Raw genomic sequence first — 54,545 nt, 5'->3', positions numbered from 1 at the left:
TGTAGCTGTGCCCGCGGTCGCAGAACTGGCCGCCACCGTCGGTCGGATCGACCGAATGCCAGAACGCGTCGAGCAGCTTGGCGTAGCTGGTCTTCGAATCGTCGAACTCGATCTTCACCGCCTCACGATGCCCGGCTGCGGTGTGGTTTTCATAAGTCGGGTGGTCGTTCTTGCCGCCGATATAGCCGGATGTGGTGGCGATCACGCCGGGCACGTGGTCGAAGTCGCTTTCCACGCACCAGAAGCAGCCGCCGGCGAAGATGGCCGTCTGGGTCTTTGCCTGCGCGCCAGCGAAGGGCGTCAGGGCGAGCAAGGCAGCGCTGAGGCAAAGGACATGACGCGACATGAAAAAGCTCCTCCTGCAGCGACAAGCATCGGAGCAGTGCAAGCTTCTGAAATCAAGCCGGAACACGCTCATGTGATGAATCGGCCGAGAAAAAAGCCGCACGGGTCGGGCCCATGCGGGCTTTTGTGTTCCGTGGTCGCGAACCTGCCGTCTCGCCGTTCCGTGCAAAAATGTTCGCTCAGCCGCCCAGCGCGTCAAGGCGGGCGCGCAAGGCCGCGACCTCTTCCTCCAGCGCCTGCAGTCGCGCTTCGAGGTCCGACGCCGGCATGGCCGTCGGGCCGCGCTGCGCCGCAAGTGCGGCGACATCGATCGGTCCGCTCAGGAGATGCGCATACCGGTCCTCGCGCTGGCCTGGGCCACGGCCGATTTCCTGTACCAGCGCCGGACGCTTGCCGATCAGCATGTCGAGTTCCGTGCGCAGGTCTTCCAGCGACTGGAAACGGGCCATGCGCTCGCTGCGGGCCATCAACTCCCCGGCCGTCTGGGCCCCGCGCAGAAGCAGGAGGCCAAGAATGGCGATCTGCGGCGAAGTAAGCGAAAAGCGCTGCGCGGCAAGATGCTCGTACCGCTCCACGCGCGAACCGAACACCTGGCGGACCAGGCCCTTCTGCTCGAGTGACTTCAGCCCACGATGCACCTCCATCTGCTCCAGAGCCATGACCGGCTCTCGGGCCGTCTTCTGGTTGGCGGCGGAATGGGCAGCATTGAGGGTCAGCGGATAGACGTCCGGCGTCAGTTCCTTCTTCTCGATCAGGCAGCCAAGCACACGGGCTTCGACGGGGGTGAGGATGGGGAGGTCTGTCGTTTCCATGCCGCAGCTATTGGCACAAAATGGCGCGGGCAACAACGTTGCCGCAATTCGGCTTAAGGCGAAGCCCAACCGAGATCGACCTTTGGAAATGACCGCCCTCAAACAAAATAGAGCGCAACGACGGAGGTCATTGCGCTCTATTGATCGGATTTCCGGAACATCGATCCGGAAGGGGAGTCCCCGAAGGCTTAAACCCGGCGCTCGACCATCATCTTCTTGATCTCCGCGATCGCCTTGGCGGGATTAAGTCCCTTGGGGCAGGTCTGCGTGCAGTTCATGATCGTGTGGCAGCGATAGAGCCGGAACGGGTCCTCGAGGTTGTCGAGGCGCTCGCCGGTCGCTTCGTCGCGGGAATCGATCAGCCAGCGATAGGCTTGCAGCAGCACGGCCGGGCCCAGATAGCGGTCGCCGTTCCACCAGTAGCTCGGGCAGGAGGTGGAGCAGCAGGCGCACAGGATGCACTCGTAGAGCCCGTCCAGCTTGGCGCGGTCCTCGTGGCTCTGCAGCCACTCCTTGGCTGGCTCCGGCGACACCGTCTTGAGCCACGGCTCGATCGAGCGGTGCTGGGCGTAGAAGTTGGTGAGGTCGGGCACAAGGTCCTTCACCACCGGCATATGCGGCAGCGGGTAGATCTTCACCGCACCCGAGATGTCGTCGCAGCCCTTGGTGCAGGCGAGCGTGTTCGAGCCGTCGATGTTCATGGCGCAGGAACCGCAGATGCCTTCGCGGCAGGAGCGGCGCAGCGTCAGCGTCGGGTCGATCTTGTTCTTGATCCAGAGTAGCGCGTCGAGCACCATCGGCCCGCAATCGTCCATGTCGACGAAATAGGTGTCGATGCTCGGGTTCTCGCCGTCGTCCGGCGACCAGCGGTAGATGCGGAACTCGCGCAGGTTGGTCGCGCCTTCAGGCTTCGGCCAGGTCTTGCCCTGCTTGATCTGGGAGTTCTTGGGAAGAGCCAGTTCAACCATCTCGATCTCCCGTAATCAGTACACGCGCGCCTTGGGCGCGATCTTGGCCAGGCTGATGCCGCCTTCTGCTTCCGGCAGCAGCGTTTCGGTGTGCACCGGGCGGTAGCTCAGCGTCACCTTTCCGTCCTCGGCGACATGGGCCAGCGTGTGCTGGCGCCAGTTGGCGTCGTCGCGCGAGGAGAAGTCCTCGCGGGCATGCGCGCCGCGGCTTTCCTTGCGGGCTTCGGCGCCATAGACGGTGGGCAACGCATTGGCCATCAGGTTTTCCAATTCCAGCGTTTCCACCAGATCGGAGTTCCAGATCATCGAGCGGTCGGTGACCTTGAGGTCCTTCAGTTCGCCCCACAGCGCCGACATGCGCTGGCAGCCCTGCTCCAGCGATTCCTGGGTGCGGAACACGGCGGCGTCTTCCTGCATGGTGCGCTGCATCTTCTCGCGCAGCACGGCCGTCGGCGTGCCGCCATTGGCATGGCGCAGACGGTCGAAGCGATCCATGATCTTCTCGACGGCCTTTTCGTTGATCGCCGGAATGGGTGCTGCGCGGTCGATCACCTCGCCGGCGCGGATGGCGGCGGCACGGCCGAACACCACCAGGTCGATCAGCGAGTTGGAGCCGAGACGGTTGGCGCCGTGGACGGAGGCGCAACCGGCTTCGCCCACGGCCATCAAGCCGGGCTGCACGCGGTCGGGGTTGTCGGGGGTCGGGTTCAGCACCTCGCCCCAATAGTTCGTGGGAACGCCGCCCATATTGTAGTGCACGGTCGGCAGAACCGGGATCGGCTCGCGGGTCACGTCGACGCCGGCGAAGATCTTGGCCGATTCCGAAATGCCCGGCAGGCGCTCGTGCAGCACGGCGGGGTCCAGATGGTCGAGGTGCAGGTAGATGTGGTCCTTGTTCTTGCCGACGCCGCGTCCCTCGCGGATTTCCAGCGTCATGCAGCGCGAAACCACGTCGCGCGAGGCAAGGTCCTTGGCCGAGGGGGCGTAGCGTTCCATGAAGCGCTCGCCTTCGGAGTTCACCAGATAGCCGCCCTCGCCGCGGGCGCCTTCGGTGATCAGGCAGCCGGAGCCGTAGATGCCGGTCGGGTGGAACTGCACGAACTCCATGTCCTGGAGCGGCAGGCCGGCGCGGGCCGCCATTCCGCCGCCGTCGCCGGTGCAGGTGTGCGCGGAAGTGGCCGAGAAATAGGCGCGGCCATAGCCGCCGGTGGCCAGAACCACCATCTTGGCCGAGAAGCGGTGGATGGTGCCGTCATCGAGGTTCCAGGCAACGACGCCGGTGCAGACACCGTCGGTCATGATCAGGTCGAGCGCGAAATACTCGATGAAGAACTGCGCGTTGTGCTTCAGCGACTGGCCGTAGAGCGTGTGCAGGATGGCGTGGCCGGTACGGTCGGCGGCCGCGCAGGTGCGCTGCACCGGCGGGCCGTCGCCAAAGTTCTGCATGTGGCCGCCGAAGGGGCGCTGGTAGATCTTGCCTTCCTCGGTGCGCGAGAACGGCACGCCGTAGTGCTCGAGTTCGTAGACCGCGGCCGGCGCCTGGCGCACCATATATTCCATGGCATCGACGTCGCCGAGCCAGTCGGAGCCCTTGACCGTGTCATACATATGCCACTGCCAGTTGTCGGGGCCCATGTTGGAGAGCGAGGCGGCGATGCCGCCCTGCGCCGCCACCGTGTGCGAGCGGGTCGGGAAGACCTTGGTGATGCAGGCCGTCTTCAGCCCCTGCTCGGCCATGCCGAGGGTCGCGCGCAGGCCCGAACCGCCGGCGCCAACAACCACCACGTCAAACTTGTGGTCGACATAGGTGTAGCTCTTGCCGGCCGATGCCTTGCCGTTGCCTGTGATGTCCTTGGCCACTGGTCAGCCCCCGAATGCTAGTTTGAGCAGGGCGAAGATGGATGCGACGCCTACCGCGATCGTGAAAAAGGTGTTGAGCATGATGAGGACGACCTTCGTTCCCTCATTGTGCACATAGTCCTCGATGATGACCTGCATGCCGAGCCGCATGTGATAGAGGGCCGAAAGCAGCATCAGAATGAGCACCAGCGCCACAAACGGATTGGAGAGCGTGGCGCGGACCTCGGCGAAGCCCGCGCCGTTTAGCGCCACGAGCAGGCCGACGAAGAACAGGGTGAGCGGCACGTTGGCCACCGCCGTCAGTCGCTGGCGCCAGAAATGGTCGGTGCCTTCATGGGCGGAGCCAAGTCCGCGAACCTTTTTGAGGGGTGTACGCATGTCCGACATGATCAGGCTCCCCGCGCCATATAGCCGATGATCCAGATGGCCAGCGTCAGCAGCACCGACGCGACGATGGTGGCCCAGGCGATCTTCGAGGCGGTGTGTTTTTCAAGGCCGAAGCCGGCGTCCCAGATGAAGTGGCGAATGCCGCCCATCATGTGGTGCATCAGGACCCAGGTGTAGCCGAACAGTACGAGCCGGCCGATCCAGGAGCCGAAAATCCAGTCGACAAAATTGAAGTAGCTTTCAGATGTCGCCGCCGCAACCAGCCACCAGGCGACCAGCAGCGTGCCGAAATAAAGCGCGCCGCCGGTAATGCGGTGCATGATCGACATCGTCATCGTGATCGGCGGCTTGTAGATCGTCAGATGCGGCGAAAGCGGCCTTGCTTGGGTGGCTGGTATCTTGCTCATGGCTCCCCTTTCCGGCGCACGGACATTTCGACGCGCAAAAACGGCATGCTCTTCCCGGAATGCGACTTAGGATAGCGGCGTTCTAATGCGCTTTTTGCACCGCGTCAAAGCCGGATGGCATTTCCGCTCGCCAATTTGATCCAAAGGCATGGGCGTTCAAGTCACTGATCTTGCTTCAACCGATTGAAGTCATGTCCAGGACCGGCTGCTGGCCGGTAGAATGCTGCAGGAAACTACCATGTGGTTGCCATGTTTCTTTGCTGCACCGCACGCTTGGGGCGAATCAGCGGCAGCGGTTCGGCGGTCCCCGCGTCATGGGCAGGTCGCCGCGGCCTCATTGCACTCCGACAGCAGGACGCGTCAGCGGTGTTCCGGCCGCTTTTTCGCTCCTGGCCCTTAACAAAGGCTTCGAAAAAGTTAATTCTCGGCGCGGAAATCCACTGCGGTGAGGGAGGCAGCCCCATGGGTGCAAGAGGTCCGAGAATGCTCGTTCTGCCGGTCCTGTCGATCGGACTTGCGGCCTTCGCGACGGCGGCCTTCGCCGACAACCGCATCCGCGACCTTACCTATGCCGATACTTTCGGCAACATCATCATCGACAGCGCATCGGGCTACAAGCGGATCGTCGTGGGACAGGGCCGTATTGCCCGCCGGCTTGCCGAAGGCCCGCGAAAGAGCGAGCCGAAAATCGCGCAATCCGAACCGGGCGCCCCTATGCCGGGCGAGCCCTATTGCTATGCGCCGCCGGTTCTCGTGAAGGGGCGCAGCTATATGTACGGCTTTTCCGAGGGCATATTGCCAACGCTGGGTGCCTCCTGCCAATAAGGCGACGCTCGCGGGACCTTTCTTCGCGCTCGATCAGGCCGACTTGTGCCCGCGTCTGGTCTCGACGGGCGAGGCGGCTGTGCGCACGCAGTCGCGGCCGTCCTTCTTGGCCGCGTAGAGCGCCTTGTCGGCGCGCGAAAGCAGTTCCGACAGATCGTCTCCCGGCGCGCATTCGCTGACCCCGAAGCTCGCGGTGAACCGCAGGCCATCCGGTAGTCCCTCTATCGGCAAGGTGGAGAACGCAGTACGCGTGCATTCGGCAAACAGGCGCGCGGCCGCCAGGTTGGCACCTGGCAGGATGATGGCAAACTCCTCGCCGCCGATGCGCCCGGCAATGTGGTGGTCCGCCGCTGTCCTGCTGAGGAAGCTCGCAAAGGCCTTGATCACCTTGTCTCCGGAAGCATGACCGAAAGTGTCGTTGATCGTCTTGAAGTAATCGAGATCGCAGATGACCAGCGAAACCGGCTGGCCCCTCCGTGCCTCCTGGCGCAGCACTGTGTTTGCGTAGCGCTCGAAGCCGCCCCGGTTGAGCAAGCCGGACAAGGAATCCGTTTGGGAAAGCGTCGTGACGTCGGCGATGACGTCGCGCGCCAGGATGACCAGGAACAGCAAAGCAGTGGCGACGGCGGTAACCGTCCCCATGGACTGCGAGATGAGCGCATAGGTGGTTGTAAGATAGGACTGCGCGCTGGCGCCCGTTCCGCCCAGCAGGTCCGAAAGAAACGGCTTGCTGAGGAACTGCAGCGAACTCGCAGCCAGCAGCAGCATCAATGCGTTGTCGAGCCACCTGCGTGAACGCGCCGACCACACTATCCAGGCGCCGATAAGCTGCATCGCGAAATAGGGCGCCTGATAAGCCATCATCCTTGTGAAGGACTGCCGCGGGATGTCCTGTATGGCGTCACAGGCCACGACGGAAAACAGGAATAGCGCAGACAGCAGGCGCCAGGGCACAGGCACCTGGTATTTGCGCGCGACGCCGACATTGAACAGCAGCAGTGCCGCCAGGAACAGCGAAAACGAGAAGACCACGGCGACGCGCGGGGCACCGAACCTGGCGAGCAGGAACTCGGTCAAGCAATAGACGACGCCCATCCCGTAGACCACGGCCATCCAGCGTGCCGCTTCCTGCTTGCGATCATAGACGGCGACCATGGCGAAGGATGCCGACAACAACCCCGTGACAATCAGATTGATTATCAGGACAACCGCTGCTCCGCTCATCGGACGCGCCCCCCAAGCGCACGGCTTCATTCAGATGGAAAAGCTGCAAGAAAAAAGCCACGCAGTTCCCACGGCGAACCACACGGCCGGGGAAACTGCGAAGCCGAAGCAATCAATCACGTTTGCACGAAAAAGCCGTTAACGCTGGGGCAGTTTTGCGCGCGCCGAGAAATTCTTGAGAGCGGACGGTACTCCAGCCGGCCAGGAGTCGGAGAGGGAACCGCACCGCGGTATCCGCGTTGCGATGCTAAGGCGACAAGGAGGCCTGCGATGAAGACCGTGATGCTCGTCGATCACGAAGCAATACGCGACTGGGTTGCGGCGAGGGCGGGCAGTCCTGCGCTTCAGGAGGCCACCGCCTCGGGAGGCGAGCCGGTCCTGCGCATCATGTTCGGGCAAAGCGCCTATGAAGACGATGACCGGCCGGAGCGTTCCGACGCCACGGGCGCGATCGAGCTGATCGATTGGGACGAGTGGTTTCAGCTTTTCGACAGGCGCCGTCTTGCGCTGGTCGTGCCCGAGGACAGGCCGGGCATTCGCGACGAGTTCCACGAACTCGTCAGAAGGTTCGAGCCGGGCGACTGAGCGTCGCCCGGGTCTTCTTCAACTGCTTAGTTCCAGTCGCGAATGTCGACGAAATGGCCGGCGATCGCCGCCGCCGCCGCCATTGCGGGCGACACGAGATGGGTGCGGCCCTTGAAGCCCTGGCGGCCCTCGAAGTTGCGGTTCGAAGTGGAGGCGCAGCGCTCGCCCGGCTTCAGCCGGTCGTCGTTCATGGCCAGGCACATGGAGCAGCCCGGCTCGCGCCAGTCGAAGCCTGCTTCGATGAAGATCTTGTCGAGGCCTTCGGCCTCGGCCTGCTCCTTCACCAGGCCGGAGCCCGGAACGATCATGGCCGACACGGTCGAAGCGACTTTTCTGCCCTCGACGACCTTGGCCACTGCGCGCAGGTCCTCGATGCGGCCGTTGGTGCAGGAGCCGATGAAGACGCGGTCGATGGCGATGTCGGTGATCTTGGTGCCGGCGGTCAGGCCCATATATTCGAGCGCGCGCTTCTTGGAGTTGCGCTTGTTCTCGTCGGCGATGTCGTCCGGGTTCGGCACCACGCCGGTGATGGAAGCGACGTCCTCCGGCGAGGAGCCCCAGGTGACGATGGGCGGCAGCTTGGCTGCGTCGAGCACCACAACCTTGTCGAAATGCGCGCCTTCGTCGGTGTGCAGCGTCTTCCAGTGATCCAGCGCCATGTCCCAAGCCTTGCCCTTCGGCGCACGCGGCTTGTCCTTGACGTAGGCGAAAGTGGTCTCGTCCGGAGCGATCAGGCCGGCACGGGCGCCGCCTTCGATCGACATGTTGCAAATGGTCATGCGGCCTTCCATCGACAGCGCGCGGATCGCTTCGCCGGCATATTCGATGACGTAGCCGGTGCCGCCGGCGGTGCCGATCTCGCCGATGATGGCCAGCACGATATCCTTGGCGGTGACGCCGGCCGGCAGCTGGCCGTCGACGCGCACCAGCATGTTCTTGGCCTTCTTCTGGATCAGCGTCTGGGTGGCCAGCACGTGCTCGACCTCGGAGGTGCCGATGCCGTGCGCCAGTGCGCCGAAGGCACCATGCGTCGAGGTATGGCTGTCACCGCAGACGATGGTCATGCCCGGCAGTGTGAAGCCTTGCTCGGGGCCGACGATGTGGACGATGCCCTGGCGGACGTCGTTCTCGGAATAGTATTCCACGCCGAAGTCGGCCGCGTTCTTGGCCAGCGCCTCGACCTGGATGCGGCTTTCCTCGTTCTTGATGCCGTTCTTGCGGTCGGGCGAGGTCGGCACGTTGTGGTCGACCACGGCCAGCGTGCGCTCCGGGTGGCGCACCTTGCGGCCCGACATGCGCAGCCCCTCGAAAGCCTGCGGGCTGGTCACTTCGTGCACCAGATGGCGGTCGATGTAGAGCAGGCAGGTGCCGTCGTCCTGGCGGTCGACAACGTGGTCGTCAAAAATCTTGTCGTAGAGGGTGCGGGGTGCGCTCATTGTCTAAATCCCTGGATAGAGCGGAAAACTGGAATGACCCGGCAGCAAAGGCGCCGGCAGCCTGGTCCGCTCAGGATAGGCGGCTGGTCTGCGCGCCGGAAATCCGCGCAAAGAATCGGCCCGGCAGGCGCTTGTGGTCCTGCAGCACGAAACCCTTGTAGGCTGGATCTCCAAAGAGCTGTTCCATGGCCGGGCACATACCAGCATTTTGGCCGGTCGGCAATTGGCAGCCTTGTCACGCCAGCGCGACCGCCTCACAAGATCTCGAAAACGAAAGCCTTGACGAGGACATCCGCTTCATCGACCGCGAAGGCGCGAAACAAAGGGCTTTCCTCGACAGGGCGCCAGCGCCCGGCTTGTTCGAGCTCGGCGAACTTGGTGCGGAAGCCGCCCTTGTCCAGAACCACGTCGCGCACCGTGAAGATGGCATGGCCACCGGCGCGGGTGATCCGCGCCAGCTCGTCGAGGCTGGATGCGGGGACATGCCCTTCGGTGAAGACGCCGGTCGAGAAGAAGGCGGCGAAGTGCCCGTCGCGCCAGGGCAGCGGGCGGCCAAGTACAGCCTCGGTCAGCGCGCCATAGGCGCCGCGCGTCCCGGCTATCGCCAGCATGTCCCTCGAGAAGTCGAGGCCCTCGATGTCGCAATAGCCGAGCGCCTGCAGATAGGCGCCTGAGAGGCCGGTGCCGCAGCCGGCATCGAGGATCGGGCCGGTGCCCGGCCGCACATGCCGGGCGACCCAGGCCGTGATCATGAATGGCAGGCAATAGCCGGAGGCGGCCGTCTCGCGGTCATAGTCGCTCGACCATGCCGCATAGGCCTGCGTCAGCTCGGCCTCGTTGCGGGCGGCGTAAACCTGCTCCAGCCCTTCGCTGTGGCGGTGTTGGCTCATGCCCGGTGCCCCTTGCGCATCCGCCGTTCAAGCGCCCTCAATGCCAGCGACAGGCCGACCGTGAGCACGAGATAGATATAAGCGACGATGGAATAGGTCTCGAAGAAGCGGAAGGAGCCGGAGGCGTAGACCTTGCCCATCTGGGTTATGTCGGCCACGCCGAGCACCGAGACCAGCGAGGAATCCTTGACCATCGCGACGAAGTCGTTGCCGAGCGGGGGCAGGATGGTGCGGATGGCCTGCGGCAGGATGATCAGGCGGAAGCGCTGGAAACGCGTCAGGCCGAGCGCCTTGGCGGCCTCGATCTGGCCGGCATCGACCGACTGGATGCCGGCGCGGAACACTTCGGAAATGAAAGCCGAATAGCCGATGGTAAGCGCCATGATGGCGCGCCAGAGAAGCGAGACGTCGCGCACCTGGAGCGGCGGCAAGAGGCCCGCTTCCTGCAGCGGCGCCGTGGTGGCGTTCCATCCGGCCACGAAGGCTGGCGCACCGACGAACGCGATCCAGAACAGCAGCACCAAGATCGGCACGCCGCGGATGATCTCGACATAGAAGCGTGAGATCTGGCGTAGCCAGACCGATCCGGAAAGGCCCATCAGCGCGATGCCCAGCCCGAGCATCGAGGCAAGGCTGAAGCCGACTAGCGTGACAAAGACAGTGATGCCGATGCCCTTGGCGACCGTCGAAAAGACCTGGGCGTAGATGTCACTGGTGGCGACGAACACGGCGACCGCGACGGCAATCGCCGCGGCGACCGCCAGCCACCAGGGGAATTCTTTCTTCTCGGGCGAAGTCGTGGAGAGCAGGTGCATCTGAAAATGCGAGGGCCGGGAGCCCGGCCTCAGCCGAAACTCCCGGCCCCGCTTGGCCCGTTATTCGCCCATCTTGTAGTCGAGGAACCACTTCTTGTTCAGGGCATCGATGGTGCCGTCGGCCTTCATCGATTCAATGGCCGCGTTGATCGGCGCTACGAGATCGGAACCCTTCTGGAAGATAAAGCCGAAATCCTCGGTGCCGAGCGGCTCGCCCACCACCTTCAGGGCGCCGTTCGACGAGTCGACATAGCCCTTGGCGGCGACGCTGTCGGTCAGCACCAGGTCGACGTCGCCCGACTTCAGGGCCTGCACGGTCGCGCCGAAGGTCTCGAGCAGCTTGATGCGCGGGTTCTGTTCGTTGCCGTCCAGAATTTCGTAGACGGCGGTGTAGAAGGGGGAGGTGCCCGCCTGCGCGCCGACCAGGCCGTCCTCGAGTGCCGCGAAGCTCTTGGCGTCATTGAAGCGGCTTTCGTCGCCGCGCACGAGCATGAACTGCTGCGAACGCATGTAGGGGTCGGAGAAGTCGACCTTCTCCTTGCGGTCGTCCTTGATGGTAATGCCGGTCATGCCGATGTTGTACTGCCCGTCGGAGACGGCCTGGATCATCGCGTCCCAGGAGGTGTTCTGGTAATCGACCTTGAAGTTCAGGCGCTTGGCCATCTCGTTCATGGCGTCGTATTCCCAGCCGATCTGCTCGCCCGTCTTCGGGTCCACGAACTGCAGGGGCGGATAGGCATTCTCGGTCACCACCGTCACCGTCTTTCCGCCGAGGTCGGGCAGCGCGTCGGCGCTTGCCGCCGCGGGTGCGAGAACGCAGGCCAGCAGCCCGGCCAGTGCGAATTTGAACCTGTTCATGGGGCGCGCTCCAGTTCGGAAATTTCTTTGGGTCGAAAAGGCAGGATTTCGCGCATGATTAGCCAACTGCCCACGGCTTGCAAGAGACGGGCTTGCTTCCCTGCCGCAGTAGAATGAAAAGGTTTCGCTATCCCGCGCGCTTCGTTGCTGCGATGGAGAAGGACATCGGGATTTTCGGATAGCCTTCCGGCAGTGCGAACTGGTCATCGCCGAGTTCGACCACATCCGCAAAGGCCCGCCAGACAACGATCTCGTGTTCGTTGAGGTGGTCGATGCTCATTCCAGCCCTGATCAGCGCGTTGACGATGTCGCTCAGCGGGTGAATCCACTCGTAGCAGCGCGTATGCGTCAATTGCCGGTCGTCGCCGGTATAGGTCTGGGCGTCATCCCAGGTAAGCGGCTCGGCGCTCGGTGTGCGCCAGTGATAGGCGAGCTCAAGGGTGCCGTTGCGCGCCTCTACCTGGCCGAGCTGCGGATGGCCCTCGAGCAGGTAGAGCCGGCCGCCGGGGCGCAGCAGCGCCGACACCACCTCGGCCCAGCGGAAGATGTCGTCCAGCCAGTTGATGGCGCCCCACGTGACGAAGACCATGTCGTAGGTTTCGCCCAGCGCCTGCGGCGCGTCATAGACCGAGGCTTCGACGAAGCGCGCCGGCGTTCCGGCCCTCTCGGCGAAAGCCCTCGCTGCTGCGATCGCCTTGGGTGAAAAATCAAGGCCGGTGACGCTTTTCGCGCCGAGGTGCTTGAGGCTGAGCGTATCCAGGCCGATGTGGCATTGCAGATGGACAATGTCCTTGCCCGTCACGTCACCGATCTCGCTGGCCTCCAGCGGATTCAGCGAGGAGCCGCCAGCGAGGACCTGAACGATCCGGTAGGTGCCGGTGGTATCGGACGAATGGAGCTCGGCGCGATTGTCCCAGTTGCGCAGATTGGCCTTGGCAAACTCGCTCATCGTTCTCCCCCCTTGGACATGAGCACGGGACGAAAAAAGGCGGCCGAAGCCGCCTTTTTCCAAATAGAATCTCCCGAGGAAGATTATTCGGCGGCCTTCTCGGCCTCGGCAGCGGCTGCTGCTTCGGCGGCAGCCTTCTTCTCGGCGGCTTCCTGGGCGGCCTTCTCGGCAGCCAGTGCCTCGGCGGCGGCGATCTTCTCGGCCTCGATGCGCGCCTTCTCGGCGTTGGCTGCTTCGCGCTCGGCGTCGTTCAGCTTGCGGGCGCGCACGCTGGTGTTCTCGACGATACGCGCAGACTTGCCGCGACGATCACGCAGGTAATAGAGCTTGGCGCGGCGAACCTTGCCGCGGCGGACGATCTCGACGCCTTCGACCATCGGCGAGTAGACCGGGAACACGCGCTCCACGCCTTCGCCGTAGGAGATCTTGCGGACCGTGAAGTTTTCCTGGAAGCCCGAGCCCGAACGCGCGATCACCACGCCTTCATAGGCCTGCACGCGGGTGCGCGTACCTTCGGTGACGCGGACCAGGACGCGGACGGTGTCGCCCGGCTGGAATTCGGGAAGCTTGCGCTTCGCTTCGATCTTGGCGGCCTGTTCGGCCTCGATCTGACGGATGATATCCATCGCAATAACCTCTTCTTCGTTCTCAACAGCCAGAGCGCCCGGCACTTGCCACCCAGTTCGACGACCGTTTGGCTATGCCTTTACTTCTCGCCGAGAAGCCGAGGCAGGGGCGATTTCACCGTCATTGTTGACGGGCCCGGAAGCATCATACTCCCGGTTGCGGTCGCGCACATACACGCTTCCGCGTGCATTGTCACCTCTTGGGTGACGGTTTTTTGGCGGAAGCGGCCGATTCATGGGCCGAAAACAGGTCCGGGCGCCGTTCTCTGGTCAGAAGCTCGGCCTGGGCGCGGCGCCAGGTGGCGATCTTGCCATGGTTGCCGGAGGTGAGCACCTCGGGGATCGGCCGCCCCTCGAATTCCTGCGGGCGAGTGTAGTGCGGGTGTTCGAGCAGCCCGTTCTCAAAACTCTCCTCGTCGCCGGAAGTGTCGTTGCCCATCACGCCGGGCAGCAGCCGCACCACCGCGTCCAGCAGCACAAGCGCTGCCGGTTCGCCGCCAGAGAGGATGAAATCGCCGATCGACACTTCCTCCAGCGCGCGCGCCTCGATGATGCGCTGGTCGACGCCCTCGAAGCGGCCGCAAAGTATCACCGCGCCGGGGCCGGCCGCCAGTTCGCGCACCCGCGCCTGCGTCAGCGGTTTCCCGCGCGGGCTCATCAGCAGCTTTGGGCGCGGGTCGCCCGCCGGGGCGGTCGCGTCGATGGCCTTGGCCAGTATGTCTGCTCGCATGACCATGCCGGCGCCGCCGCCTGCGGGTGTGTCGTCCACGGTCCGGTGCTTGTCGGTGGCAAAATCGCGGATATGCACGGCTTCCAGCGACCAGTCGCCACGCTCAAGCGCGCGCCCAGCCAGCGAAAGGCCCAGCGCCCCCGGAAACATCTCCGGGTAAAGCGTCAGCACAGAGGCGCGGAAGCCGCTCAACTGTCGCCCCCTTCGCCTTCGCGGCCGCGCGGCCGCTCAAGAGCCTCGCCGCCTTCCTCGTCTTCTCCACTGGCGTCTTCGACCAGCCCCGCCGCCGCAGTGTCGACGCGCAGGAAACCTGCTTTCACGTCGATGTCCGGCACTGCCGCCTGTGTGAAGGGGATAAGCACGCCCTTCCTGCCGGCATGCACGATCTCGAGAATATCGCCGCCGCCGAAATTCTGCACCGCCGAGACCTTGCCGATCGTGGCGCCGGTCTCGTCTTTCACGGCAAGGCCGATCAGGTCGGCGTGGTAGAACTCGTCTTCCTCGCCTTCATCGGGCAGGGCCGAGCGGTCGATGAAAAGCTCGGTGCCGGCCAGTGCCTCGGCCGCGTTGCGGTCCTTCACGTTCTTGAAGCGGACGATCACCACAGTGTTCGCCGGCCGGATGTCGATCACTTCAAAGGCGCGCCCGTCTCGGGAATAGAGCGGCCCGTAGTCGCCGAGCGCCAGCGGGTCGGCGGTGAAGGTTTTCACGCGCAGTTCCCCCTTGATGCCATGGGCGGCACCGATAACGGCCATCTGGATGGGATTTTCTGGCTTGGGCATGGGCATTTCGATCCTTTGCCCGTCTCTATCCCTCGCTCGGCGCGTTTTCAATCGCGCGCTTTCATCCGTTGCTAACCTGGAGGCCTCAGCATGGCAGTGGATGATTTTTCGAAAGCCCATGCAGCAAGAATTCCTCGTCGTCGCCAAGCCCGAACTCCAGTCGGCCCGCGAATGCTGGCTGAAGTCGCTGGCGCATGAGCGCCGGCTTTCGGCGCTGACCGTGGAAGCCTATGAGCGCGATACGCGCCAGTTCCTTCAGTTTCTCACCGGCCATTGCGGCGGCGCGCCGGGGCTGGCCGATATAAGGGAGCTTCGCCCTGCGGACCTGCGCGCGTTTCTGGCGTCGCGCCGTGGCGATGGGGCCGGTGCACGCACGCTGGGGCGGGGGCTAGCCGGGGTGCGTTCTTTCCTGCGTTTCCTAGAGCGGCGCGGCCTTGCCAATGCGGCGGGGGCGGCCGCTTTGCGCGCGCCCAGGCAGCCGAAGTCATTGCCCAAGCCGCTGACGGCATCGGACGCCAAGCGTGTCGTATCCGCAGGCGAGCAGCTTGCGGAGGAGCCGTGGATCGCGGCTCGCAATGCCGCGGTGCTGACGCTGCTCTACGGCTGCGGGTTGCGCATTTCGGAGGCGCTCAGCCTCGATGGCGACGATCTTGGCGCGTCCGGCGATAGGGTGCTTCGGATTACCGGCAAGGGCGGCAAGACGCGGCTGGTGCCGGTTCTGCCGGCGGCGCTGGCGGCGGTCGCCGAGTACCGCAAGCTCTGCCCCTATCACCTTGGGCCGGACGCGCCGCTGTTTCGCGGTGCGCGCGGCGGGCCGCTCAACCCGGCGATCATCCAGCGCGAGATGCAGAAGCTGCGCTCGGCGCTGAACCTGCCGGACACCGCAACGCCGCATGCGCTGCGCCATTCCTTCGCCACGCACCTGCTCGGGCGCGGCGGCGACCTGCGCACCATCCAGGAACTGCTCGGCCATGCCAGCCTGTCGACAACGCAGGTCTATACCGGCGTGGACACTGCGCGCCTGCTCGACATCTACGAGGCGGCACACCCGCGCGCCTGATGGCGCAACGCGACAATTTGGCCGCGGCAATTAACGGTTTCGCCGTCTTTTGGCGTTAATGCTGGAAACATGAAACGCGCTATCGCCATTGCCGACCGTACCGCGCTCACAGCCTTGCTGCTGATCGTGGCGCTCAATGTGCTGTTCCTCATCTCCTTCGTCGCCGTCACGATCATCGCCATGGGCAAGGCCCACGCCGAGGTGTCGGCCTGCAAGGGCGCCGACATGCTGGCGGCGCTGCAGAAGAGCAACCCGGCGCTGGTGGATCAGATTGCGGTCGAGGCGGCGCAGACGCCCAACGGCAAGGGGCTGTTGTGGACGGTCGAGAAGGCGGGCGCAAAGCCGTCGTTCCTTTTCGGCACGATGCACATGACCGATCCGCGCGTGGTGGCCCTGACGCCGGCTGCGCAGAAGGCTTTCGATGCATCAAGCACCGTTGTCATCGAGACGACGGAAATACTGGACCAGTCGAGCATGATGGCCGCCATCATGAAGGAGCCGGACCTGACCATGTTCACCGACAGCACGACGCTGACGTCGCTGCTGTCGCCGGAAGACGCGGCGGTCGTGGAGAAGGCGCTCGACGCACGCGGCATTCCGCCGGCGAGCGTCTCCAAGATGAAGCCGTGGATGCTGTCGGCGATGGTGGCGCTTCCGGCGTGCGAGCTTTCGCGAAAGGCCGCAGGCGCGCCCGTTCTCGATATCAAGCTCGCCCAGGATGCGCTGGCCATGGGCAAGAAGGTCGAGGGGCTGGAGACGGTGGCCGACCAGCTTCGCGCCATGGCGTCCCTGCCGATGGACTTTCACATGAAAGGCCTTGTCGACACGCTGAAGCTCGGCGACCGGATGGACGATGTCATCGAAACGATGATCGTGCTCTATCAGCGGGGCGAAACCGGCATGTTCTGGCCTCTGTTCCGCGCAGTTCTACCCGACGAGGCCGGTGGCGATGACGGTTACGCCGCCTTCGACGAGGCGATGATCAAGGCCCGCAACCGAACCATGGCCGAAAGGGCTGAAACCATTCTCGCGCAGGGCGACGCCTTCATCGCGGTCGGGGCAATGCATCTGCCGGGCGAGGATGGATTGGTCGCGCTCTTGCGCGACGACGGCTACGAGGTAACCGCAGTCGACTGAGCTTCCTCGCCAAGTCGCTGCGGCTTGCGACCCGGCCTCTCGGGCCGATCTGAAACCAAACCGCACCTCGTTCGTTGTATCTCCGTAAAACAGACGGAGACCCGATCATGGCCAAGTCCGACCGTATTCCGGATCCGAGGATGAACGATCCGTTGAACCCTGCGTCGCCCGCTGGCTCTCGAGATCCAGCGAATTCACCCGAGCCTCCGCTCAATGATCGCCCGGCGCCTTCCGGTTCCGGCGGCAGCGGGGTGCTGATTGCCGCGATCGTGGTCGTGCTTGCCGTGATTGCCTATTTCATTTTCTTCCCAAGCAAGTCGCATACGCCCGGCGAGCCGGCCCAGCCGACGACCAGCGAGACGACGACACCGGCGCCTGCGCCCCAGACCACCGCCCCGGCGACCCCGGCTCCGAGCACGACGGCTCCCGCCGCGCCCACGGCTCCGACAACAACACCGCCGCCCGAGCAGACCGCGCCGGCGACGCCGCCCGCGCCTGAAACCACCACCCCTGCACCGCCCACGCAGCCGGCTCCGGCGCCCGCACCTGGGCAGCCCGCGGCACCGGCGCAGTAAGGGTCGGCATTCAGTGAAAAGCCAAGCGGCCCGTCCGGTGGGGCGGGCCGCTTGGTTGCAGATGGGACCTCGGGCGCGCGAGCTAGGCCAGCCGCGCCTCCAATGTAATCTTGATTGCGCCGAGCGCCTTGGAAACGGGACAGCCGGCCTTTGCCTGCTCCGCGAGCTCCTTGAATTTCGCTGCGTCGATCCCCGGCACCTTGCCCGTCAGGGCAAGTGCGCTTTCGGTGATCTCGAAGCCGCCGTCCGCCGCCGGGCCGTAAGTGACGACCGCCTTGGCGTCGAGTTCCTCAGCCGGCGTGCCGTTCTCGGCCAGGAAGTGCGAAAGCTGCATGGCGAAGCAGCCGGCATGGGCAGCGGCGATCAGTTCCTCCGGATTGGTGCCGGACTTGCCGCTCTCGTCCTGAAAGCGGCCCTTGAACGAATAGGGCGTGCCGCTGAACGCGCCGCTTTGCGTTTCGAGCGTGCCGCTGCCTTCGGTCAGCGATCCCTTCCAGACGGCGGTTGCTTGACGATGCATGATTATCCTCCTCCCTCTTGGTGATGGGCCGCGCGTGCGGCGACCCCGCGAATATAGGGCCTGCGGCGGCTCGGGCCATGAGCACTTTGGCGCAAGCCGGTTCCGGCTAGATCGCTTCGCCCTTGAGCAGCCGGGGCATGTCGCCGGAGAGCCCCGACGCCTGGCGGATGAAATAGGATTTCAGCTGCGGCATGCGGTCGACGAGGCCGAGCCCGAAATCGCGCAAGGCGCGCAACGGGCCGAAGTCGTTGGAGAACAGCCGGTTGAGCACGTCGGTGGTGACGCCCATCTGCACCGTGTCGAACCGGCGCCACTGCTCGTAGCGTTGCAGCACGTCCAGCGCGCCGATGTCCTGGCCGAGGCGGTCGGCCTCCACGATGGTTTCGGCGAGGGCTGCGACGTCCTTGAAGCCGAGGTTCAGGCCCTGGCCGGCAATGGGGTGGATGCCGTGCGCTGCGTCTCCCGCCAGCGCAAAGCGCGGCGCCACGAAATCGCGGGCGAGCATAAGGCCGAGGGGCCATGCGCGCGGCTTGCCCTCGACGCGAAGCTCGCCCAGCTTCAGCCCGAAGCGGTGCTCCAGTTCCGTTTCGAAAACCAGCTCGTCGCTGGCGAGCAGCCTTTCGGCATCTTCCGTGCGCTCGGTCCACACGATGCAGGAGCGATTGCCGGTGAGCGGCAGTATGGCGAATGGACCGGCCGGCAGGAAGTGCTCCTCGGCGCGGCCGTTGTGGGGCCGCTCATGCGCCACCGTGCAGACGATGCCGGACTGCCCATACTCCCACTTCACCGTCTTGATGCCGGCCATGTCGCGCAGGCGAGAATTCACGCCATCGGCTGCAACCAGCAGCCGGGCGTCGAGCGAAGTGCCGTCGGCAAGATGGATCGCCACGCTGGCGATGCCGGTTTCGAAGGCCTGGACCGCCACACCCTCGATGATGTCGATGCCGAGTTCGCCAGCACGGCGGCGAAGCGCGGCGTTGATCACCTTGTTGGCCACCATGTACGCGAAGGGTTCGCCGGGCGCGACCTCGCCCTCGAAGGTCAGATAGACCGGGCGCACCGGGTCGGCGGTGCGCGAATCGGTGATCAGCATGTCGACGATCGGCTGCGCCTCGGGCCGGATCTCGTCCCAGCAGCCGAGCTGGCCCAGCATTCGGCAGGCCGCCGCGGCAACCGCCGACGAGCGGGTGTCGCGCTGCCAGACGCCCTTGGGAGCCGCGTCGACCACGGCAACGGCCAGGTTGGGTCGCGCCTGCTTCAGCGACACCGCGGCCGCAAGGCCGACATAGCCGGCGCCGGCAATCAGCACATCGAGCATGGGATGCCTTTCGGCAGCTGATTCGTTCTCGACCATTGCCCTGTCCTCCGGGTCTTGCGCCTGCGTCTGTTGCCTTGACTTGGCCGGACGTTCCGTTGAAACCGTTCCGGTTCGAGTGTTCGGAAAGGTGCGAAACATGACGGCGGCCATGCAAGAGCTTCTCGCCATTCTTGACCTCGAGAAGCTGGAACACAACCTCTATCGTGGTCGCAGCCCCCAGTCGGACTGGCAGCGCGTGTTTGGCGGCCAGACCATCGCGCAGGCCCTGGTCGCTGCCCAGCGTACCGTCTCGCCGGATCGCCACGTCCACTCGCTGCACGGCTACTTCATGCGGCCGGGCGACACCAAGGTGCCGATCGTCTACGAGGTCGATCGCATTCGCGACGGCGCCAGCTTCACCACGCGCCGCGTCGTGGCCATCCAGCACGGCCACGCCATCTTCTCGCTTGAGGCGTCATTCCAGGTGGACGAGGACGGGCTGAACCATCAGATGCCGATGCCGCTCGACGTGCCTGCGCCCGAAACGCTGGGAACCCAGCAGGAACTGATCGCCAAGTTTGGCGATGCAGTACCGGAAGGCATCCGCCGCTACTGGGAGCGTGACCGGCCGATCGAGATGAAGCCGGTGTTTCTCAAGCACTACACCAGTCGCGAAAAGCTGGCGCCGCAACAGAAGATCTGGATCCGCACCACGGGGCCGGTGCCGGACGATCGCGCCATGCAGGCGGCGGTGCTGGCCTATCTGTCGGACATGACGCTTCTGGACACCTCCACCTTCGCGCATGGCCGGGCGATCTTCGACCGCGACATCCAGGCGGCGAGCCTTGACCACGCCATGTGGTTCCATCGCTCGCACCCGCTGGACGGCTGGCTGCTCTATACGCAGGACAGCCCCTCAACTTCCGGCGCGCGCGGCTTCACGCGCGGCGCGCTCTATGCGCAGGACGGCACCTTGATCGCTTCCGTGGCCCAGGAGGGCCTGATTCGGCTGCGACATTCGCCTGCAGAATAGGCATTTTCGCAGCATCGCCTAATTTCTAGGCATTTCGAGGCCGCCGGTTTCGATGCCCGGAAAACGGCAGCGCTGAATACGTATTATTTCCAGACGTTTATGGCGCACCCGCCAGTTTGGCACGGAGCTTGATTCACCTGAATGCGCACGGCGCGTGTCGTGCGCGTCAGCAAAGGGTGAAGCCGATGAAAATCGTGATGGCTATCATCAAGCCGTTCAAGCTCGAGGTGGTGCGCGAAGCGCTGACCGCGATCGGCGTCGAAGGCATGACCGTCACCGAGGTCAAAGGTTACGGGCGCCAGAAGGGGCACACGGAAATCTACCGCGGTGCCGAATACGCTTTCAGCTTCCTGCCAAAGGTCAAGATCGAAGTCGCCGTGGCCAGCGAGATGGTCGACAAGACCGTCGATGCCATCATCGCCGCGGCGAAGACAGGCCAGATCGGCGACGGCAAGATCTTCGTCTTCGGCATAGACCAGGCCGTGCGGATCCGCACCGGCGAGACCGATGCCGATGCGCTCTGAGCTTTCGAAGCCTGCCTTTTCCGGTGCCGGCCCTCACTTGCCCGCCGCAACACATTTCCGCCAGCCAAACCATAAACGATGGAGATTTCGATGAAAATTCCGCCTTCCATTGCGCTGCCGGCGCGCGTGGCCCTTCTGGGGCTGCTCGCGCTCGGCGCCCTGGGCACGCTCTCGGCCTTCGCGCAGGAGGTTGCGCCCGCCGCCGCGCCTGCGCTGCCGGTGCCAGACAAGGGCGACACAGCCTGGATGCTGGCCTCGACCGTGCTGGTGTTGTTCATGACGCTGCCGGGGGTCGCGCTGTTCTATGGCGGGCTGGTGCGCGCCAAGAACATGCTTTCCGTGCTCATGCAGTGCACGATGATCGTGGCGGTCGTCATCGTCATCTGGGTGCTCTACGGCTATTCGGTCGCCTTCGGCGGCGGCACCAGCCCGTTCTGGGGCGGGCTCGGCAAGGCTTTCCTCGCCGGCGTCACCCCGCGCAGCACGGTGCCCACCCTCACCACCGGCGTGGTCATCCCCGAACTCGTCTATGTCTGTTTCCAGATGACCTTCGCCTGCATCACGCCGGCGCTGATCATCGGCGCATTTGCCGAACGCATCCGGTTCCCGGCCGTGGTGCTGTTCGTGGCCCTGTGGGTGACCTTCGTCTATTTCCCCATCGCACACATGGTCTGGGACCCGCACGGCCTGCTGTTCGGCTGGGGCGCGCTCGATTTCGCCGGCGGCACCGTGGTGCACATCAATGCCGGCATCGCCGCCCTGGTGGGGGCCCTGCTGGTTGGCAGGCGCAACGGCTACGGCCGTGACAACATGGCGCCGCACTCGATGACGCTGACCATGGTCGGCGCCTCTATCCTGTGGGTGGGCTGGTTCGGCTTCAACGCCGGCTCCAACCTGGAAGCCAATGGTGGCGCGGCGCTCGCCATGATCAACAGCTTCACCGCCACGGCCGGCGCCATCATCGCCTGGTCGGTGGTGGAGGCGCTGGTCCGCGGCAAGGCGTCGATGCTCGGCGCTGCCTCGGGCATGGTCGCCGGCCTCGTGGCGGTGACGCCCGCTGCCGGTTTCGTCGGCCCGGTCGGGGCAATCGTGCTCGGCGCCATCGCCAGCGTCTGCTGCTACTTCTTCGTCACCGTCGTGAAGATCAGGATGGGCTACGACGATTCTCTCGACGTGTTCGGCGTACACGGCATCGGCGGAACCGTCGGCGCGATCGGCACCGGCATCTTCGCCTCCACGACGCTCGGCGGCGTCGGCTATGCCGATGGCGTGACGATGGGCGGCCAGGTTTCGACCCAGATAATGGCGGTGCTGGTCACCTACGCCTGGTGCGGCATCGGCTCGGTCATACTCTACAAGATCGTCGACGTGGCGATCGGCCTGCGCCCGAGCCCCGAAGCCGAAGCGCAGGGGCTCGACCTGTCGTCTCACGGCGAGGTGGCCTACCACTCGTGAGAGCTTCCCGGCGGCTGCGGCCGCCGGAGCAAACTTGCCCCGCCTGGCAGTCCTGGCGCATGGGAAGGCCCGGCTCGCCCGGGCCAGTCCTGCCCGGTTTTGCGACGCCTGCATGGTTAATGCGACCTTAACCTTCCCGCCGGTAATCTGACGGCCGACTCTGGCCAGGGTGCGCTCGCGCCGTGGCGTCTTCTTTGCGGACGGGGAAAGCAGCATGCGTTCGGCCACTCAATTCGCGCTGACCGACACCGGGCACGGCCTGAAGGACTTTGCGTGGCGTCAGGCCGCGCGGGTGGCAGGGTTGGCGCTGTTCGCCTTCGTGGCCTTCGCGCTTGCCAGCCTTGGCACGTGGAACGTTGCCGATCCGAGCTTCAGCCACGCCACGGACAACCCCGTCACCAATGCGATGGACTATCCGGGCGCGGTCCTTTCCGACCTCGCCATGCAGTTCTACGGCCTGTCGTCGGTGGCGGCGCTGGTCCCGGCGGTGATCTGGGGCGTGCTGCTGATCACCGCGCGCGGGGTGGATCGCATGCCGCGTCGCGCCTTCGCCTGGTTCGGCGCGTCGCTTCTCTCCGCTGCGATTGCCGGTTGCGTCACGCCGCCGCCCACCTGGCCGCTGCCCAGCGGGCTCGGCGGCGTGCTCGGCGACATGGTGCTGAAGATCCCGGGCATGCTGACCGGAGACTACCCGGCCGGATGGGTTGGCACCGCAGTTGCCGCCGCGCTGGCGGTGCCGGCATTGTGGCTCTACGGCTATGGTTCCGGCCTGCTGTTGCGCCGGACCGACCGCGAGCTCGAGGAACTGGCCGAGAAGGAACAGCGCGAGCGCGACCTGGCGTCCCTTGTCGATGAAGACGATGAAGGCGAGGGCATCCTTGCATTCGGCGTGATTGCCCACTGGTGGCTGTCGTTCAGGGCATTCCTGCACCGCCGCAGCGCGCGCCGCAGGGGCCATGATGAGTTCGGATCCGGCGGCGTGCGGCCCGAAAGCGCCTGGCGCCGTGCGGCCGAGCGCGTCGAGTTTGCCGAACAGGCGGAGGCGCGGGTCGCGTCGCCGGGCAGGGCGCGGGTGGAGCCCGAATTCTTCGCCTCGATGGTGGCAAGCCGCGCCGCTGCCAACGAGGACGACGAAGACGCGGAAGATGTCGATTTCGCGCCGGATGGCGTGATTGCAGCACCTGCCGCTCGCCCGACCCGGGTGCAGAATTTCCGCACGCCCGCGGCCGGGCCTCTCGCTGCAAGTGGGCGTGTTGAGGGGCCGGCGCCACGACCGGCGCAGGGCGCGCGCGCCCAGCGCGAGGCCCAGGCTTCGCTTATCGGCTCGGACAGCTTCGAGATGCCCTCGCTTCACTTCCTGGCGGAACCGAAGAACGTCTCGCGCGACCCCAGCCTGTCGCAGGACGCGCTTGAGCAGAATGCGCGGCTGCTGGAAGGCGTGCTGGAGGATTTTGGCGTCAAGGGCGAGATCATCCACGTCCGGCCGGGGCCGGTCGTCACCCTCTATGAGCTGGAGCCCGCGCCGGGCATCAAGTCATCGCGCGTTATCGGCCTGGCCGACGACATCGCCCGCTCGATGAGCGCAATCGCCGCGCGCGTCGCTGTTGTGCCCGGGCGCAACGCCATCGGCATCGAACTGCCCAACGCCAGGCGCGAAACCGTCTATCTGCGCGAAATCCTGGCCAGCCGCGACTTCGAAACCACCAAGGCGAAGCTCGCGCTGGCGCTAGGCAAGACGATCAATGGCGAGGCGGTCATCGTCGACATCGCCAAGATGCCGCACGTGCTGGTTGCCGGCACCACCGGCTCGGGCAAGTCGGTGGCGATCAACACCATGATCCTGTCGCTGCTCTACCGCATGACGCCGCAGGAATGCCGGCTGATCATGATCGATCCGAAGATGCTGGAGCTTTCCGTCTATGACGGCATTCCGCATCTGTTGACGCCGGTGGTCACCGATCCGAAGAAGGCGGTGGTGGCGCTGAAATGGACGGTGCGGGAGATGGAGGACCGCTATCGCAAGATGTCCAAGGTGGGCGTGCGCAATATCGACGGCTTCAACGCCCGCGTCGCGCAGGCACAGAAGAAGGGCGAGCAGATCCAGCGCACCGTGCAGACCGGCTTCGACCGCCAGACCGGCGAGGCGATCTACGAGACCGAGGAGCTGGATCTCGAGCCGCTGCCCTACATCGTCGTCATCATCGACGAGATGGCCGACCTGATGATGGTCGCCGGCAAGGACATCGAGGGCGCCGTGCAGCGCCTGGCCCAGATGGCGCGCGCGGCCGGCATCCATGTCATCATGGCCACGCAGCGCCCGTCGGTGGACGTCATCACCGGCACCATCAAAGCCAATTTCCCGACCCGCATCTCCTTCCAGGTGACGTCGAAGATCGATAGCCGCACCATTCTGGGCGAGCAGGGCGCCGAGCAGCTGCTGGGCATGGGCGACATGCTCTACATGGCCGGCGGCGGTCGCATCCAGCGCGTCCACGGCCCCTTCGTCTCCGACGACGAGGTCGAGAACGTCGTGGCCCATCTCAAGCTGCAGGGCGTGCCTGAATATCTCGACGCCATCACCGAGGACGACGGCGAGGACGAGGGCGAATCGCCATCGAAGGGCGGTGGCGGCGGCAATCTGGAGGATTCGGACGATCCCTACGACCAGGCCGTGGCCGTGGTGTTGCGCGACGGCAAGGCATCCACCAGCTACATCCAGCGCCGCCTCGGCATCGGCTACAATCGCGCCGCCTCCATCATCGAGCGGATGGAGCAGGAGGGCATAGTGGGCCCGGCCAACCATGCCGGCAAGCGCGAGATCCTCGTTCCGACCGAAGACGACCAGCTTTGAGGCGGGCGCGCCTGACAAGAGATTGATGACGTCGTGACCTTGCCAAGGCCAAACTTCAGCCCAACTACCGCGCTATCAGCTTCGAACGGAACGCAACCGAGAGTGAAACCGGCATGACCAAAGATGCTTTGACCCTGAACTGGAAGCAAAGGACGCGCCGCCGTTTCATGGGCATTGCCGGCGCCGCTGCCTGTCTGGCCGCGCTGCCGTCGCTCCCCGGCTTCGACGCACGCGCACAGGCCACGCCTACTGAAACCGCCCAGAAGATCGCGGATCATTTCGCCGGTGTTCGCACCATGGCCGGCGAGTTCGTCCAGTTCGGTCCGCGCGGCGAACAGACCGGCGGCAAGTTCTATATCGAGCGGCCGGGCAAGATCCGCTTCAACTATGACGGAGCCTCCGGCTTCAAGGTAATCTCCGATGGCGAATCGGTAGCTCTCGACAACAAGAAAATGAACACGATGGACCTCTATCCGCTGTCGAAGACGCCGCTGAAGCTGCTGCTCGACCAGCGCATCGACCTGTCCGGCGACAAGGTCAAGAGCGTGAAGGAAGAGGACGACCTGACCACGATCCAGCTCGCCGACAAGTCGGTCTTCGGCAATTCGAGGATCACCATGATGTTCGATCCGAAGACCTATGAGCTGCGGCAGTGGACCATCACCGACGCCCAGGGCAAAGACACCACGGTGATGATCTTCAACGTCCAGGAAGGCGTGCGGCTGGATCAGAACCTGTTCAAGATCGATTACCGGCGCAATCTTGAGGTCAACCGCAAGTCCAGGCAGTAAACTGGCGTGGATAGCAGGGCCGGAACCTGTGGACAGCAGCGGCTGCGCCCGCTCGCGTCTCGCATGAGCTTGTAATTGCCGGCCTTGCCTGCCAGTTTCCGGGCGAAAATTCCCGGAACCGGATTCTCCATGCCTCTTTCGATTGCTACCTGGAACATCAACTCCGTCCGTTTGCGCATGCCTCTGGTCGAGCGGTTCCTGCTCGAGAAGGCCCCGGACGTCCTCTGCCTGCAGGAAACCAAATGCCCCGACGACCAGTTCCCGTCGGCGGCCTTTCGCAAGCTCGGCTATGAGCACGTCGCCATAAGCGGCCAGAAGGGCTATCACGGCGTCGCAACCGTCGCCCGGCGGCCGATCGAGCTGGTCGAGAAACGCGATTTCTGCGAGATGGGCGACTGCCGCCATCTGTCGGTCCGCTTCGCGGCCGGCGGCAAGCAGGTGCTGCTGCACAATTTCTACGTACCGGCGGGTGGCGACGAACCGGACCCCGAGATCAATCCCAAGTTCCGCCACAAGCTCGATTTCGTCGAAGAGATGAACGCGATCCGCGCCGACCACGACGAAACATCTGCCTCGATCCTGGTGGGCGACCTCAACATCGCGCCGCTGGAGCACGATGTCTGGTCGCACAAGCAGCTTCTGAAGGTCGTCAGCCACACGCCGGTCGAGACCGAGAATTTCGAGGCGATGCGCAAGGCCGGCAACTGGGTCGACCTGATGCGGCTGAACGTTCCCTACGAGCAGAAGATCTACACCTGGTGGAGCTATCGCGCGCAGGACTGGGAAGCCTCCGACCGCGGCCGGCGCCTGGACCACATATGGTCGTCGCAAAATCTGGCGCCGAGCCTGGCCGGCATCGAGATCCTGCGCGAGGCGCGCGGCTGGGAGCGGCCTTCCGACCACGTGCCGGTGATTGCCCGGTTCGACCTCGACTGAGCCCACGCGTCCACATGATGCGAAGCCGGAGCCTGCGAATCAGGGCGTGAAGCGCGAAGCCATTTCCTCGATACGCCGGATCAGCGCTTGAAGTTCATCGGTGATGTGCCGGTGCAGGCGCACCGCCAGCTCGGGATATTCCGCGAGCATGCGGTGGAACATCTTGCGGTTGAGCCGGAGCACCTCCGAATCGGTTGCCGCGGCTGCGCTGGTCAGGCGCCTTGTGTCGGCGATGAGCGCCAGCTCGCCCAGGATCGCGCCGGACTTCACAGTCGTGATCGGCGTCCGATTTTTGTCATTTTCGCGAAATAGAACAATGCTCCCGCTGGCAACGACATAGGCGCAATCGGCCTCGTCGTCTTCGAGATAGAGCTTGCGGCCGGCCGGCAGGTGCATTGATTCGGTGCCGAAGGCGAGCAGGCGCAACTGTTCCTGCGTGAAGCCCTTGAACAGCTCCACGCCGGACAGAGTGCGGATGTCGTCGTCCAGCGCCATTGCGCCCCCAAGTCCCAGGCCTGGCGTTCCTGTGCTGCGTGCGGCTGCCCGAGCCGCGAACCGGTCACGGAACCAGCTTGTATCCGCCGCTTTCTGTCACAAGAATTTCCGCATTGGAAGGATCGCGCTCGATCTTCTGTCGCAGCCTGTAGACATGTGTCTCCAGCGTATGGGTCGTAACCCCGGAATTGTAGCCCCAGACCTCTTCCAGGAGAACATCGCGGGTAACGACCTTCTGGTCGGCGCGATAGAGGTATTTGATGATCGAGGCTTCCTTTTCGGTCAGCCGCACCTTGGCTCCGCGCTGGTCCAGCAAGAGCTTCTGGCTGGGCTTGAAAGTATAGGGGCCGACGGAGAAGGTGGCGTCCTCGCTCTGCTCGTGCTGGCGCAGTTGTGCGCGGATGCGGGCGAGCAGCACCGCGAAGCGGAATGGCTTGGTCACATAGTCGTTGGCGCCGGCCTCCAGGCCCAGGATCGTGTCCGAATCGGTATCGTGCCCGGTCAGCATGATGATGGGTGCCTTGTAGCCGCCCTTGCGCAGGATCTTCACCGCCTCGCGGCCATCCATGTCGGGCAGGCCGACATCCATGATCAAAAGGTCGATAAGACCGCCACGGGCGACCGCTATGCCCTTGGAAGCAGTCGATTCCTGCAAGACGTCGAATTCCTCATAGAGAGAAAGTTGCTCGACAAGCGTTGAGCGCAGGTCTTCATCGTCATCGACGATCAGGATGGTGCGAGAGCTCATGGATCAATCCGTTTTTTCAGTGATTAGTCTGTTGACCCGAAATCGTTTGTGCGGAACCTAGTCACCAGAACAGCCATCACGGTGATTTGTTCCGCATGCGATCATACTCCAAAAAAAGTGAACGCAATGAGGCGTGTAAGAAAAACAGGGGCCGGATCGGCCTGATCACCGTGCGGGCTCGTCCCGGGCAGCGCTCGCAGGGGCTGCTGAATGCGGCCGGCACGGTGTTTCCCTGCGCGCTGGGCAGCGGCGGCATCACCGCAAACAAGCGAGAGGGCGACGGCGGCACGCCGCTGGCGGCGATGCGCATCCTGTCGGGCTATTACCGCCGTGGTCATTTCAATGGCGCCCCAACGAGGCTCGCGATGCGCGAGATCCAGGCCGCCCTGGGCTGGTGCGACCTTCCCGGCGACCGCAACTACAACCGGCCGGTCCGGCTGCCCTATGTCGCAAGTCACGAACGGATGCTGCGCGATGACAGGCTCTACGACGCGTGCCTGGTGCTGGACTGGAATATCGCGCCGCGGCGGCGCGGGCGTGGCAGCGCCATCTTCTTTCATCTCGCCCGGCCGGGCTTTCCGCCCACGCAGGGCTGCGTGGCGGTGACCCCAAAGGTAATGGCGCGGCTGCTGCCTCGTCTTTCCAGCCGCACCGTGCTGAAGGTGGTGCGCTGAGAGCGTCCGGTGCGCCTGGTCTTCAACCGAATCGCCAGACCGTGGTGCGCTTGACCTCAGCATCCTCCAGCGCGCGGGTGACGGGCACCTGGTAGACGGCAAGCGGGTCCAGCCTTTCCTTGGGAAGATAGGAGCGGCCGGGATCGCCGACGACAATATCGGCCCCGCGCCGGCGAAGCTCGGAAAACCACTCCACCAGACGTTCAGCGAAGTCCTTCTGATAAAACACGTCACCCGCCAGCACGATCTCCCAGCCGTCGTCGGTGCCGATGATGTCGTTGCCGACGAAGAGTGGGGATACGCCGTTGGCCTCGCCATTGAGGGCGATGGCGGCCGCGCAGAACGGATCGATATCGGCGGCCACGACCTCGCATGCGCCGGCCATCGCCGCGGCTATGGCCACCAAGCCGGAACCGGAGGCGAAGTCCAGAACACGCTTTCCTCGAACCGAATCGGGATGATCGAGGATGTAGCGCGCCAGTCCTTGCCCGCCCGCCCAGGCAAAGGCCCAGAACGGCGGCGGCAGACCGATCTCGGCCAGCTCTTCCTCGGTCTTCTCCCACAGTTCATGCGCTTCGTCGGCCAGATGCAGCCGGATTTCGGGCACATGCGGTGGCGCCATAAGGGCTGTGTTGGCGCGGATGAAGCGCTTTGCGTCCTCAGGCGTCACGGCGCGGGAACGAGGCCGCCCATGCGGCAGACCTCCTGCCATTCCTCGGCGGTCACCGGTTGCACCGAAAGGCGCATCGAAGTGACCAGCGACATCTTCTCAAGCTTCGGATTGGCCTTGACCTCGGCAAGCGTCACCGGGCGAGGCATGTCGCGCACGGCGCGCACGTCCACGCATTCCCAGCGCGGGTCTTCCGTGGTCGTGTCGTGGTGGGCCAACGCGCAGACCTCGCAGATGCCGACGACGTTGAGCCCCTCATTGGAATGGTAGAAGAATCCGAGATCGCCTATCTGCATGGCGCGCATGTTGTTGCGGGCCTGGTAGTTGCGCACGCCGTCCCATTGCGTGCCCTTGTCTCCAAGCGCCTTGAGCATGTCGAAGGAAAACTTGAACGGCTCGGACTTGAACAGCCAGTAGTTCATTTCAGCTTCCTCAAGCGCTTGCCGGATTGTTGAACACCCAGTTCCACGGCCGGATCTCGACGCTGTCGAACAGGCCGGCCTTCGCATAGGGGTCCCTCGCTGCGAGTTCGGCGGCGGATTGCTTGTCGGCGGCGTCGACCACCACCAGGCTGCCGCAGGGCTTGCCGTCGTCATCAAGGAAGGGGCCGGCAAACTTCAGCGTGCCATCGGCATTGAGGCCGTTCAGGAACTCGACGTGGTCGGGGCGCACGTCGAGCCGCAGCTGCAAATGATCCGGCTTGTCCTTGCAGATGAACGCAAACAGCATGGTTTTCCGCTCCTGTTTTCTTATTCGGCTTCGGGGCGCAGCGGGCGCGACATCAGCGCCTCGACCGCTTCGTGAATGGTGAGGGCGCCGGCGAGAATCTGCGCCACCGCGGTGGTGATCGGCGCGTCGATGCCCCGCTCGCGGGCGATGCGTGCGGCAATCGCGGCAGTGGCCACGCCTTCGGCCAGCGGCCGGCCGGCAAGCGGCTCGCCGCGCCCCAGCGCCAGCCCGTAGGAGAAATTGCGCGACTGCGCCGACGAGCAGGTCAGCATCAGGTCGCCGAAGCCCGAGAGCCCCATCAGCGTTTCCGGCCGCACGTCGAAGGCGGCGCCGATGCGGCGCAACTCGGCGAAGGCGCGCGTGACCATGGCGGCCTGCGCGCTGGCACCCAGTCCGGCCCCGGTGACGGCTCCTGCGGCAATCGCAAAAACGTTCTTCAGCGCGCCGCCAAGCTCTACGCCGACGAGGTCGTCGGTCGAATAGCAGCGGAAGCTGCCGGTCGAAAAACGCTGCGCCAGCGCCGCGGCCTGGCTTTCCTCGCGCGCGGCGATCACCACGGCTGTCGGCAGGCCGCGCGCCACGTCCGTGGCAAAGCTTGGTCCGGAGAGGGCCGCGACCGGATTGCCCGGAAGAATCTCTTCCGCGATCTGAGACAGCAGCGTGCCGGTGTCGCGCTCGATGCCCTTGGCGCACAGCACCAGCGGCACGCCGGCCGGCATATGCGGCTTGGCCTGGGTCAGAACCGCGCGCAGAGCCTGGGCCGGCGTGACCACGAGCACGCAATCGGCACCGCGCAGCGCCTCATCGAGATCCGTGGTGGCGTCCAGCGGCGGGTCGAGGCGGATTCCAGGCAGGTAGTGCGGATTTTCGCCTTGCCTGATTGCCGCTACCATTGCCGCGTCACGCGCCCAGAGACGCACGGCATTGCCGGCGCGGGCCATGGTCAGGGCAAGTGCCGTGCCCCAGGCGCCGCCGCCCAGCACCGTGATGCGATAGTCGCTCATGCCTTTGCTCCCCTTCGTCCCGAGCCCACAATCGGCGCCGACACGCTGTCGAGCGGCCAGCGCGAACGCGGCACGAAATCCATTGCTCCGGGCTCTACCAGCCCGGCGCGCATGCGTTCAATTCCCGCCCAGGCGATCATCGCCGCATTGTCCGTGCACAATGCATGCGGCGGCGCCACGAAGGAGAAGCCGTGGTTCCGGCAGAGCGTTTCCAGCGTTGCCCGGATCGCCCGGTTGGCCGCGACCCCGCCGGCGACGACCAGCCCGGGCGTCTTCGCGTCGGGATATTCCTCGCGGAATCGTGCCAGCGCCCGGCCGACCCGGTCGCCCAGCGCATCCGAAACCGCCGCCTGGAAGGAGGCGCAGATGTCGGCCACGTCCTGCTCGGTCAGCGGCGCTATTGCGGTCGCGGCCTGCCGCACAGCGGTCTTCAGACCGGAGAACGAAAAGTCCGGCCGCGCCTCGCCCTTCATCGGCCTGGGGAAGGCAAAGCGCGCAGCATCGCCGCTTGCCGCGGCCTTTTCCACGTTCGGGCCGCCGGGATAGGGCAGGCCGAGCATCTTGGCGGTCTTGTCGAAGGCCTCGCCCAGCGCGTCATCGATGGTCGTGGCCCAGCGCTGATAGTCGCCGACGCCGCGCACCAGCAGGATCTGGGTGTGGCCGCCGGAGACGAGCAGCAGCAGATAGGGAAACGAGAGCTGGTCGGTGAGCCGCGCCGTGAGCGCATGGCCCTCGAGGTGGTTGACCGCGATCAGCGGCTTGTCCGCGGCGGCGGCGATGGCCTTTGCGGTCATCAGGCCAACGATCAGCCCGCCGACGAGCCCCGGGCCGGCGGTGGCGGCGACGGCGTCGATCTCGGCCAGGCCGGTGCCCGCATTGGCCAGCGCAGCCTCTACGATGCCGTCCAGCGCCTCGACATGGGCGCGCGCCGCGATCTCAGGCACCACGCCGCCGAAGGCTGCATGCTCCTCGATCTGGCTCAGAACGACATTGGACAGGATCTGCGGCGCCGAGCCTTCGCCGAGCGCGACGACGCTGGCAGCCGTCTCGTCGCAGCTTGTCTCTATTCCGAGCACGCGGATCATGGCGTCATTTGGTTGCATTGCCCGACTGTGATTTCCTCGATAGGAGAATTGGAGGAAGAAACATTCCCGTTCGCCGGGTGGGTATCACGGACCGAGCGCCATGCAAACAAGAGCCTTGAAAATCGGAACACGCGCCAGCCCCCTGGCAATGGCGCAGGCCACGGAAACCCGCGCCAGGCTGATGGCCGCGCACGGCCTTGGCGAAGAAGCCTTCGAGATCGTGCCGCTGACCACAACTGGCGACCGTATACTGGATCGGCCGCTTTCGGAGGTGGGAGGCAAGGGCCTCTTCACCAAGGAGCTCGAGGAGGCCCTGTTCGACGGCCGCATCGACATCGCCGTCCATTCCTCCAAGGACATGGCAACCGTTCTTCCCGAGGGCCTCGAGGCCACGACATTCCTGCCGCGCGAGGACACGCGCGACGCCTTCATCGGCAAGCTCGCGCCTTCCATCGCCGAACTGCCGCAAGGCGCCACTGTCGGTTCCGCCTCGCTGCGCCGGCAGGCGCTGATCCGGCGCATGCGCCCCGACCTTAATGTGGTGATCTTCCGCGGCAACGTGCAGACGCGCCTGCGCAAGCTCGAAGAGGGCATCGCCGCCGGCACGCTGCTCGCCAATGCGGGCCTGCGCCGCCTGGGCATGGAGCATATCATCACCGACCTGATGCCGCTGGAAATGTTCCCGCCGGCGCCAGGCCAGGGCGCCATCGGCATCGAGATCCGCTCTGCGGACGCGTGGGTAAAGCAGATGCTCGCGCCCATCAATCACGAACCCACCGGACAGGCGCTCGCCTGCGAGCGTGCCTATCTGCGCGTGCTCGACGGGTCCTGCCGCACGCCCATCGCCGGTCATGCGGTGATCGACGGTGATCGTCTGTCGTTCAGCGGCGTCATCCTGTCCGTCGACGGCAAGGAGGCGCACGAGGTGCGGCGCGAAGGCAAGGCGTCGGACGCGGCGGAGATCGGCCGGGCTGCTGGCGAGGAAGTGCGGGACAGGGCCGGAACGCGTTTCTTCGAGGGCTGGGGCTGAATGCGGGGCCGGGTCCTTGTGACACGGCCTGAGCCGGCCGCGTCGGCAACGGCGCGGCTGCTCGCAGAGGCGGGATTTTCGCCAATCGTCCTGCCGCTTTCACAGACCCGGCCGCTTCCAGTCGACGCGGATACCCTTCCTGATCACATGGATGCCGTCGCCGTCACCAGCGCCAATGCCATTCGGCATGCACCGGCGGAGCTGGTGGCCGCCCTGCATGTGAGGCGGTGCCTCGCGGTGGGCCGGAAGACCGCCAAGGCGGCGCGCGATGCCGGCTTCGGGCTCGTCACGGAAGGTCCGGGAGATGCCAGCGGACTTGCCGCGATGATTGCCGCCGAACTGCCGACGGGCGCGCGCATTACCTATCTTACCGGGCGCGTGCGGATGCCCGAGTTCGAGCGAACGCTGGCGGGTGCCGGATATCGGCTGGACGTTATCGAAACCTACGACACATGCCCTGCTGAGCATTCGGCGGAAACCCTGTCCGGATTGCCGAAGGATACGCCGATCGATGCGGTGCTGCTCTATTCGGCCAAGGCTGCCGAGGCCTTTTCTGCACTTGCGAAAGAAGATCCCCGGCTTGCGTCGGCGTGTTGCCTTTGCCTGTCCGGTCGGGTCGCTGAGGCTCTCCAAGGGGCGCAGAGCGAAAAGATTTTCGTGGCGGACGAGCCGTCCGAGAAGGCGCTGATGGCCCTTCTGGAGGCCGTCTGCCGGCCCACTTCATGACCGCGCCTATTTTCACGCCCCGCTGGTGTGGTACTGATCCTTGCGCGGTTCTCGTGGCCGGGAATATTTGAAAACAACAAGCATTGCGGAGTTCTCACATGGTCAAGACGCCGAAGACGCGGCACTCGAAGACACAGCGGGAACCGGTGACGATCGAGCTGGAACCGGGCGAGGTCTCCCGCATTTCCGAACCGCAGGAAGAGTCCTCCGAGCCCCAGTCCGAGACCCCAACGACACAGGATTCCACAATGGCTGAAGAGACCGCCGCGGCGTCGGACGCCCCGAGCAAACCCGATTTGCAGCCCGAATCCGAGGCGGCCGCGGGCGAAGCTGCTGCCGCAACTGCCGCCCCGCAGACCGCCGAAGCCGCAGCGGAAAGGCACGAAGCAGGGCCTTCAGCCGGGCAGCCGAAAAACAGGCGCGGAGGCTTCGCGCCGCTCGTCGCAGGCGTCGTCGGCGGGCTGATCGCCCTCGCTGGCGCCGGCGGGTTGCAATATGCCGGCGTGCTGCCGGCTCCCGGCACGAGCAATGCGGCTGCGCCGGCGCTGGATGCGCTGCATTCCGAGCTTGCAGGGATGCGTCGGGACATCGACACGTTGAAGGGTGCCAGCGGCCAGCCGGATGCGCGGGTGACCGGCGAGATCGAGGCGGTGACCCAGTCGCTCGACCAGGTGAAATCGGACATTGCCAACCTGCGCCAGACCGTCGAGGCTTCGTCGGCCGGCGGGAACGCCGCTGAGGCGCTGGACGGTCGCCTCAAGGAGGTCGAGTCGCAACTTGCCGCCTTGCGCGAGCAGGCCGCGCACCAGGCGGCTTCCAGCGACGTCACGGCGATCGGCGAGCGAATCACGGGCCTGGAGACGCAGGAGAAGGCCAACGGCGAGGCGATCACCGCAAGCAGCGGCAAGCTTTCGGCGCTGGAGCAGAAGGTCAACGACCTGTCCGGCAAGGTCGAGGCACTCGCCGGGCAGCCCAAGGTGGCGCTGGCCATCGCCGCTTCGGCGCTCAAGTCGGCCGTCGAGCGCGGCGCGCCGTTCGAAGCGGAGCTGGAAACTTTCGCAGCACTTTCGCCCGATGCACCCGGTCTCGGCGGCTTGCGTGCCTATGCAAAGTCGGGCGTGCCGCCGATGGCGGAGATTCTCGGCGAGGCCGACGCGGCGGTCAGGGCGATGATCGCCGCCGGCAGGCCGGTCGACGAGAAGGCTGGCCTGGTCGACAGGCTTCTGAACAGCGCCGCTTCGCTGGTGACGGTGCGGCCGGTCGGCCCCGTCGAAGGCGCCGGCGTGCCGGAGATAGTGGCGCGCATGGAATTCGAGCTGAAGGCCGGCGAACTCGACAAGGCGCTGGCCGAGTACAACTCCCTGCCCGAGCCGGCCAAGGCGGCAGGCAGCGCCTTCGCCGACAAGATCCGCGCACGCGCCGAGGCGCAGAAGCTGGTCGATGAGGCGGTTGCCGGCGCGATGAAGGCATAGGGGGAAGCCGATGATCCGTATCCTCTTCTTCCTCCTGGTCGTATTCGTGCTCGCGCTGGGCTTTACCTGGCTTGCCGACCGGCCGGGTGACATGGTCGTCACCTTCAACGGCTATCAATACGAGGTGAAGCTCATCGTCGCGGCTGTCGCGGTCACGGCTACCGTCGCGGCCGTGATGTTGCTGTGGTGGCTCACCAGGTCGATCTGGAACAGCCCCTACACCATCGCCCGCTATTTTCGCGTCCGCCGCCGCGACCGCGGCTACCAAGCGCTGTCGACGGGCATGATCGCTGCCGGGTCCGGCGACGCCGAACTGGCGCGCAAGATGAATAGGCAGGCGGCCAAGTTGATCCGCTCCGACCAGGAGCCGTTGATCCAGTTGCTGGACGCGCAAGCCTCGCTTCTGGAAGGCGACCACGAGGCGGCGCGCAGCAAGTTCGAGGCTATGCTGGACGATCCCGAAATGCGGCTCCTCGGATTGCGCGGGCTCTACCTCGAGGCCGAACGGCTTGGGCACCGCGAGGCCGCAAGGCACTATGCCAGCCGCGCAGCCGACGTCGCACCACAACTCGGCTGGGCATCGGAATCGACCATGGAAGAGAAGGTCGAGCGCGGCGACTGGGACGGCGCGCTGAAGCTCGTCGAGGCGCAGAAATCCACGCGCCACATCGAGCCCGCCGTCGCCAATCGCCGTCGCGCCGTCCTGCTGACGGCAAAGGCCATGTCTTTGCTCGACACCGATCTGCCGGCGGCGAGGCAGGCGGCCCTCGAAGCCAATCGTCTCGCGCCGGAATTCGCGCCGGCTGCGGCTGTGGCCGCACGCGCCCTGTTCCGGCAGGACGACATCCGCAAGGGCTCCAAAATCATCGAAACGGCCTGGAAGGCGGAGCCGCATCCCGAACTTGCCGATCTCTACGTCCACGCGCGTCCGGGCGATGCCGTGCTCGACCGCCTGTCGCGGGCGCGCCGGCTTCAGTCGCTGAAGCAGAACCATCCCGAATCGTCGCTCGCCGTGGCGCGTGCGGCCCTCGATGCCGGCGAATACAGGACGGCGCGCGATGAGGCGGAGGCCGCTATCCGCATGCAGCCGCGCGAAAGCGCCTACCTGCTGCTGGCCGATATCGAGGAAGCCGAGACGGGGGATCAGGGCAAGGTGCGCCATTTCCTCGCCAAGGCACGGTGGGCGCCGCGCGATCCGGCGTGGGTCGCCGACGGCGTTGCCTCCGAACGCTGGGCACCGACATCGCCGGTGACCGGCAAGCTCGACGCCTTCGAATGGCAGGCGCCGGTCGAGCGACTGGGCCACCTCATCGATCAGCACGAGGAGGACCTGCCAGTCGCCCCGCGCGCAATCGAGCCTCCGGCGAAGCCTGGGCCGTCCATGGTCGAAGTCTCGCCCGAGCCGGCGGAGCCCGCCCGCGAGCATCACGCCGAAGCGGTTCGCGAAGTCGCCACCGCCTCAATGACCGATGCCGTGGTGGAGGAAGTGCCTCAGCCGACGCGACTGCCCGACGACCCCGGCGTGACGCCGGAGGAAGCCGAGAAGGCCCAGCGACGTTTCCGGCTGTTCTGAGGCCTCTTGCCGCCGGTGCACTTTTGCAAATCCTGTGGCTGCCGCGCGATGGACACATGCGTCGCGGGCGCGCTAGCTTCGGCTCGATTTGAAGGAAACACGGATGTTCGAACGCATTCTGTCCTTTCTGAAGGAACTGCCTGCCGGCAGGGCCGGCGTCCCCGCTCCTGGTGCCGATGACCCTCGCGTTGCCGCAGCCGCCCTTCTCTACCATGTCGTCGGCGCGGACGGCGTGCGCCAGGACGCCGAATGGGAACGGCTGAAGCAGGTCCTGTCCGAAGCCTACGGCGTCACGGGCCACGAGCTTTCGGCGCTGATCGCCGCCGGCAAGAAGGCCGACGCCGAAGCGGTCGATCTCTACGCGTTCACCAGCGTTCTGGCCCGACATCTGGACGAGGGCGGCCGCGTCGAATTCATCCGGTTGATGTGGGAAGTCGTCTATTCCGACGGCCAGCTGCACGAGCTGGAAGACAACACCATATGGCGCGTGGCCGAGCTGCTCGGCGTCGATCGGCGCGACCGCATCGCCATGCGGCAGCAGGTTGCCGAGGCCGCGGCGCAAAATAGTCCCGGCGGTTCCTCGGAAGAATGACCTCCATGCCTGGGATGCAGCCAAGCAGCAGACCGAAAATCCTCGTCGTTCTGCATCAGGAAAGCTCCAGTGCCGGGCGGGTCGGCCATCTTCTCCTGGAAAACGGTTTCGACCTGGACATCCGGCGCCCGCCGCTTGGCGACGATCTGCCCGAGACGCTGGAAGGCCATGCCGGCGCGGTGGTGTTCGGCGGGCCGATGAGCGCCAACGACACGGACGACTTCATCCGTCGCGAGACTGACTGGCTCTCGGTGCCATTGAGGGAGAACCGTCCCCTCCTCGGCATCTGCCTGGGTGCGCAGATGCTGGTCAATCATCTTGGCGGCCGGGTCGAGGGGCACGACGAGGGGCTTGTTGAAATCGGCTGGTACCCGCTGAAGGCGACCGACGAGGGCAAGAAGCTGATGCACTGGCCGGAAATGGTCTATCAGTTCCACCGCGAAGGCTTTTCGCTGCCCTCGGGCGCCACCCTGCTGGCCACTTCGGAAACCTATCCGAATCAGGCCTTCCGCTATGGCGACAACGCCTGGGGCATTCAGTTTCACGCCGAACTCACCCGCATCATGATGCATCGCTGGGTGGTGCGCGGCGCCCACCGTTTCGAGCTGCCGGGCGCGCAGCCCGGGCGTGACCATCTCGGCGGCCGGCTGATCTGGGACATGCACCTGAAGCGCTGGCTGGGGGAGTTCCTGCACATGATCTTCGGCACGCCGGCACAGGACCCGACGGCTGGATAGTGCACCTTCAGGTGGACTCGTCGCCCAGCGCGATCAGCACCCCCGCAATCGCCGCGCCGGCGGCAAGACCGATGGTGAAGCCGAGATTGGGACTGCTCAACACCACGCCGATCGCGGTTCCGACCAGTGCGCAGCCTACCAGGCAGATGGCGAACTGCAGCGTATTCATGTCCTTACCTCACGCCTTTGTCCAGGCCAGGTGTGTGGGGCGTTCCGGCGGCAGGTTTGCGAGGGGAATTTTCTTCGATGACGCGCATGGTCACATAGGCCGCCAGCGCCAGCAATAGTATCCGCATCGCCAGGCACCTCCTCTTTGCTGCCCAAGACCAATGTCGGCCGCCGGGGCGGCTCGCGGCGAAGAATTTTGGAACTGTGGCGTGCCGCAATAACTGGCGCGCCCGATGCTGGTTAAGGTTTCAATCGCCAGATGGTTCCCGCTTTTGTGATCTCGTTTGCCGTCGATCCCGAAAAACCAACCGCGTGGCGGCCGAAGCTTCGACCTATGCAGCGCTACGCAACCATCGTGAATCCGGTTAATGTGACGGCTCTGGCGAGGATGCGGCGTCAATGTCGCAGTCACGAAACCGGCAGGCTCCGACGGAGGGAAGATCCGTGCTGGAAAAATACTTCGACCTGAGCGCACAAGGCACGTCGGTCCGAACCGAGGTCATAGCCGGCCTCACCACCTTCCTCACCATGGCCTACATCATGTTCGTCAATCCGGCGATCCTGTCTACCACCGGCATGGACCGCGACGCGGTGTTCGTGGCCACATGCCTTGCGGCAGCGCTCGGCTCGCTCATCATGGCGCTGGTCGCGAAATGGCCGATCGGCATGGCGCCGGGCATGGGGCTCAACGCCTTCTTCGCCTTCACTGTCGTCGGGGCGCTGGGCTTTTCCTGGCAGCAGGCGCTCGGTGCGGTCTTCATCTCGGGCGTCATCTTCCTCATACTGACGCTGACCGGCATCCGCAGCTGGCTGATTGCGGGCATTCCCCACTCGATGCGAAGTGCGGTTGCGGCCGGCATCGGGCTGTTCCTGGGCATCGTGGCGCTGAAAAGCTCGGGCATAGTCGTGGCCAACGAAGCCACCTTCGTTGCGATGGGCGACGTGACCGAGACCGGCCCGCTGCTCGCCATTCTGGGCTTCTTCATCATCGCCGCTCTCGACGGGCTCGGGGTGCGCGGCGCAATCCTCATCGGCATCCTCGTGATCACCGCTTTGTCGATGGCGCTCGGCATCAGCCAGTTCCACGGCGTGGTTTCCGCACCGCCCAGCATCGCGCCCACCTTCCTGAAGCTGGACATCGCGGGAGCGCTGCACACCGGGCTTGTGCACGTCATCCTGGTCTTCGTACTGGTGGAAGTGTTCGACGCCACCGGCACGCTGATCGGCGTGGCCAAGCGCGCCGGCCTGATCGAGGAGGGCAAGCCGAACCGCTTGGGCAAGGCCCTTCTGGCCGACAGCACCGCCATCGTGGCCGGCTCGCTTCTGGGCACCAGCAGCACCACCGCCTATGTGGAAAGCGCCGCCGGCGTCCAGGCCGGCGGGCGCACCGGCCTGACGGCGCTGGTGATTGCGGTGCTGTTCCTGGCGTCGCTGTTCTTCTCGCCCCTGGCGGCGGATGTGCCGGTCTATGCGACCGCACCGGCACTGCTCTATGTGGCCTGCCTCATGGCGCGCGAGCTGGTCGACGTGGAATGGGGCGACATAACCGAGGCCACGCCTGCGGCCCTCACGGCCATGATGATGCCATTTACCTATTCGATCGCCAACGGGCTCGCCTTCGGCTTCATCAGCTACGCCGCACTGAAAACTCTCACCGGCCGGCCCGGCCAGGTGCACGCGGCGACGTGGCTCGTCGCTGTGCTGTTCGTCGTGCGCTTCGCCTTCTTTTCATCATAGCCGAGGCGCGCGGAGGCTCGCGACACATGAAGGCACGCGGGCAAGGCACCGGACCGAAAACTTGAACTTGTCGGGAAAAATCGATCCGCTGGTGGAGCTGAGGGGGATCGAACCCCTGACCTCGTCATTGCGAACGACGCGCTCTCCCAGCTGAGCTACAGCCCCATTCAGCAGATGGCGCGCATTTACGGTTGGCCGCGGGTTTCTGTCAAGCAGGTAGTTGGCGCGCAAGCCTGCCCTGCTGCCAGGTCTTGTCGCCCGGGCGCGCAGCCGCTACATCTCGCCAATTCAACGGAGAACGGCATGATCGCCCTCATTCAGACCCTGGTTCTGGCGCTGGACATCTATTGGTGGATTCTCATCGGCGCGGCCATCTTCTCTTGGCTCTACGCCTTCAACGTCGTCAACTCGCGCAACCAGTTCGTCGGCGCGATCGGGAACTTCCTGTTCCGCGCCACGGAACCGGTGTTGGCACCGATCCGACGCCTCCTGCCCGATCTCGGCGGCATCGACATCTCGCCGATCATCGTCCTTCTGATCATCTTCTTCCTGCGCCAGTTTCTGCTGACCACGGTGCTGCAGCTGGTCGTCTGACGGGCGCTGGGTTGGCCGGCTTCTTTCGGATCCACGACAAGGGCGTCGATGTCCATGTGCGCCTGACGCCGCGCTCGTCGAAAGATGCCCTCGAGGGTGTCGATACGGCGGCGGACGGCCGGTCGCATCTCGCCGCCCGCGTGCGGGCGGTGCCGGAGAAGGGCGCGGCCAATGCGGCGCTCGAGAAGCTTCTTGCTTCATCCCTGGGGATCGCGCGCAGCGATGTCTCGGTCGTCGCGGGCGGCACGTCGCGGCTGAAGACGGTGCGCCTGAGCGGCGATGCCGGCGCCCTCACGGCGAAGCTGGAAGAACTGGCCGGGCGCAGCGCGCGCTGACAGGCCCAAGAAAAAGGCCGCTTCGGGCGAAGCGGCCTTTTTCTTGGAGTGAGTGCACGAAAGGGAGATCAGCCCTTCTGCGCGTTGTAGCGCTCGATCGCTTCCACGATCATCTTCTTGGCGTGGGCCGCGTCCTTCCAGCCGCCGATCTTGACCCACTTGCCGGGTTCCAGATCCTTGTAGTGCTCGAAGAAGTGCTGCACCTGCTGCAGGGTGATCTCCGGCAGCTGGTTGTATTCGAACACATTCTCGTAGCGGCGGGTGATGTGCGGCGACGGTACGGCAATGATCTTCTCGTCCTCGCCGGCATTGTCTTCCATCACCAGCACGCCGATGGGGCGCACGCTGATGACGCAGCCCGGAATCAGGGCGCGCGTGTTGCAGACCAGAACGTCGATCGGATCGCCGTCGCCCGACAGGGTATGCGGCACGAAGCCGTAATTGCCCGGGTAGCGCATCGGCGTGTAGAGGAAGCGGTCGACGAACAGCGTGCCGGCTTCCTTGTCCATTTCGTACTTGATCGGCTCGCCGCCGACCGGGACCTCGATGATGACGTTGACGTCTTCCGGCGGATTCTTGCCGGTGGGGATTGCTTCGATGCGCATGGCTGCGTGGTCTCCTTTTCGGCGCAGGAAATAGCCGCCAAGAGCGCCATGCGCAACAGCGGCAAGCTGTCCCGTCCTCTCGATGGCCATGTTTTGGGGAGGTGTCCCGGGGTCAGTCCCAGACGAAGGCGACCTTGCGCAGCGCCTTCTGGTCGAAGACCTCGACCCCTTCGGCGACATCGCGGCCGCCGGCGCCTGCGTAGAAGGCCAGCGCATTGTCGTTGTCTTCCAGGGCCCAGACCACCAGCCCCTTCAGCCCATGCCCGGCGAGCTTCTCGCGCGCGGCCGCAAACAGGCGGCTGCCCAGCCCGATGCCCTGATATTCCGGCCGAAGATAGATTTCGTAGATCTCGCCCTGCTGCGGCAACTCGCGGGCGCGGTTGCGCCCCACGGTTGCGTAGCCGGCGATCGTGCCGCCAATCTCCACCACCAGAACAGTTGCCGCGCGGCGAATCGCATTCGCCCACCAGGCGCTTCCGCGACGGTTGATCATCGCCGTCAGCGCTCGGTGCGGAATGATGCCGGCATAGGCGCCCTGCCAGGCCAAATGGTGGACCTCCGCGATCTGCTCAGCGTCGCGTGGTTCGGCCTTGCGTATGTCGATGATCAGCGTGTTCATGATTAGTTAACCATAAACCTCCGCCGGTGGACAGGCAAGCAAGAGCTATGCCCGCCAGCAGCCCGATCGCCTCGCGAGCGGGCTTCAGATCTCGATCAGATGGTCGTCGAGTTCGTTCACATCGTCCGCGCGGGCGGGGAAGTGAACGGCGAGCAGGCCTCCCACCGCGCCAATCGCCGAAACGAAGCCGTCGGCCAGACGGTCGCGGCTGGCGTGGCCGACCAGGTCGCGAATCACTGCGTCCCATGCGTGCTGGGGCACGTGCTGGTTGATGCCGCCGTCGGCGACGACCGAGGCGTAGCGCTCGGCCAGCGAGACGAAGATCAGCACGCCGGTGCGGCTTGCGGTGATGTGGACGTTGCGGGCGATGAACTGCCTGAGCGCGTTTTCGTGGGCGCGGCGATAGCGGACCCTGCGCGGCACGAACCACAGGCGGGAAGCTGGCGCCAGCCAGAGCAGGGCCAGCGCCGTGGCGGCGGCCAGCAGCTGCGCGGCGACGAAGACCGGCAGGCGAAGGCTGATCCACCAATATTCAAGCACCAGGGCCAGCGGCAGGCTCAGCAGCAGGATGGCGCCGAGCACGAAACAGGCCGCCGGAAAGAAATAGCTACCGCTGGAGCGGGCGACCACGCAGTAGATTTCGCCCGCGGTTTTCGTTTCGGCCTCGCGGATTGCGGCGGCGATGCGCGCATGCTCCTCCGGTTTCATGGCGTGGTGCGCTCTTTTCATTCACCAGCTCCCCGAAGAGCCGCCGCCGCCGGACGACCCGCCGCCGCCCGAAAAGCCGCCACCGCCTGACCAGCCCCCGCCTCCGCCGGACCAGCCGCCGCCGGACCAGCCCCCGCCGGAGGAGCCGCGGGAGTTGTAGTTGAAATCCATGCCGAGCCAGCGATAGCGGCCGGGTGCGATCCGGCGACCGAACATGCGTGGCAGCACCGCCATGGCAAAACCGCCGAAGAACAGCGTGGCCCAGATGATGATGAACAGCAGCGCGAATATGTCGACCGGCTCCGATTGTTCGGTCTGGTTGCGTTTTGCGCGCGCTTCCAGTTCCGCGGCGTTGCCCTCCAGCACCATGATGATGTCATCCACGGCCTTGCTGATGCCGCCGGAAAAGTCGCCGGCGCGGAAGGCCGGCACCATGGTGTTCTCGATGATCAGCCGGGTGTGCAGGTCGGTCAGCGTGCCTTCGAGCCCGTATCCAACCTCAATGCGCATCTTGCGGTCGGCCTTGGCGACCAGGAGCAATACGCCGTTGTTTTCGCTGGCCTGGCCCAGCTTCCAGGCACGGAACAGCCGGTTAGCGTAAGGCTCGATGGCCTCGCCGTCGAGACTGTCGATGGTGGCGACGACTATCTGGTCGGAGGACTTCTTCTCGAAATTGGCAAGCTTCTGGTCGAGCGCGGCGCGAGCGGCCGGCGTCATCATGCCGGCATTGTCGACCACGCGGCCGGTAAGCGCCGGCAACTCGGCGGCCTGCGCGAAGGCGCAGAAGAACAAGGCCACCAGCATGAACAGGACGGGAGCGAGCCGGCGCCATGGCCATGCCCCGGCGCCGGCCGAAGTCCGCGCCTTCAAAACCCTGGGCCGTTCGATTGCGGCGTCTGCCTTCATGCTAGTTGAAATTGACCTTCGGCGCCTCGATCTTGTCCTCGGGAACCGTGAAGTTCTGGAACGGCTGGGCGTCGGTGAACCAGAGCTTTGCCCATAGGATCGACGGGAAGGTCTTGAGCGTCGTGTTGTAGACCCGCACCGCCTCGATGTAGTCGCGCCGCGCAACGGCGATGCGGTTTTCGGTGCCTTCCAGCTGCGCCTGAAGGGCGAGGAAATTCTGGTTGGCCTTCAGGTCGGGATAGTTCTCGGTGACCGCAAGCAGGCGCGAAAGCGCGCTGGTCAGGCCGGACTGACTTTCCTGGAAGCCTTGAACTTTTCCGGATCGTTCAGCGCCTCCGGCGGCAACACGGTCTGCGTTGCCCTGGCGCGGGCCGAGACCACTGCGTCCAGCGTGGCCTTTTCATGCGAGGCATAGCCTTTGACCGTCTCGACCAGGTTGGGGATCAGGTCGGCGCGGCGCTGGTACTGGTTCAGCACCTCGCTCCAGGCCGCCTTGGCGTGTTCCTCCTGGGTGGGGATCGTATTGTAGCCGCACCCCGCCAGAAGCGGCAGCATGACCGCCATCACAACAAAAGCCGAAAAAGAGCGGATGGACGGGAGCGGCAGGCGCTGGGCGAACATGGAACATCCTCTGGTTCATGACCGGGCAGTCGAAAAGTAGCACAGTTGCCGCGCAAGGAAATGGCCTGGTCTGCGCATCGCATCCGCGCTCGGCGAATCGCTCCGATTGCGCATTGTCACGGCTGGGGTCGTGCCGGTAGAATTCGCCCCGGAAAGAGGTCCGGACCGTGACACAGCGAGGCAGCAACGATGCCGACGAATCGCGACGCATACTCGACCGCGTCGCTCGGGAGGGCGGCAGCGGCGGTGCGTCGGTTGTCTCGCGCACGGCCCGGCGGGCCAAGGACCATTTCTCCGGCGCGGATGTCGACCGCGACGACCGCGTCGAATACTGGGGCACGCGCATCGGTCGCCTGCTCGGACTGCTGATATGCGCCGGACTTCTGGTCTGGCTGGTAATTTTCCTGCTGCGGGGCGCCTGAACCCATGACATCCGAAACCGCCGACGCGCCGCGCGCTGTCATCGTCATCTCCAGCCATGTCGCGCGTGGCTCGGTGGGCAATCGCGCCGCGGTTTTCGCGCTGGAGACGCTGGGCTATCCCGTCTGGGCGGTGCCCACCGTCATCCTGCCCTGGCACCCCGGACACGGCCGGGCAACGCGCATCGTGCCGCAGCCGGGCGAATTCGCCGCACTGATGAAGGACCTCGAAAACGCGCCCTGGCTGGGCGAGGTGGCCGGCGTGCTGTCCGGCTATCTCGGCAACGCCGAGCAGGCGGCGGCAGTGGCCTCGCTGGTCGCGGCGGTGCGTGCGAGGAACCCGAACGCACTCTATGTCTGCGACCCGGTGATGGGCGACCTCGGCGGCCTCTACGTGTCCGAGGCGCACGCAGCCGCCTTGCGCGACACGCTGCTGCCGCTTGCCGACATTGCCACGCCCAATCGCTACGAGCTCGAATGGATCGTCGGTGCCAAGCTCGATAGCGTCCGCGCCGTGGTGGAAGCCGCCATGCATGTCGGGCCGGCCAACATGCTGGTGACCTCGGCCCCTGCCATGATGGCCGGCAGCACCGGCAATCTTCTCGTTACCCCCACTGCGGCGCTGCTCGCCGAACACCGCATCATCGAGCGCCCGCCGAACGGCCTCGGCGACCTGACCGGCGCTGTCTTCATGGCGCGCCTGCTGGGCGGGCAGACGATGGAGGCGGCGCTGCGCTCGACCACCGCTTCGGTGTTCGAGATCCTTGCACGCACCGCCAAGCGCGGCGGCGACGAATTGCAGCTTGAAACGGATGCACAGAGCCTGTCGCATCCGATGGCGATGGTGCACCTGCGCCATCTGCTGCATCCTGGCCGCGACAAGCGGGCGTGAGCGGGGCGGCGATCGAAAGGGCCGTCGCAGGCGTCGACGGCTGCAAGGCCGGCTGGATCGCCGTGTCCCGAATTCCGGGCGAGCAGGTTGCAGCAACTGTGTTCGCGACCTTTGCCGATCTGGTCGCGGCCCTTCCTGCCGATGCCGCGATCGCCGTGGACATGCCGATCGGCCTGCCGGCGTTTTCATCCCGCGGCGGCCGCGGGCCGGAAGCCCTGGTGCGGCCGCTGCTCGGGCAACGGCAATCGAGCGTCTTTTCAATTCCCTCGCGGACCGCGCTCTATGCTCGGACGGACGGCTTCACCACGCTGGACGCCTGGTATGAAGCTCATCGCGAGGCGAGTGTCGTGGCGCGCGCCACGTCCAGCCCGCCTCGCGGCGTTTCCATCCAGGCCTTCGGCATTTTCTCGAAAATACGGGAACTTGACGCGCTGTTGATCGAGCGGCCCGAATTGCGCGGCCGGGTCATCGAATCGCATCCGGAGGTGGCGTTCTGGCAGCTGAACGGACGGCGCGCCATGTCCCTGCCAAAGAAGGTCAAGGGGCGCGTCAACGCTCCCGGCATGGAAGAGCGCAAGGCGCTGCTTTCCCGTCACGAACTGGCGCGCGGCTTTCTCGACCAGGCACCGCCGCGCGGCGCGGCGGAAGACGATTTCCTCGACGCCGCGGCGGTGATGCTGGTGGCTGCGCGCTTCGCCCGCGGCGAGGCCATCTGCTTTCCTGACCCGCCCGGCTCGGACGAGCACGGGCTGCCGGTCGCCATCTGGGCGTAAAAAAGCAGGCGCGCGCGGCCCGTATTTGCGTTGATCGGCGGCGGCTTTGGCTTTAATGCGGTTTTTCATGACCCATCTGCCCAAAAAGCTGCTCGCCGGTTATCGCAACTTCATGAACGGCCCCTTCCAGACGGAAACCAGCCGTTATCGCGAGCTTGCCCGACAGGGCCAATCGCCGGAAACCCTTGTGATCGCCTGCTGCGACTCGCGCGCGGCGCCGGAAATCATCTTCGGGGCGGGGCCGGGCGAACTGTTCGTGCTGCGCAACGTGGCCAATCTGGTGCCGCCCTATGCGCCGGACGGGCAATATCACTCGACTTCGGCCGCGCTGGAATTTGCCGTGCAGGCGCTCAAGGTCAAGAACATCGTCGTCATGGGCCACGGCCGCTGCGGCGGCATCAAGGCAGCGCTGAACACCGATGCGGCACCGCTGTCGCCGGGCGATTTCATTGGCCAGTGGATGGGCCTTCTGGCCCCGGCCGCGGAGGCCGTTTCCGGCAATACGCTGATGACCGCGACCGAGCGCCAGACTTCGCTGGAACGCATCTCGATCCGCTATTCCATCGCCAATCTCAGGACGTTCCCTTGCGTGCGCATCCTGGAGGAGAAGGGCCGGCTCACCCTCTACGGAGCCTGGTTCGACATCTCCACCGGCGAACTCTGGGTCATGAACAAGGAAACCGGTGACTTCGAGCGGCCCGAAGTGGATTGAGCCGGGCGCGGCGCCGTTCGCGCTAGTTGCCGGTTTTGAGGTGGCTTGATGGCTCGGCCAGCCTGCGCCAGATGCTCCAGGAGACAATGGCCAACAGCCCCATCGTGGGGATGATCGTCGCCATGGCGGCAACCGGATCGCCGATCAGGGCCGCACATGCCCCGCCGAGCAGGCCGGCGCCCATCTGCAGAAAGCCCAGGACGGCGGAAGCCGCACCGGCGCTTCTGGGGAAGGGAGCCATCGCCGCAGTGCTCATGGCCGGCGTCACGAAGGCGATGCCGAACGCATAGACGCCCACGGGGCCCATCACGCCAAGGAATGTCGGCTCATATAGCTTCAACCCCAGTGCAAGCATCAGGCTGGCCGTGCCGATGCAGGCAAGGCCGACAGGTACCAGGCGGAACGCGCCGAAGCGGCCAATGAGGGTGCGCAGCACCACCGAACCAAATATGTAGCTGAGCGACTGGATCAGCATGGCCGCGCCGAACTTGGTCGGCGTGAGGCCGATGCGCTCCATGAGGATGAAGGGCAGCACCGATGCCTGGGCGTAGATCGCTCCCGCGCTCCCTGCCATGGCCAGGCTCGCCAGCATGAAATAGGGCGTGGTGATGATCGTGCCGTAGGTCGCGGCCAACTGCCTGGGGCGAAGCCGCGAGGCGTCGCGCACCACCGTCTCCCGCATTGTGACGAAAGTGACGAGCACGATGAGCCCTCCCATCCCCACCATCAGCAGGAAAATGGCGTGCCAACCGAAAAGCTGCATGGTGAAGCCGCCAATCGTAGGCGAGAAGGCCGGCCCTATCGCCAGGATGATGCCGATCAGGTTCATGATCCGGGCGGAACGTTCATGGGTAAAGATGTCGCGAACCAGGGCACGGGAAATGGCTACACCGACAGCGGCGCCGACGCCTTGCAGGAAGCGCGCCAGGATCAGAAGCTCGATGGTGGGCGAGAGCAGGGCGAAAACGCTGCCGGCAAGATAGATGGCCATGAAGGCCACCGTGATCGGGCGTCTGCCGAAGGCATCCGACAGCGGGCCGCAGACGAGCTGGGCGAAGGCAAAGCCGCCGAAATAGAGCGACAGGGTCATCTTCACCGCCGCTTCGGTGGTGCCGAAGGCGCGAACGATCTCAGGCATGGCCGGCGTGAAGAGTGACATCGAAATCGGCCCGATCGCGGCCAGCATGCCGCCGATCAGGGCTACGCGCCGCTCGCTCATGATGGCGGCCGCCGTCGGGAATGCCTGCATGTTCATGTGTTGGCGTCTTCCTTGGAGCCCAATGCGGACTTTGCCGCCGTGAGGCTGGCGCGAATGGTCTTCAGCATTTCGAGCAGGCGGTCCCAATCCTCGGCGTCAATGCCTTGTGAGGCATCGCCGCGCAATGCGAGGCTGATCGGTGCCATGCGCTCCAGCATTTCGCCCCCAGCCTCAGTGACGCGGACGAGCTTGGCGCGGCGGTCGGCGGGGTCGGGCTGCCGCTCGACAAGCCCCTGGGCCTCCAGGCGGTCGAGCGAACTGCTCAGGGTCATCGCTTCAACGCCGATGCGCTCGGCCAAGACGTTCTGGCGAACGGCGCCGGCGCGAGCGGCGTGCGAGAGCGTGCGGCCCTCGCTCGGTGTCAGGCCGAGACCGGCCTCGCCGATCCGCCTGTCCATCTCGGCACGAATCAGCCGGGCCACGTCGGTGATGAGGAAGCCGAAGCTGTCCGGGTTTACCTTGTATGGCATGGAAATACTAATTCCCCCTTATTATCACCCTTCCTTAAGAAGTCCGTTGTCGGCCGTCAAGAGTTGCGCCGGGCAGGTTGCCACCTTACATCGAGGCCTGGTTGCCGGTTCCGGCCGGTGCCTCCCGCCGAATGTCCGACCATAAGGAAAAAGCCGCCAATGCCGTCCGTGACCGCTGTCGATCTGAAAAGCCATCCGCTCACGCTGTGGAGCGGTCCGCTCGGGCTGCCGGATTTTTCGCGCATCGGCGACGGCGATTTCGCCTCCGTGTTCGATGCGGCGCTCAGGGCGCATGAGGCTGAGATCTCGGAGATCGCCGGCAATTCGGAGGCCCCGACGATCGACAATACGCTTGCGGCGCTGGAGCTTTCGGGCGATGCGCTGGACCGCGTCTCGGCGATCTTCTGGTGCCGGGCCGGTGCACACACCAACCCGACCATCCAGGCGCTGGAACGCGACATCTCGCCGAAGATGGCGCGGCACTATTCCACCATCTCTATGAACGAGAAGCTGTTCGCTCGCATCGACGACCTCTACCAGCGCCGCGACACGCTTGGGCTCGATGCCGAGACGCTTCGGGTGCTGGAGCGCAGCTGGAAGGGTTTCGTCCGCGCCGGCGCGAAGCTGGATGCGGAAGGCAAGAAGCGGCTGGCGGCAATCAACGAGGAGCTTGCCTCGCTCGGCGCGCAATTCGGCCAGAACGTGCTCGCCGACGAAAGCGAGTGGGCGATGTTCCTCGATGAAGGCGATCTTGCCGGCCTGCCGGACTTTTTGAAGAGCGCCATGGCGCAAGCCGCCGAGATGCGTGGCCAGAAGGGCCGCTACGCCGTCACTCTGTCGCGTTCGATCTACGAGCCCTTCACGACATTTTCCGAGCGTCGCGACCTGCGTGAAAAGGCCTTCCGGGCCTTCACCATGCGCGGCGAGAACGGCGGCAAGGCTGACAACAGCAAAGTGGTCAAGACCACGCTCAAGCTGCGGGCCGAAAAGGCCAAGCTGCTCGGCTACGAGAACTATGCCGCGCTCAAGCTCGACGACACCATGGCCAAGACGCCCTCGGCGGTCATGGCGCTGCTGGAGCCGGTGTGGGACAAGGCGCGCGAGAAGGCGGCGGCCGACGAGGCCGAACTGCAGCGCATCGCCGCTTCCGGCGGCAGCAACGAAAAGCTCGCTGCCTGGGACTGGCGCTTCTACCAGGAAAAGCTGCGGGCCGAGAAATACGCCTTCGACGAGGCGGAGCTGAAGCCCTATCTCCAGCTCGAGCGCGTCATCGACGCCTGTTTCGACGTAGCCAACCGCCTGTTCGGCATCAGCTTCGTGGAAAAGAAGGGCATTCCCGGCTGGCATCCGGACGTGCGCGTCTTCGAAGTGAAGAACGCCGACGGCAGCGACCGGGCCTTGTTCCTCGCCGATTATTTCGCGCGGCCGTCGAAGCGCTCCGGCGCCTGGATGAGCTCGCTGCAGTCGGGGTATAGGCTGGGCGACGGCTCCAGCCCGATCATCTACAACATCATGAATTTCGCCAAGCCCGCCGAAGGCGAGCCGGCGCTCTTGTCGCTCGACGAGGCCAAGACCCTGTTCCACGAGTTCGGCCACGCCTTGCATGGCATGCTCACCGACGTAACCTGGCCGTCCGTCTCGGGCACTTCGGTGTCGCGCGACTTCGTCGAGCTGCCCTCTCAGCTCTACGAGCACTGGCTGACGGTGCCGCAAGTGCTCGAAAAACACGCCCTGCATTTCAAGACCGGCGAGCCGATGCCCAAGGAACTGCTCGACAAGATGCTGGCGGCAAAAACCTTCGGCGCCGGCTTCAACACGGTCGAGTTCACCTCCTCGGCGCTGGTCGACATGGCCTATCATGCGCGCGCCGACGCGCCGGAAGATCCGCTTGGCTTTGAGGCCGAGACGCTGAAAGCGCTCGGCATGCCGGACGCCATCGTCATGCGCCATCGCAGCCCGCATTTCCAGCACGTGTTCTCGGGCGACGGCTATTCGGCCGGCTACTACTCCTACATGTGGTCGGAGGTGCTCGATGCCGACGCCTTTGCGGCCTTCGAGGAGACGGGCAATGCCTTCGATCCGGCCATGGCCGAGCGGTTGCGCAAACATATCTATTCGGCCGGCGGTTCGGCCGACCCGGAGGAGCTCTACACCGCCTTCCGCGGCAAGATGCCGACGCCCGACGCCATGATGGAGAAGCGCGGCCTTGTGTGACCGGCCCGGTGGGTGCTTCGACGCTCCCAGCGCTGGCGACGGCCGCTTTGGCGGGCTGTTTTGCGTCCGCCCCTTTCGCAATTGCGAAAAACCATGTAAGAGCGCGCCCAAGTGAAACGCGGGGCGTCGCCTGGCTGGCGCCCGCCAACCCTCCTCGGACCCCCATATGAAACTCCGCAATATCGCGATTATCGCGCACGTCGACCATGGCAAGACAACCTTGGTCGATGCGCTCCTGAAGCAATCCGGCTCCGTGCGTGACAACCAGCGCGTCGCCGAGCGCGTGATGGACTCGGGCGATATCGAAAAGGAACGCGGCATCACCATCCTGGCCAAGGCAACTTCGGTCGAATGGAAGGGTACCCGCATCAATATCGTCGACACGCCCGGTCACGCCGACTTCGGCGGCGAGGTCGAACGCATCCTCAACATGGTCGACGGCGCCATCGTGCTGGTCGACTCTGCCGAAGGCCCGATGCCGCAGACCAAGTTCGTGGTCGGCAAGGCGCTGAAGGTCGGTCTTCGTCCGATCGTGGCGATCAACAAGATCGACCGTCCGGACGCTCGCCACAACGAGGTCATCAACGAAGTGTTCGACCTCTTCGCTGCCCTCGATGCCACCGACGAGCAGCTCGACTTCCCAATCCTGTACGGCTCCGGCCGCGACGGCTGGATGGCCGCCAACCCCGAAGGTCCGCAGGACGAGGGCCTGGCGCCTCTGTTCGACCTGGTGCTCAAGCATGTGCCGGAGCCCAAGGTGGCCGAAGGCCCGTTCCGCATGATCGGCACCATCCTCGAGGCCAATCCGTTCCTCGGCCGCATCATCACCGGCCGCATCGAGGCCGGCACGCTTAAGCCCAACCAGTCGGTCAAGGTGCTGCACCATGACGGCACGCTTCTGGAAAACGGTCGCGTGTCGAAGATCCTCGCCTTCCGCGGCATCGAGCGCCAGCCGATCGACGAAGCGCAGGCCGGCGACATCGTCGCCATTGCGGGCCTGTCCAAGGGCACGGTCGCCGATACCTTCTGCGATCCGGCGGTTTCCGAGCCGATGCTGGCTCAGCCCATCGATCCGCCGACGGTGACGATGTCCTTCCTCGTCAACGACTCGCCGCTCGCCGGCACCGAGGGCGACAAGGTGACGAGCCGCGTCATCCGCGATCGCCTGCTGAAGGAAGCCGAAGGCAGTGTCGCGCTGAAGATCGAGGAATCGGCCGACAAGGATTCCTTCTATGTCTCGGGCCGCGGTGAGCTTCAGCTTGCCGTTCTCATCGAGACCATGCGCCGCGAAGGTTTCGAGCTTGCCGTGTCGCGTCCGCGCGTCGTCATGCAGAAGGACGAGGCCGGCCAACTGCTCGAGCCGGTCGAGGAAGTCGTCATCGACGTGGACGAAGAACACGCCGGCGTCGTCGTGCAGAAGATGAGCGAGCGCAAGGCCGAGATGGTCGAGTTGAAGCCTTCGGGCGGCAACCGCCAGCGCCTCGTCTTCCATGCGCCGACCCGCGGCCTCATCGGCTATCAGTCGGAACTCCTGACCGACACGCGCGGCACGGCGGTGATGAACCGGCTGTTCCACTCTTACCAGCCCTTCAAGGGCGAGCTGCCGGGGCGCACCAATGGCGTGCTGATCTCCAACGAGCAGGGCGAGGCCGTGGCCTATGCGTTGTGGAACCTTGAGGATCGCGGCCCGATGGTCATCGACGCCGGCGTCAAGGTCTACCAGGGCATGATCATCGGCATTCACTCCCGCGACAACGACCTCGAGGTCAATGTGCTGAAGGGCAAGAAGCTCACCAACATCCGCGCCGCCGGCAAGGACGAGGCGGTGAAGCTGACGCCGCCGATTCGGATGACGCTGGAGCGTGCGCTTGCCTGGATCCAGGACGACGAACTGGTCGAGGTGACGCCGAAGTCGATTCGTCTGCGCAAGCTTTATCTCGATCCGAACGATCGCAAGCGCTTCGAGAAGGCCAAGACCGCCGGCGCGGCCTAGGCACGTCATCGAAAGAGAAAAGGCTCTCCTATTAGTGCGGGAGCGGAAAACGCGGGGCAGGTCCCCGCGTTTTTGTTTTTGGGAATCGCCCGAGGCCGGGCCCTCGACGAGCTGCGAATCGCCCGGCCCGACAGAATCGCCGGCAACGCGGCGCCGATTCGCTGCAAATCATCAATCGTGTGAATCGCGGCCCAACGAATCGAAACGTTCTTTCGGCCTTCACTCATGATTCCCTGGCTGCCGGGGCGCCGCCTGCGAGCCATATCTCTACTGGGAGCCATTAGGAGTGCCCGCGAACAGGCAAGGGTTTCGGCCAGGCTCGCGGGAATGGCACGGTACTCTCTCTACTGTTCGGGCTCGAATCATCCGGGTGCCCTATTGGCCGGTATTCGGGGCCGACCCCCAATCAAATCATCGGTTGAGATTCGCAGCGCAGAATAAGCGTGGCGGAGGAACGGGGCCTGGACATGGATTGAGCGGTTCTCCGGCTCTTATCCATGATCCCTGGCCGCCCGGCACGACCGCCAACCGTCTCTCTCTATAGGAAGCAGCGGGGGCGCGGGCAGACAGGCCCGCATTTCTGCCGTCAGGCACCCGACGAAATGCTGTGGCGTGGCGATCCGGATCGTCGGCAGCGAGGTGATTTGCCAAAATCCAGCGCCCGATTCCCTCGTCACAACGGAGAAACATGTCTGTTTGTCCCCGGGGATGGGAACGGAAGCAGGCCTGGTGCGGGCACACCGTTCGACCTTACGCAGGGTTTTGCAGGGTTGTCTGGATTTTGTCGCAAAAAATTCAAAAAAGGCGAAAAAGGTCGTTGACAGTCTGCGAGGGTGGGGCCTATATACGCCTCAACAACGAGGGCGGCGCGCCGCTGGCGACCCTGAAGTTCGCTTCTAAGAAACGCCCTGGTTGACGAAATCAAGCGAGCCGCTTATAGCGACCTCGACGGGCCCCGGAGCCGAAAGCGAAACGGGCCCACGACATCGTGTCTTCGATGTCTGTTCTTTGAAAATTGAAGATTGAAGAAAGAGAAACGTGGGCGGCAGAGTTCTGCTGGTCCCGGAGCGGAGACTAAAGTCTTCGCAGTGATGGGGCCGAACGAGACTTTGGCGGACACGTTTTTGAGAGAATAAGTCTACCAGGGCAAGAGATTGTCCAGGTGTGAATGTTCTCGTCAATTCGAATGCGTGACCAGACTGCGGTCTTTTTAGATTGCAGTGTCAAAAGCCAATCAAAGTTTCAAAACTTGAGAGTTTGATCCTGGCTCAGAACGAACGCTGGCGGCAGGCTTAACACATGCAAGTC

General features: G+C 65.0%; 58 protein-coding genes, 1 tRNA gene, 1 rRNA gene and 1 pseudogene (1 of these 61 running past the window's edge). 28 read left to right on the top strand and 33 right to left on the bottom strand.

What is annotated here, in order from left to right:
* From msrA to sdhC, 6 genes are all read right to left on the bottom strand, one after another.
* On the bottom strand, positions 1-346 hold the 5' portion of the coding sequence (gene msrA / locus ABLE86_RS09275) for a peptide-methionine (S)-S-oxide reductase MsrA (RefSeq protein WP_348778665.1). It extends 260 nt beyond the left edge of the window; 346 of the gene's 606 nt are visible here — the first part of the coding sequence; its start codon is at positions 344-346; its stop codon lies off the left edge, out of view.
* A 178-nt stretch (positions 347-524) separates the two neighbouring features.
* On the bottom strand, positions 525-1,157 hold the full coding sequence (locus tag ABLE86_RS09270; RefSeq protein ID WP_348778664.1) for a DUF480 domain-containing protein: 633 nt from the start codon (positions 1,155-1,157) through the stop codon (positions 525-527).
* Between the two features lie 188 nt (positions 1,158-1,345).
* Positions 1,346-2,125, bottom strand: coding sequence for a succinate dehydrogenase iron-sulfur subunit (locus ABLE86_RS09265; protein ID WP_348778663.1), 780 nt, complete (start codon positions 2,123-2,125; stop codon positions 1,346-1,348).
* Positions 2,126-2,140: 15 nt separating this feature from the next.
* A complete protein-coding gene (gene sdhA / locus ABLE86_RS09260; RefSeq protein WP_348779200.1) occupies positions 2,141-3,973 on the bottom strand; it encodes a succinate dehydrogenase flavoprotein subunit in 1,833 nt (610 codons plus the stop codon).
* 15 nt (positions 3,974-3,988) lie between these two features.
* Positions 3,989-4,372, bottom strand: a complete 384-nt coding sequence (gene sdhD / locus ABLE86_RS09255) for a succinate dehydrogenase, hydrophobic membrane anchor protein (protein ID WP_348778662.1) — start codon at positions 4,370-4,372, stop codon at positions 3,989-3,991.
* Positions 4,373-4,374: 2 nt separating this feature from the next.
* Positions 4,375-4,779 carry a succinate dehydrogenase, cytochrome b556 subunit gene (sdhC, locus tag ABLE86_RS09250; RefSeq protein ID WP_348778661.1) on the bottom strand — a complete coding sequence of 135 codons (405 nt, stop codon included), beginning with the start codon at positions 4,777-4,779 and terminating at the stop codon, positions 4,375-4,377.
* A 483-nt stretch (positions 4,780-5,262) separates the two neighbouring features.
* On the opposite strand from sdhC, the gene ABLE86_RS09245 reads away from it, so the two are divergent.
* Complete coding sequence (locus tag ABLE86_RS09245) at positions 5,263-5,604, top strand: hypothetical protein (RefSeq protein WP_348778660.1); 342 nt, start codon at positions 5,263-5,265, stop codon at positions 5,602-5,604.
* A gap of 33 nt (positions 5,605-5,637) precedes the next feature.
* On the opposite strand, the gene ABLE86_RS09240 is transcribed toward ABLE86_RS09245, so the two are convergent.
* Positions 5,638-6,828 (bottom strand): GGDEF domain-containing protein, encoded by a 1,191-nt coding sequence (locus tag ABLE86_RS09240; protein ID WP_348778659.1) that lies wholly within the window; start codon positions 6,826-6,828, stop codon positions 5,638-5,640.
* Between the two features lie 270 nt (positions 6,829-7,098).
* On the opposite strand from ABLE86_RS09240, the gene ABLE86_RS09235 reads away from it, so the two are divergent.
* Positions 7,099-7,413 carry a hypothetical protein gene (locus ABLE86_RS09235; RefSeq protein ID WP_348778658.1) on the top strand — a complete coding sequence of 105 codons (315 nt, stop codon included), beginning with the start codon at positions 7,099-7,101 and terminating at the stop codon, positions 7,411-7,413.
* A gap of 26 nt (positions 7,414-7,439) precedes the next feature.
* On the opposite strand, the gene leuC is transcribed toward ABLE86_RS09235, so the two are convergent.
* The 8 genes from leuC to rimM all read right to left on the bottom strand — a co-directional run bounded on the left by leuC (position 7,440) and on the right by rimM (position 14,499).
* The gene (gene leuC, locus ABLE86_RS09230) at positions 7,440-8,849 is read right to left on the bottom strand and encodes a 3-isopropylmalate dehydratase large subunit (protein WP_348778657.1); all 1,410 of its coding nucleotides are present in this window, start codon (positions 8,847-8,849) and stop codon (positions 7,440-7,442) included.
* 254 nt (positions 8,850-9,103) lie between these two features.
* A complete protein-coding gene (locus ABLE86_RS09225; RefSeq protein ID WP_348778656.1) occupies positions 9,104-9,739 on the bottom strand; it encodes a class I SAM-dependent methyltransferase in 636 nt (211 codons plus the stop codon).
* Positions 9,736-10,554 carry an amino acid ABC transporter permease gene (locus ABLE86_RS09220; RefSeq protein WP_348778655.1) on the bottom strand — a complete coding sequence of 273 codons (819 nt, stop codon included), beginning with the start codon at positions 10,552-10,554 and terminating at the stop codon, positions 9,736-9,738. Before ABLE86_RS09220 ends, ABLE86_RS09225 begins: the two co-directional genes overlap by 4 nt.
* Positions 10,555-10,614: 60 nt before the next feature.
* Complete coding sequence (locus tag ABLE86_RS09215) at positions 10,615-11,412, bottom strand: transporter substrate-binding domain-containing protein (RefSeq protein WP_348778654.1); 798 nt, start codon at positions 11,410-11,412, stop codon at positions 10,615-10,617.
* Between the two features lie 127 nt (positions 11,413-11,539).
* The gene (locus ABLE86_RS09210; RefSeq protein ID WP_348778653.1) at positions 11,540-12,361 is read right to left on the bottom strand and encodes a class I SAM-dependent methyltransferase; all 822 of its coding nucleotides are present in this window, start codon (positions 12,359-12,361) and stop codon (positions 11,540-11,542) included.
* An 83-nt stretch (positions 12,362-12,444) separates the two neighbouring features.
* Positions 12,445-12,987 carry a 50S ribosomal protein L19 gene (gene rplS, locus ABLE86_RS09205; RefSeq protein ID WP_348778652.1) on the bottom strand — a complete coding sequence of 181 codons (543 nt, stop codon included), beginning with the start codon at positions 12,985-12,987 and terminating at the stop codon, positions 12,445-12,447.
* 193 nt (positions 12,988-13,180) lie between these two features.
* The gene (gene trmD / locus ABLE86_RS09200; protein ID WP_348778651.1) at positions 13,181-13,909 is read right to left on the bottom strand and encodes a tRNA (guanosine(37)-N1)-methyltransferase TrmD; all 729 of its coding nucleotides are present in this window, start codon (positions 13,907-13,909) and stop codon (positions 13,181-13,183) included.
* Positions 13,906-14,499: a ribosome maturation factor RimM gene (gene rimM, locus ABLE86_RS09195; protein WP_348778650.1), complete on the bottom strand. Its 594-nt coding sequence runs from the start codon at positions 14,497-14,499 to the stop codon at positions 13,906-13,908. The genes trmD and rimM overlap by 4 nt, the downstream gene beginning before the upstream one ends.
* 118 nt (positions 14,500-14,617) lie before the next feature.
* Here rimM and ABLE86_RS09190 point away from each other — a divergent pair, with 118 nt between their 5' ends.
* The 3 genes from ABLE86_RS09190 to ABLE86_RS09180 all read left to right on the top strand — a co-directional run bounded on the left by ABLE86_RS09190 (position 14,618) and on the right by ABLE86_RS09180 (position 17,271).
* On the top strand, positions 14,618-15,559 hold the full coding sequence (locus tag ABLE86_RS09190; RefSeq protein WP_348778649.1) for a tyrosine recombinase XerC: 942 nt from the start codon (positions 14,618-14,620) through the stop codon (positions 15,557-15,559).
* 69 nt (positions 15,560-15,628) lie between these two features.
* Positions 15,629-16,696 (top strand): TraB/GumN family protein, encoded by a 1,068-nt coding sequence (locus ABLE86_RS09185; RefSeq protein ID WP_348778648.1) that lies wholly within the window; start codon positions 15,629-15,631, stop codon positions 16,694-16,696.
* Positions 16,697-16,803: 107 nt separating this feature from the next.
* On the top strand, positions 16,804-17,271 hold the full coding sequence (locus ABLE86_RS09180; RefSeq protein WP_348778647.1) for a hypothetical protein: 468 nt from the start codon (positions 16,804-16,806) through the stop codon (positions 17,269-17,271).
* 82 nt (positions 17,272-17,353) lie between these two features.
* On the opposite strand, the gene ABLE86_RS09175 is transcribed toward ABLE86_RS09180, so the two are convergent.
* Complete coding sequence (locus ABLE86_RS09175; RefSeq protein WP_348778646.1) at positions 17,354-17,791, bottom strand: OsmC family protein; 438 nt, start codon at positions 17,789-17,791, stop codon at positions 17,354-17,356.
* A gap of 106 nt (positions 17,792-17,897) precedes the next feature.
* On the bottom strand, positions 17,898-19,145 hold the full coding sequence (locus tag ABLE86_RS09170; RefSeq protein WP_348778645.1) for a ubiquinone biosynthesis hydroxylase: 1,248 nt from the start codon (positions 19,143-19,145) through the stop codon (positions 17,898-17,900).
* Between the two features lie 100 nt (positions 19,146-19,245).
* Between ABLE86_RS09170 and ABLE86_RS09165 the strand changes: the two genes are divergently transcribed.
* The 6 genes from ABLE86_RS09165 to ABLE86_RS09140 all read left to right on the top strand — a co-directional run bounded on the left by ABLE86_RS09165 (position 19,246) and on the right by ABLE86_RS09140 (position 26,678).
* Positions 19,246-20,121: an acyl-CoA thioesterase II gene (locus ABLE86_RS09165; protein ID WP_348778644.1), complete on the top strand. Its 876-nt coding sequence runs from the start codon at positions 19,246-19,248 to the stop codon at positions 20,119-20,121.
* A gap of 185 nt (positions 20,122-20,306) precedes the next feature.
* Positions 20,307-20,645 carry a P-II family nitrogen regulator gene (locus ABLE86_RS09160; RefSeq protein ID WP_348778643.1) on the top strand — a complete coding sequence of 113 codons (339 nt, stop codon included), beginning with the start codon at positions 20,307-20,309 and terminating at the stop codon, positions 20,643-20,645.
* A gap of 90 nt (positions 20,646-20,735) precedes the next feature.
* A complete protein-coding gene (locus ABLE86_RS09155; protein WP_348778642.1) occupies positions 20,736-22,100 on the top strand; it encodes an ammonium transporter in 1,365 nt (454 codons plus the stop codon).
* 214 nt (positions 22,101-22,314) lie between these two features.
* On the top strand, positions 22,315-24,951 hold the full coding sequence (locus ABLE86_RS09150; protein ID WP_348778641.1) for a DNA translocase FtsK: 2,637 nt from the start codon (positions 22,315-22,317) through the stop codon (positions 24,949-24,951).
* Positions 24,952-25,118: 167 nt separating this feature from the next.
* Entirely contained in the window at positions 25,119-25,742 is a 624-nt protein-coding gene (locus ABLE86_RS09145; RefSeq protein ID WP_348779199.1) for an outer membrane lipoprotein carrier protein LolA, read from the top strand.
* Between the two features lie 129 nt (positions 25,743-25,871).
* A complete protein-coding gene (locus ABLE86_RS09140; RefSeq protein ID WP_348778640.1) occupies positions 25,872-26,678 on the top strand; it encodes an exodeoxyribonuclease III in 807 nt (268 codons plus the stop codon).
* Positions 26,679-26,717: 39 nt separating this feature from the next.
* Here ABLE86_RS09140 and ABLE86_RS09135 read toward each other — a convergent pair whose 3' ends face one another.
* Positions 26,718-27,173 (bottom strand): cyclic nucleotide-binding domain-containing protein, encoded by a 456-nt coding sequence (locus ABLE86_RS09135; RefSeq protein WP_348778639.1) that lies wholly within the window; start codon positions 27,171-27,173, stop codon positions 26,718-26,720.
* A gap of 64 nt (positions 27,174-27,237) precedes the next feature.
* Positions 27,238-27,921 (bottom strand): response regulator transcription factor, encoded by a 684-nt coding sequence (locus tag ABLE86_RS09130; protein ID WP_348778638.1) that lies wholly within the window; start codon positions 27,919-27,921, stop codon positions 27,238-27,240.
* Between the two features lie 95 nt (positions 27,922-28,016).
* On the opposite strand from ABLE86_RS09130, the gene ABLE86_RS09125 reads away from it, so the two are divergent.
* The gene (locus ABLE86_RS09125; RefSeq protein ID WP_348778637.1) at positions 28,017-28,595 is read left to right on the top strand and encodes a L,D-transpeptidase; all 579 of its coding nucleotides are present in this window, start codon (positions 28,017-28,019) and stop codon (positions 28,593-28,595) included.
* 22 nt (positions 28,596-28,617) lie between these two features.
* Here the strand turns inward: ABLE86_RS09125 and ABLE86_RS09120 are convergent, their stop codons facing one another.
* Genes ABLE86_RS09120 through tsaD form a run of 5 tightly spaced genes read right to left on the bottom strand, consistent with a single transcriptional unit; the run spans position 28,618 to position 32,080 of the window.
* A complete protein-coding gene (locus ABLE86_RS09120; RefSeq protein ID WP_348778636.1) occupies positions 28,618-29,307 on the bottom strand; it encodes a methyltransferase in 690 nt (229 codons plus the stop codon).
* Entirely contained in the window at positions 29,262-29,687 is a 426-nt protein-coding gene (locus ABLE86_RS09115; RefSeq protein ID WP_348778635.1) for an EVE domain-containing protein, read from the bottom strand. The genes ABLE86_RS09120 and ABLE86_RS09115 overlap by 46 nt, the downstream gene beginning before the upstream one ends.
* A gap of 10 nt (positions 29,688-29,697) precedes the next feature.
* Positions 29,698-29,994, bottom strand: coding sequence for a YciI-like protein (locus ABLE86_RS09110; protein ID WP_348778634.1), 297 nt, complete (start codon positions 29,992-29,994; stop codon positions 29,698-29,700).
* Positions 29,995-30,014: 20 nt separating this feature from the next.
* On the bottom strand, positions 30,015-30,998 hold the full coding sequence (locus ABLE86_RS09105) for an NAD(P)H-dependent glycerol-3-phosphate dehydrogenase (RefSeq protein ID WP_348778633.1): 984 nt from the start codon (positions 30,996-30,998) through the stop codon (positions 30,015-30,017).
* The gene (gene tsaD / locus ABLE86_RS09100) at positions 30,995-32,080 is read right to left on the bottom strand and encodes a tRNA (adenosine(37)-N6)-threonylcarbamoyltransferase complex transferase subunit TsaD (RefSeq protein ID WP_348779198.1); all 1,086 of its coding nucleotides are present in this window, start codon (positions 32,078-32,080) and stop codon (positions 30,995-30,997) included. Before tsaD ends, ABLE86_RS09105 begins: the two co-directional genes overlap by 4 nt.
* A 103-nt stretch (positions 32,081-32,183) precedes the next feature.
* Between tsaD and hemC the strand changes: the two genes are divergently transcribed.
* From hemC to ABLE86_RS09070, 6 genes are all read left to right on the top strand, one after another.
* On the top strand, positions 32,184-33,113 hold the full coding sequence (gene hemC, locus ABLE86_RS09095) for a hydroxymethylbilane synthase (protein WP_348778632.1): 930 nt from the start codon (positions 32,184-32,186) through the stop codon (positions 33,111-33,113).
* Positions 33,114-33,839: a uroporphyrinogen-III synthase gene (locus tag ABLE86_RS09090; protein WP_348778631.1), complete on the top strand. Its 726-nt coding sequence runs from the start codon at positions 33,114-33,116 to the stop codon at positions 33,837-33,839.
* A 98-nt stretch (positions 33,840-33,937) separates the two neighbouring features.
* Complete coding sequence (locus ABLE86_RS09085) at positions 33,938-35,311, top strand: phage tail protein (RefSeq protein ID WP_348778630.1); 1,374 nt, start codon at positions 33,938-33,940, stop codon at positions 35,309-35,311.
* 10 nt (positions 35,312-35,321) lie between these two features.
* Entirely contained in the window at positions 35,322-36,884 is a 1,563-nt protein-coding gene (locus tag ABLE86_RS09080) for a heme biosynthesis protein HemY (RefSeq protein ID WP_348778629.1), read from the top strand.
* 103 nt (positions 36,885-36,987) lie between these two features.
* Entirely contained in the window at positions 36,988-37,476 is a 489-nt protein-coding gene (locus ABLE86_RS09075; RefSeq protein ID WP_348778628.1) for a TerB family tellurite resistance protein, read from the top strand.
* Positions 37,477-37,481: 5 nt separating this feature from the next.
* Entirely contained in the window at positions 37,482-38,213 is a 732-nt protein-coding gene (locus ABLE86_RS09070; RefSeq protein WP_348778627.1) for a glutamine amidotransferase, read from the top strand.
* A 7-nt stretch (positions 38,214-38,220) separates the two neighbouring features.
* Here the strand turns inward: ABLE86_RS09070 and ABLE86_RS09065 are convergent, their stop codons facing one another.
* Positions 38,221-38,382 (bottom strand): hypothetical protein, encoded by a 162-nt coding sequence (locus tag ABLE86_RS09065; protein WP_348778626.1) that lies wholly within the window; start codon positions 38,380-38,382, stop codon positions 38,221-38,223.
* Positions 38,383-38,825: 443 nt separating this feature from the next.
* Between ABLE86_RS09065 and ABLE86_RS09060 the strand changes: the two genes are divergently transcribed.
* Positions 38,826-40,118 (top strand): NCS2 family permease, encoded by a 1,293-nt coding sequence (locus tag ABLE86_RS09060; RefSeq protein ID WP_348778625.1) that lies wholly within the window; start codon positions 38,826-38,828, stop codon positions 40,116-40,118.
* An 89-nt stretch (positions 40,119-40,207) separates the two neighbouring features.
* On the opposite strand, the gene ABLE86_RS09055 is transcribed toward ABLE86_RS09060, so the two are convergent.
* Positions 40,208-40,283 (bottom strand) — tRNA-Ala (locus ABLE86_RS09055).
* 138 nt (positions 40,284-40,421) lie between these two features.
* On the opposite strand from ABLE86_RS09055, the gene ABLE86_RS09050 reads away from it, so the two are divergent.
* Positions 40,422-40,712 carry a YggT family protein gene (locus ABLE86_RS09050; RefSeq protein WP_348778624.1) on the top strand — a complete coding sequence of 97 codons (291 nt, stop codon included), beginning with the start codon at positions 40,422-40,424 and terminating at the stop codon, positions 40,710-40,712.
* Positions 40,713-40,723: 11 nt separating this feature from the next.
* Positions 40,724-41,047 carry a DUF167 family protein gene (locus ABLE86_RS09045; RefSeq protein ID WP_348778623.1) on the top strand — a complete coding sequence of 108 codons (324 nt, stop codon included), beginning with the start codon at positions 40,724-40,726 and terminating at the stop codon, positions 41,045-41,047.
* Positions 41,048-41,115: 68 nt separating this feature from the next.
* Here ABLE86_RS09045 and ppa read toward each other — a convergent pair whose 3' ends face one another.
* From ppa to ABLE86_RS09020, 5 genes and pseudogenes are all read right to left on the bottom strand, one after another.
* Positions 41,116-41,652 (bottom strand): inorganic diphosphatase, encoded by a 537-nt coding sequence (ppa, locus tag ABLE86_RS09040; RefSeq protein WP_348778622.1) that lies wholly within the window; start codon positions 41,650-41,652, stop codon positions 41,116-41,118.
* 112 nt (positions 41,653-41,764) lie between these two features.
* Positions 41,765-42,271: a GNAT family N-acetyltransferase gene (locus tag ABLE86_RS09035; RefSeq protein ID WP_348778621.1), complete on the bottom strand. Its 507-nt coding sequence runs from the start codon at positions 42,269-42,271 to the stop codon at positions 41,765-41,767.
* Positions 42,272-42,355: 84 nt separating this feature from the next.
* Positions 42,356-43,000, bottom strand: a complete 645-nt coding sequence (locus tag ABLE86_RS09030; RefSeq protein ID WP_348778620.1) for a TPM domain-containing protein — start codon at positions 42,998-43,000, stop codon at positions 42,356-42,358.
* The gene (locus tag ABLE86_RS09025) at positions 43,001-43,783 is read right to left on the bottom strand and encodes a YgcG family protein (protein WP_348779197.1); all 783 of its coding nucleotides are present in this window, start codon (positions 43,781-43,783) and stop codon (positions 43,001-43,003) included.
* A 103-nt stretch (positions 43,784-43,886) separates the two neighbouring features.
* Positions 43,887-44,506: pseudogene (locus ABLE86_RS09020) on the bottom strand (LemA family protein).
* 167 nt (positions 44,507-44,673) lie between these two features.
* On the opposite strand from ABLE86_RS09020, the gene ABLE86_RS09015 reads away from it, so the two are divergent.
* From ABLE86_RS09015 to ABLE86_RS09000, 4 genes are all read left to right on the top strand, one after another.
* Entirely contained in the window at positions 44,674-44,928 is a 255-nt protein-coding gene (locus ABLE86_RS09015) for a hypothetical protein (protein WP_348778619.1), read from the top strand.
* Positions 44,929-44,932: 4 nt separating this feature from the next.
* Positions 44,933-45,817: a pyridoxal kinase PdxY gene (gene pdxY / locus ABLE86_RS09010; protein WP_348778618.1), complete on the top strand. Its 885-nt coding sequence runs from the start codon at positions 44,933-44,935 to the stop codon at positions 45,815-45,817.
* Positions 45,814-46,590, top strand: a complete 777-nt coding sequence (locus tag ABLE86_RS09005; RefSeq protein WP_348778617.1) for a DUF429 domain-containing protein — start codon at positions 45,814-45,816, stop codon at positions 46,588-46,590. The genes pdxY and ABLE86_RS09005 overlap by 4 nt, the downstream gene beginning before the upstream one ends.
* A gap of 67 nt (positions 46,591-46,657) precedes the next feature.
* The gene (locus ABLE86_RS09000; RefSeq protein ID WP_348778616.1) at positions 46,658-47,302 is read left to right on the top strand and encodes a carbonic anhydrase; all 645 of its coding nucleotides are present in this window, start codon (positions 46,658-46,660) and stop codon (positions 47,300-47,302) included.
* Positions 47,303-47,324: 22 nt separating this feature from the next.
* Here the strand turns inward: ABLE86_RS09000 and ABLE86_RS08995 are convergent, their stop codons facing one another.
* Both ABLE86_RS08995 and ABLE86_RS08990 read right to left on the bottom strand, forming a co-directional pair.
* A complete protein-coding gene (locus tag ABLE86_RS08995; RefSeq protein ID WP_348778615.1) occupies positions 47,325-48,557 on the bottom strand; it encodes a multidrug effflux MFS transporter in 1,233 nt (410 codons plus the stop codon).
* The gene (locus tag ABLE86_RS08990) at positions 48,554-49,030 is read right to left on the bottom strand and encodes a MarR family winged helix-turn-helix transcriptional regulator (RefSeq protein WP_348778614.1); all 477 of its coding nucleotides are present in this window, start codon (positions 49,028-49,030) and stop codon (positions 48,554-48,556) included. The genes ABLE86_RS08995 and ABLE86_RS08990 overlap by 4 nt, the downstream gene beginning before the upstream one ends.
* Positions 49,031-49,189: 159 nt before the next feature.
* Here ABLE86_RS08990 and ABLE86_RS08985 point away from each other — a divergent pair, with 159 nt between their 5' ends.
* From ABLE86_RS08985 to ABLE86_RS08975, 3 genes are all read left to right on the top strand, one after another.
* On the top strand, positions 49,190-51,244 hold the full coding sequence (locus ABLE86_RS08985; RefSeq protein ID WP_348778613.1) for a M3 family metallopeptidase: 2,055 nt from the start codon (positions 49,190-49,192) through the stop codon (positions 51,242-51,244).
* Positions 51,245-51,410: 166 nt separating this feature from the next.
* The gene (gene typA / locus ABLE86_RS08980; protein ID WP_348778612.1) at positions 51,411-53,237 is read left to right on the top strand and encodes a translational GTPase TypA; all 1,827 of its coding nucleotides are present in this window, start codon (positions 51,411-51,413) and stop codon (positions 53,235-53,237) included.
* Positions 53,238-54,482: 1,245 nt separating this feature from the next.
* Positions 54,483-54,545, top strand: a 16S ribosomal RNA gene (locus ABLE86_RS08975); the annotation flags it as partial.

This window comes from Mesorhizobium sp. KR2-14, assembly GCF_040049255.1.
Classification (GTDB): Bacteria; Pseudomonadota; Alphaproteobacteria; order Rhizobiales; family Rhizobiaceae; genus Pseudaminobacter.
Note: the sequence above shows the minus strand (reverse complement) of the source record. Positions and strands in the feature narration are given on the sequence as shown.

Coding starts and splice junctions, on each gene's coding strand:
- ABLE86_RS09270 (WP_348778664.1), bottom strand. CDS start 1,157: ATGGAAACGACAGACCTCCCCATCCTCACCCCCGTCGAAGCCCGTGTG.
- ABLE86_RS09265 (WP_348778663.1), bottom strand. CDS start 2,125: ATGGTTGAACTGGCTCTTCCCAAGAACTCCCAGATCAAGCAGGGCAAG.
- sdhD (WP_348778662.1), bottom strand. CDS start 4,372: ATGTCGGACATGCGTACACCCCTCAAAAAGGTTCGCGGACTTGGCTCC.
- sdhC (WP_348778661.1), bottom strand. CDS start 4,779: ATGAGCAAGATACCAGCCACCCAAGCAAGGCCGCTTTCGCCGCATCTG.
- ABLE86_RS09245 (WP_348778660.1), top strand. CDS start 5,263: ATGCTCGTTCTGCCGGTCCTGTCGATCGGACTTGCGGCCTTCGCGACG.
- ABLE86_RS09240 (WP_348778659.1), bottom strand. CDS start 6,828: ATGAGCGGAGCAGCGGTTGTCCTGATAATCAATCTGATTGTCACGGGG.
- ABLE86_RS09235 (WP_348778658.1), top strand. CDS start 7,099: ATGAAGACCGTGATGCTCGTCGATCACGAAGCAATACGCGACTGGGTT.
- leuC (WP_348778657.1), bottom strand. CDS start 8,849: ATGAGCGCACCCCGCACCCTCTACGACAAGATTTTTGACGACCACGTT.
- ABLE86_RS09225 (WP_348778656.1), bottom strand. CDS start 9,739: ATGAGCCAACACCGCCACAGCGAAGGGCTGGAGCAGGTTTACGCCGCC.
- ABLE86_RS09220 (WP_348778655.1), bottom strand. CDS start 10,554: ATGCACCTGCTCTCCACGACTTCGCCCGAGAAGAAAGAATTCCCCTGG.
- ABLE86_RS09215 (WP_348778654.1), bottom strand. CDS start 11,412: ATGAACAGGTTCAAATTCGCACTGGCCGGGCTGCTGGCCTGCGTTCTC.
- ABLE86_RS09210 (WP_348778653.1), bottom strand. CDS start 12,361: ATGAGCGAGTTTGCCAAGGCCAATCTGCGCAACTGGGACAATCGCGCC.
- rplS (WP_348778652.1), bottom strand. CDS start 12,987: ATGGATATCATCCGTCAGATCGAGGCCGAACAGGCCGCCAAGATCGAA.
- rimM (WP_348778650.1), bottom strand. CDS start 14,499: ATGCCCAAGCCAGAAAATCCCATCCAGATGGCCGTTATCGGTGCCGCC.
- ABLE86_RS09190 (WP_348778649.1), top strand. CDS start 14,618: ATGCAGCAAGAATTCCTCGTCGTCGCCAAGCCCGAACTCCAGTCGGCC.
- ABLE86_RS09185 (WP_348778648.1), top strand. CDS start 15,629: ATGAAACGCGCTATCGCCATTGCCGACCGTACCGCGCTCACAGCCTTG.
- ABLE86_RS09180 (WP_348778647.1), top strand. CDS start 16,804: ATGGCCAAGTCCGACCGTATTCCGGATCCGAGGATGAACGATCCGTTG.
- ABLE86_RS09175 (WP_348778646.1), bottom strand. CDS start 17,791: ATGCATCGTCAAGCAACCGCCGTCTGGAAGGGATCGCTGACCGAAGGC.
- ABLE86_RS09170 (WP_348778645.1), bottom strand. CDS start 19,145: ATGGTCGAGAACGAATCAGCTGCCGAAAGGCATCCCATGCTCGATGTG.
- ABLE86_RS09165 (WP_348778644.1), top strand. CDS start 19,246: ATGACGGCGGCCATGCAAGAGCTTCTCGCCATTCTTGACCTCGAGAAG.
- ABLE86_RS09160 (WP_348778643.1), top strand. CDS start 20,307: ATGAAAATCGTGATGGCTATCATCAAGCCGTTCAAGCTCGAGGTGGTG.
- ABLE86_RS09155 (WP_348778642.1), top strand. CDS start 20,736: ATGAAAATTCCGCCTTCCATTGCGCTGCCGGCGCGCGTGGCCCTTCTG.
- ABLE86_RS09150 (WP_348778641.1), top strand. CDS start 22,315: ATGCGTTCGGCCACTCAATTCGCGCTGACCGACACCGGGCACGGCCTG.
- ABLE86_RS09145 (WP_348779199.1), top strand. CDS start 25,119: ATGGGCATTGCCGGCGCCGCTGCCTGTCTGGCCGCGCTGCCGTCGCTC.
- ABLE86_RS09140 (WP_348778640.1), top strand. CDS start 25,872: ATGCCTCTTTCGATTGCTACCTGGAACATCAACTCCGTCCGTTTGCGC.
- ABLE86_RS09135 (WP_348778639.1), bottom strand. CDS start 27,173: ATGGCGCTGGACGACGACATCCGCACTCTGTCCGGCGTGGAGCTGTTC.
- ABLE86_RS09130 (WP_348778638.1), bottom strand. CDS start 27,921: ATGAGCTCTCGCACCATCCTGATCGTCGATGACGATGAAGACCTGCGC.
- ABLE86_RS09125 (WP_348778637.1), top strand. CDS start 28,017: ATGCGATCATACTCCAAAAAAAGTGAACGCAATGAGGCGTGTAAGAAA.
- ABLE86_RS09120 (WP_348778636.1), bottom strand. CDS start 29,307: ATGGCAGGAGGTCTGCCGCATGGGCGGCCTCGTTCCCGCGCCGTGACG.
- ABLE86_RS09115 (WP_348778635.1), bottom strand. CDS start 29,687: ATGAACTACTGGCTGTTCAAGTCCGAGCCGTTCAAGTTTTCCTTCGAC.
- ABLE86_RS09110 (WP_348778634.1), bottom strand. CDS start 29,994: ATGCTGTTTGCGTTCATCTGCAAGGACAAGCCGGATCATTTGCAGCTG.
- ABLE86_RS09105 (WP_348778633.1), bottom strand. CDS start 30,998: ATGAGCGACTATCGCATCACGGTGCTGGGCGGCGGCGCCTGGGGCACG.
- hemC (WP_348778632.1), top strand. CDS start 32,184: ATGCAAACAAGAGCCTTGAAAATCGGAACACGCGCCAGCCCCCTGGCA.
- ABLE86_RS09090 (WP_348778631.1), top strand. CDS start 33,114: ATGCGGGGCCGGGTCCTTGTGACACGGCCTGAGCCGGCCGCGTCGGCA.
- ABLE86_RS09085 (WP_348778630.1), top strand. CDS start 33,938: ATGGTCAAGACGCCGAAGACGCGGCACTCGAAGACACAGCGGGAACCG.
- ABLE86_RS09080 (WP_348778629.1), top strand. CDS start 35,322: ATGATCCGTATCCTCTTCTTCCTCCTGGTCGTATTCGTGCTCGCGCTG.
- ABLE86_RS09075 (WP_348778628.1), top strand. CDS start 36,988: ATGTTCGAACGCATTCTGTCCTTTCTGAAGGAACTGCCTGCCGGCAGG.
- ABLE86_RS09070 (WP_348778627.1), top strand. CDS start 37,482: ATGCCTGGGATGCAGCCAAGCAGCAGACCGAAAATCCTCGTCGTTCTG.
- ABLE86_RS09065 (WP_348778626.1), bottom strand. CDS start 38,382: ATGAATACGCTGCAGTTCGCCATCTGCCTGGTAGGCTGCGCACTGGTC.
- ABLE86_RS09050 (WP_348778624.1), top strand. CDS start 40,422: ATGATCGCCCTCATTCAGACCCTGGTTCTGGCGCTGGACATCTATTGG.
- ppa (WP_348778622.1), bottom strand. CDS start 41,652: ATGCGCATCGAAGCAATCCCCACCGGCAAGAATCCGCCGGAAGACGTC.
- ABLE86_RS09035 (WP_348778621.1), bottom strand. CDS start 42,271: ATGAACACGCTGATCATCGACATACGCAAGGCCGAACCACGCGACGCT.
- ABLE86_RS09030 (WP_348778620.1), bottom strand. CDS start 43,000: ATGAAAAGAGCGCACCACGCCATGAAACCGGAGGAGCATGCGCGCATC.
- ABLE86_RS09025 (WP_348779197.1), bottom strand. CDS start 43,783: ATGCTGGTGGCCTTGTTCTTCTGCGCCTTCGCGCAGGCCGCCGAGTTG.
- pdxY (WP_348778618.1), top strand. CDS start 44,933: ATGACATCCGAAACCGCCGACGCGCCGCGCGCTGTCATCGTCATCTCC.
- ABLE86_RS09000 (WP_348778616.1), top strand. CDS start 46,658: ATGACCCATCTGCCCAAAAAGCTGCTCGCCGGTTATCGCAACTTCATG.
- ABLE86_RS08995 (WP_348778615.1), bottom strand. CDS start 48,557: ATGAACATGCAGGCATTCCCGACGGCGGCCGCCATCATGAGCGAGCGG.
- ABLE86_RS08990 (WP_348778614.1), bottom strand. CDS start 49,030: ATGCCATACAAGGTAAACCCGGACAGCTTCGGCTTCCTCATCACCGAC.
- ABLE86_RS08985 (WP_348778613.1), top strand. CDS start 49,190: ATGCCGTCCGTGACCGCTGTCGATCTGAAAAGCCATCCGCTCACGCTG.
- typA (WP_348778612.1), top strand. CDS start 51,411: ATGAAACTCCGCAATATCGCGATTATCGCGCACGTCGACCATGGCAAG.